Below are 56,609 nucleotides of genomic sequence, written 5' to 3'. Positions count from 1 at the left end.
GGCGCGGGTGCTGGGTGTCGCGCTGTCGGGGCCACGCGCCTATCACGGGGTGCGGACGGAGTTTCCTTTCGTCAATGCCGCCGGGCGCAGGGAAATCGGCGCAACCGAGATCGACGCCGCCTGCGGCGTGCTCTGGCGGGTCTGGGGGGCGGCGCTGGGGGGCGTGGCGGCGGGGTGGTTGCTGTTTGGGTGATAGTTTCAGGTTATGAAATTCATCAGAAAAGACAACTTCCCCCAATGTTACGGGTTTGTTAGAACCATTCCATATATGACGGCGTGGGGGCCGTGTCTGCGGGTCCGGGGCATCGTGAAGAACATGTCAGGCCGCTGATCGCAAAGCCCCGGTCAGATGCGACACGCCAGGGATGCAACCAGAATCGGAGGACAAGATGGACGGCAACGATATGGGCAAATGCCCGGTGATGCATGGCGGCGTGACCGCGACCGGCACGAGCGTCATGGATTGGTGGCCCAATGCCCTCAATCTCGACATCCTGCATCAGCATGATGCCAAGACAAACCCGCTGGGGCCGGATTTCAATTATGCCGAGGAGGTCAGGAAGCTGGACTTTGAGGCCGTGAAGGCCGATGTCAAGGCGCTGATGACCGACAGTCAGGACTGGTGGCCAGCCGACTGGGGTCATTACGGCGGGTTGATGATCCGTCTGGCGTGGCACTCTGCCGGCTCTTACCGTCTGGCCGACGGGCGCGGCGGCGGCGGGCATGGCAATATCCGTTTCGCCCCGCTCAACAGCTGGCCGGATAACGGCAACCTCGACAAGGCGCGCCGCCTGCTCTGGCCGGTCAAGAAGAAATACGGCAACAGGCTGAGCTGGGCCGATCTGATCCTGCTGGCGGGCAACATGGCCTATGAATCGATGGGGCTGAAGACTTTTGGCTTTTCGTTCGGCCGCGAGGATATCTGGCACCCGGAGAAAGACACCTATTGGGGCGCGGAAAAGGAATGGCTGGCGCCGAGCGACAGCCGTTACGAGAGCGTCGAGAACCCGGCCACGATGGAGAACCCGCTGGCCGCCGTGCAGATGGGTCTGATCTATGTGAACCCCGAGGGGGTGAACGGCCAGCCCGATCCGATCAGGACCGCAGCACAGGTGCGCGAGACCTTTGCCCGCATGGCGATGGATGACGAGGAGACCGCGGCGCTGACCTGCGGCGGTCACACTGTCGGCAAGGCGCATGGCAATGGCGATGCCGGCCTTCTGGGCGCGGAACCCGAGGCCGCCGGGATCGAGGCCCAGGGCTTTGGCTGGATCAACCCGAGCCTTGATGGCAAGGCCACCAATGCGGTGACGAGCGGCATCGAGGGGGCCTGGACGACGCATCCGACGAAATGGGACATGGGGTATTTCAAGCTGCTCTTTGGCTATGAGTGGGAACTGACGAAATCCCCCGCCGGTGCGAACCAGTGGCGGCCCATCGACATCAGGGAAGAGGACATGCCGGTCGATACGACCGATCCCTCGAAGCGCGTCATGCCGATGATGACCGATGCCGACATGGCGATGAAGATGGACCCGACCTATCGCGCCATCTGCGAGAAGTTCATGGCCGATCAGGCCTATTTCGAGGATTGTTTCGCGCGGGCGTGGTTCAAGCTGACGCATCGCGATCTGGGTCCGCGGAGCCGCTATATCGGTCCCGATGCGCCGCAGGAGGATCTGATCTGGCAGGATCCGATTCCGGCGGGGCGCAGCGGTTACGATGTCGCCGCCGTCAAGGCCAGGATCGCTGACAGCGGGCTGAGCCTGTCCGACATGGTTGCGACCGCATGGGACAGCGCGCGGACCTTCCGTGGCTCTGACCTGCGCGGCGGCGCCAATGGGGCGCGCATCCGGCTGGCGCCGCAAAAGGACTGGGAGGGCAACGAGCCCGAGCGCCTGGCGCGGGTGCTGTCGGTGCTGGAGCCGATTGCCGTCGCAACCGGCGCGAGCGTCGCGGACGTGATCGTGCTGGCGGGCAATCTGGGTGTGGAACAGGCGGCCAGGGCGGCAGGGTTCGACATCGAGGTGCCGTTCGCGCCGGGGCGCGGTGACGCCACCGACGAGATGACCGATGCCGCGTCCTTTGACGTGCTGGAGCCGCTGGCCGATGGTTTCCGCAACTGGGTCAAGAAGGATTACGCGGTCAGCCCCGAGGAACTGTTGCTGGACCGCACGCAGCTGATGGGTCTGACGGCGCATGAGATGACCTGTCTTGTCGGCGGGATGCGGGTGCTGGGCACCAACCATGGCGGGACGGCGCATGGCGTCTTTACCGACCGGGTCGGGGCGCTGACGACCGATTTCTTCACCACGCTGACTGACATGTCCTATCGCTGGGAGCCTGTGGGCGGGAACCTTTACAACATCGTGTCGCGCAAGTCGGGCGAGGTGGTTCATACCGCGACGCGGGTGGATCTGGTGTTCGGCTCCAACTCGATCCTGCGGGCCTATGCGGAGGTTTACGCGCAGGATGATGCGCCCGCGAAATTCGTGCGCGATTTCGTGGCGGCCTGGGTCAAGGTGATGAACGCGGACCGGTTCGATCTGGGTTGAGGGGCCGCGGGACGGCCCGGCGATCGCGCGGCGGCGCGTTCCGCGCCTTTGCTCCGCGCGAGTGGCAGCTTCAGACCATCGGAACCGATGCGCCGGGGTCCTGCGACCGCGCGGCTCTTCAGCTGACTGCCGCGCCCGGTTCAGATGATCGCGTGGCGCATCCGGGCCGAGACCCATTCGCTGAGCACCACGGTGGCGAGGATCAGGATCAGGATCATCGTCACCTGCGGCCATGCCAGCACGTTGAGCGAGGCCTGGAGTTTCAGGCCGATGCCGCCCGCGCCGACGAGGCCGAGGATGGTGCTCTCGCGGATGTTGATATCCCAGCGGAACACCGAGATGCCCCAGAAGGCGGGCATGATCTGTGGCACGATGCCATAGCTGAGCACCTGCGCGGCGCTGGCGCCGGTGGCGGTCACCGCCTCGATCTGGCGCGCGTCGGTTTCCTCGATCGCCTCGTAGAGCAGTTTGCCGACAAAGCCGATCGAGCGCAGCGCGATGGCGACGATCCCCGCGAGGATGCCGGGGCCGATGATCGCCACCAGCAAGAGCGCCCAGATGAGCGAGTTGATCGAGCGCGAGGCGACGATGATGAAGAGCGCGATGGGCCGCAGGACATGGACCGAAGGCGTGGTGTTGCGCGCCGCGAGAAAGGCCACGGGCACCGCCATGATCACCCCGCCGATCGTGCCCAGCGTGGCGATGTTGATGGTGTCCCAGAGCGGCGGCATCAGCTCGGGCAGGTAGCTCAGGCGCGGCGGGATCATCCGGTTGCCGATATCGGCGGCCTGGCTGGGCGCGTCGGCGACGAAGGCCCAGATCGTGTCGCGGGTCATCAGTTGCCAGCACCAGACAAAGAGCGCCACCAGCGCGAGCCAGCCGCCCCAGAGCATCAGCCGCTTGCGCGGGGTGCGGTAGGTCCAGACCTGGCTGTGATGGGGAATCTCGGTCATTGCAGGAACTTTCGCAGGTAGCTGGAGCTGTATTCGGTGACCATGACGATGCCGATGATGATCAGCAGGACCGCGCCCGCGCTGTCGTATTCATAGCGGTCGATGGCGGTGTTGAGCGTGGCCCCGATGCCGCCCGCGCCGACGATGCCGATGACCGCGCTCTCGCGGAAATTGATGTCGAGACGGTAGAGCGACAGGCCGATCAGCCGCGGCATCACCTGGGGCTGGATGGCGTAGTTGACCAGTTGCAGCCAGGATGCGCCGGTGGCGCGGATCGCCTCGGCCTGGGTCTCGTCAATCTCCTCGATGTCATCGGCCAGCAGTTTGGCGATGAAACCGATGGTGGCAAAGCTGAGGGTGAGGAACCCCGCGAAGGGGCCAAAGCCGAACATCGCCACGAGAAATATCGCGATGATGATTTCCTGTAGTGCGCGGCTGACGGCGATGATCGCCCGGCAGATATAGTAGATCCAGCGCGGCGCGAGATTGCGCGCCGCACCGATGCCGATGGGCACGGAAATGGCCACGCCCACCACGGTGGAGGTCAGCGTCATGGTGAGGCTTTCCACCAGCCCCTGGCTGATGTCGCGCCAGCGGCTGGCGAAATCCGGTTGCAGAAAGCCGAGGATAAAGCGCTGGCCGCGTTCCAGCCCGTCATAGACGCGGGTCCAGTTCACATCCACGGTGCTGATGGCCAGCGCCAGGTAGATCAGGATGCCCAGTTGCAGCGCGATGCGCCAGCGCCGGTCCTTGACGATCTGCGGCGGGCGGCGCCAGGTTGTCGGGTAGGCGACCGACATCAGACGATCGCCTCCATCCGGGCCTGCGCCTCGGCCTCGGCGGCGGCCTGTTCGCGGTCGCCCGCGCGCATGGCGTTCCAGTCCTCGGCGCCGTAGATTTCGGTTAGCGCCGCCTCGGTCAGCTGATCGGGGGGACCGTCGAACACCACCCGGCCCGCGCGCAGGCCGACGATACGCTGCATGAACTGCTGGGCCAGCGGCACGTCGTGGATGTTGACGATGGCGGGCAGGTTGTTTTCAGAGCAGATCTCGGTCAGCAGGCGCATGATCTGGCGGCTGGTCTTTGGGTCGAGGCTGGCGGTGGGTTCGTCAACCAGCAGCAGTTCGGGTTCCTGCGCCAGAGCGCGGGCGATGCCGACGCGCTGGCGCTGGCCGCCCGAGAGCGCATCGGCGCGCTTGTCGGCATGTTCCATCAGGCCCACCCGGTCGAGCAGCCGGTAGGCGCGTTCGATGTCCGAAGGGGGATACCTGCGCAGGAAGCTGCGCCAGAACGGCACATATCCGAGCCGCCCGGAGAGCACGTTTTCCATCACCGTCAGCCGTTCGACCAGCGCGTATTCCTGAAAGATCATGCCGATCCGCCGCCGCTGGCGGCGCAGGTCGCCCTTGCCGAGGCGGACCAGATCCGTATCGCCCAGCAGCACCTTGCCCGAGGTCGGTTCGACCAGGCGGTTGATGCAGCGGATGAGGGTGGATTTGCCCGCCCCCGAGGGGCCGATCAGCCCCATGATCTGGCCCTTGGGCACGGTCAGGGAGACGTCGCTCAGGGCAGTGTCACCTGTCTTGTAGGTCTTGGACAGACCCTGGAGATGCAGCATGTGAGGTTCTTTCCATGAGCGGCACGGACGGCAGTATGCCGCCCGTGCCGGATCGTGCAGGCGCTGTGGCTCAGTTGCACTCGTAAGAGACGCCGCTGGCCTCGTCGATCTGGCGGATCACCGACCAGTTGTCCTTGAAGGTGATCGGGATGAACTGGGCCTCGCCCGATTTCTGGAATTCCTCTTCCAGCTTGGTTCCGGCCCAGTCGAAGCTGAAGAACGCCTCCTTGATCTTGTCCTGCAGTTCGGGCGCAAGGTTGTAGACCACGCCGTAGCCGGTCGTCGGGAAGGTTTCGGACGTGTAGAGGATGTTGAGCTGATCCTCGGTGACGACGCCGCGCTCGATCATCCGCGCCTTGACCGAATTGGCGATGGCGGCGGCGGTGTAATCCTTGTTGGCGACGCCGAGAACCGAGTTGTCATGCTTGCCGGAGAAGACGGCGTTGTAATCCTTGCCCGCCTCCATGCCGAATTCGGCCTTGAGCAGGGCGGAGGGGGCCTTGAAGCCCGAATTCGAGGTCTCTGAAGTAAAGGCCAGTTCCTTGCCCTTGATATCCTCGATCTTGTCCACGCCTGAACCGGGATAGCTGATGATCTCCATCTCATAGCCGAAAGAGCCGTCGGCGGCGGCCATCATCGTGAAGGGGCGGAACCCGGCGCAGGCGACCGCGAGCGGGTTGGAGCCGGTGTTGAATCCCGCCACATGCAGACGGCCGGCGCGCATCGCCTCGATCTGGGCGGCGTTGGACTGCACCGGGAAGAACTGCACCTTCTTGCCGGTCAGTTCGGCCATGTGATCGAGAAAGCCCTGCCAGACCTCTGCATAGACAGCCGGATCCTCGACCGGAGTATAGGCGAAGATGATCGTATCCGGGTCGAGCCAGTCCGATGCGCTCTCCGGGATGTCGGCGATCAGGTCGCCGTCGTTGTCGGTGTAGCGGTCGCTCAGCCTGAATTCGGCCATGGCGGGTCCGGCCATCGCAAGCGCGGCGAATGCGGTAAGGGTTGCAAAGATTTTCATGTTTCCTCCCGGTATGATGTGAGATTTGTCTCACCTATCCTTTGTTTGTGACAGCACTCTAACAGAGGTTGAGCGGATCGGCCAAGCCGTGATGTGCGGCCTGACCCAAGGGTATATTGTCTGCTGCCCGATGGGTGGGACGGTGCGCACGCGCCGGAAAGGCCGCGTTAGGACATGCCGGCGATGGTCTGCGTCACGCGCTGCCCCCGCTCCATCCGGTCCGGGGCGCGATTGCCAGCAGAAAGGATGCCGCCATGTCTGACACTTCGCCCGTTCTGGGCCTGCCGCTGATCCAGCCCGCGCAGGCGCAAAAGCATGTGACGCATAACGAGGCGCTGAGCCTGCTCGAGGCGGTCACGCAACTGAGTATCGAGCACGCGCCGCAGAGCGCGCCGCCGGTCAGTCCGCAGCGCGGCCAGCGATTCATCGTGGGCGCCGGGGGCAGCGGGGCGTGGGCGGGGCGTGACCGGCAGATTGCGGTCTTTGACGACGCCGGCTGGATCTTTGTGGTGCCGCAGGCGGGCTGGCGCGCCGGTCTGGCCGACAGCGGGGAGACGCTGCGCTATGACGGGGCGGAATGGGTGGCGCTGTTGCCCGAGTTGCAGAACCTGCAGGGTCTGGGCATCGCCGCCACCTCGGATGCGGTGAACCGGCTGGCGGTCGCCTCGGAGGCGACGCTGTTCAATCACGCTGGCGCAGGGCACCAGATCAAGGTCAACAAGGCGGCGGTGGACGATACCGCCAGCCTGCTGTTCCAGACCGGGTTTTCGGGTCGCGTCGAGATGGGCACGGCGGGCGGTGACGACTGGGCGGTGAAGGTCAGCGCCGATGGCCAGAACTGGACCGAGGCGCTGCGCATCGACGCGCAGACCGGCCGGGTGCTGGGCGCGGCGGTGCAATCCTCCGGTCAGGATGCGACGTCCGGGCGGCTGATGGCGGTGCCCGCCTTTGGCATCGGCGAGGCCGGGGATCAGGCGCCGCTGGATGATATCGACCGGCCGGATGTCGCGGCGGGTTCGTTGTGGCGCACGACCGATGCGACGCTTGGCACCATGCCGCCCGCGCAGACCGCGTTCGGCAATCTCATGGTGCTGCGTCACGCCTCCGATGCGCTGAGCCAGATATGGACATCGGTGCTGGAGGGGGACCTGTGGATCAGGCGTTATCGCGCCGCCTCTGAGCCGCAATGGTCGGCCTGGCTGCGCTATCTCAATACGGCCAACATGGTGGGGCCGGTGGCGATGTCGGCTGGCGCGCCAGCGGGGGCGGCGATCGAGCGCGGCAGCACGGCGGGCGGCGAATTCGTCTGTCTTGCCGATGGCACGCAGATCTGCTGGCAGGCGATCGCAACGCTTGACACGGGGCCGGTGAACTGGGTTTTCCCGAGGGCGTTCGCCGCGCCGCCGGTGGTGGCGGGCATGGGGCGGACAAGCGGCCCCCGCGTGGTGACCGCAAGCGACGTGACCGCAACCGAGGCCGGGATCAACGGCTATATCCTGACCGGCGCGCGTGCGCCGTTCTGGGCGATGCTGCAGGCGGTGGGGCGCTGGGTCTGAGCCTTCTGTGGGGGTCAATCCCCGGCGTTGATCCTGCGGACCGAGCGCACGGCGGCCCGTTCCGAGCCGTCGCGCGCATACATGCCCGAGGAAAACACGTGGTCGAACAGTCCGATCCGTTTGATCCCGAGCGCCCCGCGCAGGCATTCTATCCGCAGGCTGCGGCGCACCGGAGCGCCGAGCGGATAATCCTGGGCGGTGGTTCCGGCGGCGAGCGACACCTGCGATATCGCGGTTCCGTCGAGGGTGATGGTCAGGTCCGCACCCCGATCGGTGCGGCAGGCAAGGTGCAGGAGTGCGTTGCGCGTGAGGTTCTGGAACATCTCCTGTTCCAGGACCTCGCCTGCGTGCAGGGTCAGCACCCGCTGGCCGGTGTCCGTGTCGCGGGTGAGTTCCGCCGTCGTTGACCAGCCGTCGAGGCCGAATTCGAAGGCGCCGTTGAAAATCTTGTCATTGGTCCAGTCGCGGTAGCCCCAGACGCCGTAACCGCTGGTCCGGCTGCGCAGCAGATCACGACTCTGGTCGAGGAAGGTGGCGAGTTCGCCGTCGTCTATCTGCGAGAAATGCGCGTAATCGGGGTTTCTGGTGACAAAGTTGAACTGGTCGATGAACACCCGGTGCCCGCCATGCGCCAGAAGGGAATATTGCGACAGCAGCCATTTCAGCCGTGCGATGGCGCGGTCGGCGGTGAGCGTTTCCCGGCTTGTGGCGCCGAGATGGGCGTGAAAATAGGAAACCGGCCGAACATATCCGTTACGGACCAGTTTCCAAGGATAGATCCGAGTTCCCGTCCCGGCAGGGGTCGGAAAGGGATTCACGTCGATCCGGCCCTCGTATTCGATGCCGGGATGCGCGGCGCGGGCCAGGTTGCAGAAACGGTCCACCATGACCCCGTCGAAGAAATCGGCATAATCCCAGATTTCGGGTGTCGCGAATGCGGGAACCGGAATCTCCGCGAAGGATGTCGCCGTTGAGTTGTAGAGGCTGCGATAGGTTTCGATCGTGTATCGCCGGGCGAGAAAGTCCTGATAGCCCGTGTCGGTCGCATGGCGCAGGCGCGTGGCCTCGTCCGCCCCGGCGAAGCCCCGGAACAGGGGCCAGAAGAAATCCTCCCACGACAGGAATGCGAAGGCAAAGTTGGCGTGCCGCTGTGCCTCGGCCCGAACCAGGGCATGATAGCGGTGCCAGGCCGCCTGATGCCCGGGGCTGGTCGGCAGGTGGCGGTAGCGCTGGAACGTGGATTGCCGGGCGGGGGCGTTTTCCCACAGGTAGCCGACACGCAGGATGACATTCAGGCCGGCCCTGTCTGCTTCGGTGAAGATGTGATCGAGCCGGCGGCACATTGCCGGGCAGAGGGCCGGATCGTCGAGTGTGGTGTGGAACTGCGCCCAGGGCAGGATCAGGATGATGTGGCTGAACCCGTCGGCGGCGATGGCGCGGAGGTCCGCGCCGACGCGGTGCGCGCGGAAGGTGGACCAGAAATTCGTCATGCTGCAATCGGAGAAGTAATGCGCGGCGCGGATGAACCCCGATGTCGTCCGGGCCGGTCCGAGGGTATGTGTCGCCCGTGTCATGGCTGCGGATCGGTGGCGTAGCCGAAGAGATCGAAATCGCTGCGGTAGAAATCGACGACCATGTCGCGGTGTCTGGCGGGCCAGTCGGTGAGCCGGTCATAGGCGTTGGACGGGTTGACCCGCCCGAGACTGACCGATCCGTTGCCGACTGCGCGCGACAGGATGCGGGCCAGATCGTCCTCGATGGTTTCCACGCGGCCCGCCAGATCGACCAGCAATTGCCCGTCCGGTGCGGTCAGCCAATGGGTCTGAGGCAGAAAGATATTGTCGGGACCGGGGCGCGACATCCAGATTTCGGAGTCGAGAAAATCCGCGAACCCGGCGAATTCGCCCAGGGCGCGGCGGATCGGTTCCGGGCCGGTTTCCCAGCCGCGCAGGAAATGGAACACCGATTGCAGCCGGTCGAACGGGTTGCGCACGAAGCCGAAGGAGAAATAGGAGGCAAAGACGGCGCTGCCCATCACGGCGCGGATCTGTTGCGCGGGGGCGTGTTTGTGCAGGCCGAAGCGCTGGCGCATGAAGGGTTGCAGCGCCTCGCCGAGCGCGGTGCCGCCGATTTCCAGATCGCAGTATTGCGAATGTTGTGCCAGGGCCTGGGTCACCGCGCTGCCTGCGGATTTTGGCACATGGACGAAAACGAACCTGTGGGTGTGGTTGATGATCATTCGGGTTTCCATCGCGACGGTGTGGCGGGGCGGCGCGGGCGCCGTTCAGGCCCGTGACTGAAAGAGGTCCGCCGCCTCGAAGGCGCTGCGCATCAGGGTGCGGCCGGCCGTAAAGGAATAAGCCGTTTGCAGGTAGGTGCGGGCGTTGTGCGACATTTCGGTCCAGAGCGCATCGTCGGTCGCCAGCCGCGCGATGGCATCCGCCCAGTCCTGCGGGGTGGTGACGACGAAACAGTCCTGGCCCGAACGCAGGCCGATCCCCTCGGCGGCGGTGGGGCTGAGCACGCAGGGGATGCCGTGGGCGAGGGCGGCCAGCACCTTGCCCTTGATGCCCGCGCCGGACAGCAGCGGGGCGACAAAGACGCGGTGGCGGTCGAAGGCCGTGGCGATGTCGGGGACATGGCCATGTGGCGTCACCTGATCCGAGGCCAGAGCGCGGATGTTGTCGGTCATGCCCGCGCCATAGATGGTGAGTGGGAAATCCCCCAGCGCGGAGGTGACGGCGGGCATCACGCCGCGGATGAACCATGTGATGCCCTCGGCGTTGGGGTGGTGGCGGAAGCTGCCCAGAAAGGACAGGCCGCGGCGGTCCGCAAGGGGCGGCACCCGTGGCGGCAGATCGACCACCCAGGGGCATTTGACGACCCGCGCCTGACCGTCGGTGCAGGCCTCGATCACCGCATGTTCGGCCTCGTTGTAGGACAGGATCACATCGGCCCTGGCGATCACCCGCAATTCCTGTTCGCGGGTGTGGCGCGCCTGTTCCAGCATTGCCGCATCGGCGCTGGCGCGCGCGCTGCGGATTTCGCGCAGGAAATGCAGGTCGGCGTTGTTGAAGAGCACCCTTGCGCGTGGCGCGTGGCGGCGGATCAGGTCAAGGATGTCCTGCGCCACGTAGTAGCGGGTGAGATAGACCGCGTCGAATTCGGCGGCGTGGCGTTCGAGATAGTCGGAAGGTGACAGGAAGAATGGCGCATGGATCACCTCGACGCCGATCGTCTGGAGATCCTCTGTATAGCGGCCGAAATGCGCCATGTTCATCGGCAGGAAGGTGACCTTGTAGCCCAGCGACTGCACCAGTCTGATTTCCTGAAGGGCGGCGTAGGATCCGGCGTCCTGATCGGGGCGCGGCGTGGTGTAATCGGCAAAGAGCACGCGGCCAACAATGCCGCGATCCTTTTCCAGATCGGGCCTCACGCCCTCTTCGCCATGTCCGGCAAAGGCGCGGGCCCACTGGCGTTTGAATTTCGGGCGGTTCACCTCCTGAAATCGCTTGAAGCCGGAGGTGGCGTCGGTGCCGCTGGTCATGCCCTCGTAGTGATAGACCACCGAGGCGGGCACGAACCATGTGGTATAGCCCGCATCGCGGATCTTGAAGGCGAGGTCGGTATCCTCGAAATACATCGGTTCGAGATAAGACGACAGCCCGCCCACCTGATCCCAGACCCCGCGTGGCACCATGAGAGCCGCCCCAGAGAGGTAATCGGCCTGCCGGGCGTAGCAATAGCGCGGATCCCAGGGGTTTTGCTGGTTGCCGTAGTTCCACGGGTTGCCATTGCCCCAGACGATGCCGCCCGCGTCCTGCAACGTGCCGTCGGGATAGAGCAGTTTCGCGCCCGCAAGGCCCACGTTCCCGAACCGCTCGAACGCGTCGCGCAGGGCGTCGAGCCAGCCGGTCGTCACCTCGGTATCGTTGTTGAGCAGCACGATGTAGTCGCCGCGCGCCTGTGCCGCCCCGGCGTTGCAGGCGCGGATGAAGCGCTGCGGCGTTTCGTTGCGGATCACGGTGATGCCGCGCACGATCTCTGGCAGCCGGGTGGTGTCGTCGGTCGAGCCGTCATCGACCACGATCACCTCATAGCTGGTTTCGTTATGCGCCAGAAGCAGGCCACAGAGCGCCAGATAGGTCAGGGCAAGTTTGTTATGCGCAGGGATGATCACCGAGACCTGCGGTTTGTCGATGGCGGGGAACGTCAGCGGTTTGAATTCGGCCCGGTCATGGCCGGCCTCCAGCGTCGCGAGCGCATGGGCCAGTTGCGCCATGTCGGTGCCGGGGTTGGCATTAGCGAGTTGTGCGCGCAGGCTCTGATAACGGTGTGTGCTCTGGGCAAAGACAGCGGGCGGGAAGGGGGCCGTGGTTTCGCGTTGCAGCACATCGGCGGGGGTCAGGATGTTGGGCAGGGGGCAGACCGTCTCATAGAGGATCTGGCTGCAACTGGGATCCTTGATGGCGATGCGTCGCCGGGCGCCGGTGAGATGCGGCGCGGGGATGCGCACCACGAGGTCGTTGCGCAGGCTGAGCGGCAGCACCGGCGCGCCGTCGATGCAGAGCACGGCGGGCGCGGTTTGATCTGCGTCGAAAATCAGCGTGTGGCCGTGGTTTTCGCGCAGGGTGATCTGCGTGGTCCGACCGGTATGGATGAGGGTGGCGTGGCTGCCGTCCATCAGGAAGAGTTCGGTTCCGGGGCCGATCAGGCCGGGAGCCGGGGCCATCTGCCAGCCCTCTGGGTCGTGGCTGCGGTTGTTGATGATGAATTCCGGCGTTGTGATGCGCGTCTCTTCGGTGGGCGTTTCGACCCTTGGGTTGGCGATGAAGAGAAACGGCTCTGTCCCGGTGCCATCGTCGAGACAGGCATGGTAGGCGATGCCAAGGGAAACATGCGTGATCCCGGCCTGTTCCGGCAGCGCGATGCGCAGGCTCTGGTAGCCCTGCGGCAGTTGTCCACCGCGAAAGGCGGGATCGAAGGGGCGTTTTTCGGTGATGATCCTGCCGGTGGTGCGGTTCTCGAACCTGACGACGAGATCGGCGCTGGCCCGGTGCGCCGCGATCCCGGCGCGGAATTCGAGCGGTTGCGTGATCGGGGGCAGGGGGAGCGGGGCGTTGAAATCCACCGTGCAGGGCGCGTCGTGGCGCGAGATCAGCACCTGAAGGGTCTCGCGTCCGCTGAGGGTCCAGTCGCTGAGCCGGTTGAGCCAGGCGGCAAAGACCTCTCCGGGGGTGGTTTCGGGCGGATCGGAGCGGCTGTTGCGGCGGGCGGCGTCGAGATCGAAAGGTTCGGAGAACCCGGTCAGGTGGGGCGGCAGATCGTTGGCGTCGCAGGGGGCGAAGGGCACCTCGGTGCCCAGCATCGACAGGCGCAGGTTGCCCGCGGCCTCGCCTTTGGCCGGGCGCAGGTAGATACGGGCGTCGTGGAGAAAGAGGCAGTCGAGCCTGACCGGCGCGGCGACGGGGGCGATATTTAGCAAGCGATGTTCCTTGTGAAGCGTTCGGCAGGGAAACCCGGCGTAGGGTTATTACGTCGTTAACCGGTAAATTTTTGGTTAACGGCTGCACATCGCGGGCAGGTACCGGGGGCAGTCTAGCGCCGATGCCGGTAGCGAAAGACGCCCGTGCCGGTGGCGATGAGCGCGCCGGTGTCGTCGTGGACGGTGGCCTCGGCGAAGAAGGTGGTCTTGCCGCCGCCGGTGCGCCGGGCCTCGGCGATCAGCCGCGTGCCCTGCGCCTGTCCCAGATAATTGACCGTCAGCGACAGCGTGAGCGCCATTTGCGGATGCTGCGGGTCGCCGGTGTAGCATCCGGCATAGCCCATCGCGGTATCGAGCAGCGTGGCGTGGATGCCGCCATGCGGCAGGCCCTGGCGGTTCATCAGGAAGGGGGCCAGCGGCAGTTCGATGCGGGCATGATCCCGCGCCCAGCCGGTCATCTCATAGCCCAGATGGTTTTGCAGGGCCGAGGGGGGTTCGATCAGGGCGGGGTCGAGATTGTCGGTCATTGCGTCTCCTTTGCGGCGGCAAGCCCGGCGCGGGCGAATTCGGGCACATGGCGGCCCAGACGCAACCCGCGCTCGGGGTCTGAGGCGTTTCCGGTGAGCGCACGCTTTTTCACGCCTTGCAGGATCGCGGCCATGCGGAAATAGCTGAAGGCGAGGTAGAAGCCGAAATCGGTGATCGGCGGCAGGCCCCGGCGTTTGCAATAGCGGGCGATGAATTCGGCGTCGGACCACAGGCCAAGGGCGGCGCGGTCCACGCCCCTCAGCCCGCGCCCCTCGGGGGTGGCGGGCATCGACCATTGCATGATGACGGCGGCAAGATCGGCATAGGGGTGGCCGATGGTGGACAGTTCCCAATCCAGCACCGCAAGGCAGCGCGGGCCGTCGGCGGCGAACAGCAGGTTGTCGAGCCGGTAGTCGCCATGAACCAGCGTGCGCTGCCCGTCCTCGGGCGGGACATGCGCGTCGAGCCAGGCCATGAGGGCGGTCATTTCAGGCAGGTCGTCGGTTGCCGTCGCATGATACTGCCGGGTCCAGCGGTCAATCTGACGGCGGTAGTAATTGCCCGGCGGTCCGTAATCGGTGAGGCCCGTCGCGGCGAGATCGACATCGTGGATCGCGGCCAGAACGCGGTTCATCTCGTCGATGATGGCGTGGCGGTCGGGCGGCGCGAGGCCGGGCAGGGCGGGGGCGTCGAAGTTGCGGCCGCGCACCTCGTCCATGATGTAGAAGGGGGTGCCGATGACGTCCGCGTCCTCGCAGAGCACAAGCATGCGCGCGACCGGGACATCGGTTCCGGCGAGCGCCTGTTGCACGCGGAATTCGCGTTCGACCGCATGGGCGGATTTCAAGAGCACGCCGGGCGGTTTGCGGCGCAGGACGTAAGAGCCTGTGGGCGTCGTGAGGCGGTAGGTGGGATTGCTTTGTCCGCCGCTGAATTTCTCGGCCTGCACTGGCCCGGCAAAGCCCGGCAGGTGCTGTGTGAGCCAGACCGCGACGGCCTCTGTATCGAGTGCCGCGCTCATGCCGCGCCGCCGCGCAGGTCGGGATGGGTGTAATCGGCGAATTGCGCGCGCAGGGTCAGTTTCGACACCTTGCCGGTGGCGGTGAGCGGCAGCGCCTCGATCCACAGGAGGTCGTCGGGCAGTTGCCAGGCGGCGAAATGCGGCTGCATATGCGCCTGGATCTCGGCCAGCGATGGGCGGGCGTCGGTGGCAGGCACGGCGACCAGAACGGGCCGTTCGTCCCATTTCGGGTGGGGCACGGCGATGACGGCGCAGGCGGCAAGGGCGGGATGCGAGAGGGCGGCGTTTTCCAGATCAATCGAGCTGATCCATTCGCCGCCCGATTTCACCAGATCCTTGGCGCGGTCGCGGATCACCAACCTGCCGTCGGGGGCGATCGAGGCGACATCGCCGGTGCCGAACCAGCCTTGGGCATCCATCGCGGCGCGCGTCGCCTCGGGGTTTTCGAAATAGCCCGAGATCACGGTATTGCCGCGCACGTAAAGCTCGCCGGTGGCGGTGCCGTCATGCGGCAGGGCCTTGCCGTCATCGTCCACGATCTTGAACTCGACGCCAAAGAGGCGGCGTCCGGCGCAGCATTTGGCGCTGATACGGTCCTCGTCGGGGGCGTTTTCCAGTGCGGGGGGCAGGGTGCCGTGGCTGCCGATCGGGCTCATTTCGGTCATGCCCCAGGCCTGGGCCACGTTCACGCCACGCGCCTCGTATTGCGCGATCATCACGCGCGGCGCGGCAGAGCCGCCGACGACCAGATCGGCGAATCCGGCGGGCACGCGGCCCTGTGCCTTGATTTCCGAGAGCAGCCCGGCCCAGACCGTCGGCACCCCCCAGGCGGAATAGACCTGTTCGCTGTCCATCAGGCGGAAGAGGCTGGCCCCGTCGAGGTCTGACCCCGGCATGACCAGCGTCATGCCGGTCAGGGGCGCGACATAGGGCAGGCCCCAGGCGTTGACGTGAAACAGCGGCACGACGGGCAGGATGCGTTTGCCCGCCCGGAAACTGGAGGTCTGGCAGAGCGGCACCTGCAGCGCGTGCAGGAGCGTCGAGCGGTGCGAATAGAGCGCGCCCTTGGGGGAACCGGTGGTGCCCGAGGTATAGCAGAGGCCGCAGGCGGTTTCCTCGGGGAAGACGGGCCAGTCGTAGTCAGGGGGTTGCGCGGTCAGCAGATCCTCGTAGCAGAGCGCATCGAGCGTGGTTTGGGGCATATGCGCGCGGTCGGTGAGGATCACGAAGCGCAGACCCGCGGGCAGGTCGGGCAGGAGTGATTCGACCAGCGGCACGAAGGTCAGATCGAGAAAGAGCAGCCGGTCGCCCGCATGGGTGATGATGTAGATCAGTTGCTCACGCGAGAGGCGCGGGTTGATCGTGTGGCAGACGGCGCCGATCCCCGCGACGCCATAATAAAGCTCGAAATGCCGGTAGCCATTCCACGCCAGCGTGCCGATGCGGTCGCCGCGCCGCACCCCGAGGTCGGTTAGTGCATGGGCGAGTTGCGCCACGCGGGCCAGGGTCTGCTGATAGCTCTGGCGGTGCAGATCGCCCTCAACGCGGGCCGAGACGATGCCCGCGTCGCCATGCGCCTCTGCCGCGTAGGTCAGGATGTCGATGATCCTGAGCGGCTGGTGCATCATCTGGCCCTGCATCGCGTCTTCTCCCTGTTGCTCCGACAGGGACGGTGGCACGGAACAGCGCGGGGATCAATTGCTGCGCCGGGGTCTTGACCTTGGCTCGCGCGCGGCGCATGTCCCCCGCATCCGGCCAGAAGGAGACCCGCCATGCGTTTCGACCGTTCCATCAAGATCGCGCCCTCGATCCTGTCGGCGGATTTCGCCGGTTTCGGGGCGGAGATCCGCGCCATCGAGGCGCAGGGTGCTGACTGGGTGCATGTCGATGTGATGGACGGGCATTTCGTGCCCAACCTGACCTTTGGTCCGCCGCTCTGCGCCGCGATCCGCCCGCATATCAGGACGGTGATGGATGTGCATCTGATGATCGCGCCGGTCGATCCCTATATCGACGCCTTCGCGCAGGCGGGGGCGGATATCCTGACCGCGCATCTGGAGGCCGGGCCGCATATTCACCGCACGTTGCAGGCGATCCGCGGGGCAGGCTGCAAGGCGGGGCTGGCGCTCAATCCCGGCACGGGGATTGATGCGGTGGAGCATCTGCTGGACATGGTGGATCTGATCTGCGTGATGACGGTCAATCCCGGCTTTGGCGGGCAGAAATTCATCCATTCCCAGATCGACAAGGTGAGATCCCTGCGCGCGATGATCGGCGACCGGCCGATCCATATCGAGATCGACGGCGGTATCACGCCCGAGACAGCCCCCCTGATGGCGGCGGCGGGGGCGGATGTGCTGGTGGCCGGGTCGGCGGTGTTCAAGGGCGGATCGGTCGACAAGCCGGAGGTTTACGGCGAGAACATCCGCGCGATCCGGGCCGCCGCCGAGGCTGCGACTGCGGCCCTGGCATGAGCCGCGCCGTCGTCTTTGATCTGGACGGCACGCTGATCGACAGCGCGCCGGATATTCACGCGAGCGCCAACCGGCTGATGGCGCGGCACGGGTTTGCGCCGTTCGAGCCGCAGGAAACGCGGGCCTTCATCGGGCGCGGCGTGCCGCATTTCATCGCCTGCTGTCTGGCGGCGAGGGGTGCGGATGGCAGCGCGGTGTTGCGGGCGCAGATGGTAGAGGAGTTCGTGGCGGGCTATGAGGCCGCCGTGACGCTGACCACGATCTATCCCGGCGTGCAGGACGCGCTGGCGCGGCTGGTGGCGATGGATCTGCGGCTGGGCATCTGCACCAACAAGCCCGAGCGCCCGGCGCGCGCGGTGCTGGCGCATCTGGGGCTGGCGGGGCATTTCGACGTGGTGATCGGCGGCGACAGCACGGTGCAGCGCAAGCCCGACCCGATGCCGTTGCAGGCGGCGGTGGCGGGGCTTGGCGCGGGCGATGTGGTCTATGTCGGCGACAGCGAGGTCGATGCCGAAACGGCCGAGCGCGCGGGTCTGCCCTTTGCGCTTTATACCGAGGGCTATCGCAAGTCGCCGGTGGCCGATCTGCCGCATCACGCCGCGTTTTCGGATTTCGCGACACTCCCGGAAGTTGTGAACGATCTGCTGCGCTGAGCGCGGACGAATCATTTGCCCTTGGGCGATTTCGCTGTGCATAGTCCGGCCATGAAAACACGCCTGACCGAAGCCTTTGATCTGACACATCCCATCGTTTCCGCGCCGATGGCCTTTGCCGCGGGCGGCAGGCTGGCGGCGGCGGTGACACATGCCGGCGGGCTGGGCCTGATCGGTGGCGGCTATGGCAATCCCGACTGGCTGGAGCAGGAGTTCGGTGCGGCGGGCAATGCGCGGGTGGGCTGTGGCTTTATCACCTGGAAGATGGCGGAAAACCCTGTCGTGCTGGATCAGGCGCTGGCGCGCGATCCGGCGGCGCTGTGCCTGTCGTTCGGGGATCCCGCACCCTTTGCCCCCCGGATCGCAGAGGCCGATGTGCCGCTGATCTGTCAGGTCACGACGCTGCGAGATGCGCAGCGCGCCGCAGAGGTCGGCGCGCGGGTGATCGTGGCGCAGGGTGCCGAGGCGGGCGGGCACGGCGAGCGGCGCGGCACGATCACGCTGGTGCCCGAGGTGGCCGACTGGCTGGCGGGGCACGCGCCGGAAGTGATCCTGCTGGCGGCGGGTGGCATCGCCGACGGGCGGGGGCTGGCGGCGGCGCTGATGCTGGGGGCGGATGGCGTGCTGGTGGGTTCGCGGCTCTGGGCCTCGGAGGAGGCGACGGTGAGTGCTGCGATGACTGACGCGGCGATTGCCGCGACCGGCGATCAGACGATCCGCTCAAGCGTGATGGACGCGGCGCGCGGGCTGCGCTGGCCGGAACGCTACACGGCGCGGGTGTTGCAGAACCCGGTGACCGAGCGCTGGCATGACGATCCCGACGCGCTGCGCGCCGATACGGCGGCGCGGGCCGACTGGGCCGAGGGCTGGGCGGCGGGCGATCCGGCGCGGGCCAACACCTTTGTCGGCGAGGCGACGGGGCTGATCCGCAACCGCCCGCCGGTGGCCGAGATCATCGAGGGCATGGTGGCCGAGGCCGAGGCGCTGCTGCGCCGCGCGCCGGGGCTGGCCTGACATCGCGGCGCGGCGGGCGATGTTTCCGTCAAGGAGGCGGTCTCAGTCTCCGACCGCGATATTGTCGATGAGCCGCACCCCCGCCAGCCAGGCGGCGGCGAAGAGGCGCGCGGGGCGGGTCGGGGCGGCGAGCGCTGAAAGATCGTCCTGCGCGCGCAGGTCGAGGTAATCGACGCCGGTAAAGCCCGCCTTGTCCAGCCGCGCCACTGCCGCCGCATGGAGCGGATCGAACGCGGCGCCCCGGCGCAGGCCATCGGCGATCTGTTCCATCACGTCGTGCAGGACCGGCGCGGTGGTGCGGGCGCGGTCCGACAGCAGCAGGTTGCGCGAGGACATGGCCAGCCCGTCGATCTCGCGGATGGTGGGGCAGCCATGCACGGTGACCGGCAGGTCCAGATCGGCGGCCATGCGGCGCACCACCAGAAGCTGCTGATAGTCCTTTTCGCCGAAAAACGCATCACTGGCCGAGGTCTGGGTGAAGAGCTTGGTCACCACGGTGGCAACCCCGTCGAAATGGCCGGGCCGGAAATGCCCCTCCATCACATCGGTCAGCCCGGTGACAGAGACGGTGGTGGCGAAATGCGCGGGATACATCTGGTCGCCATCCGGCACCCAGAGCGCATCGACGTTGAAGCGTTCGAGTTTGCGCGCGTCCTCGGTCTCGGTGCGGGGGTAGTTCTTGAGATCCTCGGGGTTGTTGAACTGTCGCGGGTTGACGAAGATCGTCACGATCACCCGGTCGCAGGTCCGTTTGGCGGCCTCGACCAGCGACAGATGCCCGTCATGCAGCGCACCCATGGTGGGCACCACGCCGATCCGTTCTCCGGCGAGGATCCAGGGCCGGGTGGCGGTGCGCAGCGCGTCGAGCCGGCGCAGGATGGGGGCGGGCATTATTCGGGGGCCTTGTCAGAAAAGGTATGCTCCGGCGCGGGAAAGTCGCGGGCGCGGACCTCGGCGGCGTAGCTGGCAATCGCGGCCTCGCCATCCGCGCCGAGGGTGGCGTAGCGCTTGACGAATTTCGGCTTGAAGTCGGTGAACAGCCCCAGCATGTCATCGACGACGAGGATCTGCCCGTCACAGCCCGCCCCAGCGCCGATGCCGATGGTGGGAATGGCGATTTCGGCGGTGATCCGGTCGGCGAGGGTGGCGGGCACCTTTTCCAGCACGACCGAGAAGGCGCCGGCGTCCGAGACCGCGCGGGCATCGGCCAGCAGCGCCTCTGCCGCGGCGCCCCGGCCCTGCACCCTGTAGCCGCCCAGCGTGTTGATGGATTGCGGCGTGAGGCCGATATGCGCCATCACCGGCACGCCGCGCGCCACCAGAAAGCCGATGGTCTCGGCCATGTGCCGCCCGCCTTCGAGCTTGACCGCCGCCGCGCCCGTCTCGCGCATCAGGCGCGCGGCGTTGCGGAACGCCTGCGCGGGGCTTTCCTCGTAGCTGCCAAAGGGTATGTCGATCACCAGCATCGCCTTTTGCAGGCCGCGCGCCACGGCGCGACCGTGCAGGATCATCATTTCCATGGTGACGCCCAAAGTCGAGGGCAGGCCGTGCAGCACCATGCCGACGCTGTCGCCGACCAGCACGAAATCGCAATGTTCGTCCATCATGCGTGCCATGGGCGTGGTATAGGCGGTGAGGCTGACAATCGGGCTGCCGCCTTTCATCGCGCGGATGTCATCCGGCAGGGGGGCGGTCTTGCGGGCGGTGGCGCTCATCGGAGTGGTTCCGGTCATTTCTGCATTGCGGCGCAAGCTATCAAGTGGCGCGGCAGAAATCCACCTCTCTTGATGCCGTAGAAATACGGGTGCGCCGGGCGCGGTCGAAAGCGCTTTTATTCAGGGAATCGAGACAGTATCAGGGGCCGACCGATCAGAGCATGACGAGGGGCAATAGTTTGAAAACCGCACTCATCACCGGCGTGACCGGGCAGGACGGGGCCTATCTGGCCGAGTTTCTGCTGAACAAGGGATACCACGTTCACGGGATCAAGCGGCGCACGTCGCTGTTCAATACCGCGCGGATCGACCATCTGTTCGAGGGCGAGCCGGGGCGGTCGGGGCAGTTTCAGCTGCATCATGGCGACATGACCGACAGTTCCTCGCTCACCCATATCCTGCAGAAGACGCAGCCTGACGAGGTGTATAATCTGGCCGCGCAGAGCCATGTGGCGGTGAGTTTCGAAGAACCGGAATACACCGCCAATTCCGACGCCATGGGCGCATTGCGCCTGCTGGAGGCGATCCGGTTCCTGGGCATGGGCGAACGGACGCGGTTCTATCAGGCCTCGACCTCGGAGCTATACGGTCTGGTGCAGGAGGTACCGCAGCGCGAGACCACGCCGTTCTATCCGCGCAGCCCCTATGCGGTGGCCAAGCTTTATGCCTACTGGATCACGGTCAATTACCGCGAAGCCTATGGGATGTATGCCTGCAACGGAATTCTCTTCAACCACGAGAGCCCCATACGCGGCGAGACCTTCGTGACGCGCAAGATCACCCGCGCGCTGGCGCGCATCAGGCTGGGCACGCAAGACGTTCTGGCGCTGGGCAACATGGATGCGAAACGCGACTGGGGCCATGCGCGGGATTACGTGCAGATGATGTGGCTGATGCTGCAACAGGACAGGCCCGAGGATTTCGTGATCGCCACCGGCCAGCAATATTCGGTGCGCGAATTCGTGCAACGCGCGGCGGAGGCGCTGGAGATGCGGCTCACCTTCGAAGGTGAGGGCGTGGACGAGGTGGCGCGTGACGAGGCGGGCCGCGTCGTCGTGCGGGTCGATCCGGCCTATTTCCGGCCCGCCGAGGTGGAGACCCTGCTGGGCGATGCCAGCAAGGCGCGCGAGAAACTGGGCTGGGTGCCGCAGACCAGTTTTGACGAGCTGGTGCGCGAGATGGCGGCATCCGATCTGGACGAGGCCCGCCGTCATGGCTGAGGCCCTCTATGCGCTGAACGGCAAGCGGGTCTATGTGGCGGGTCATCGCGGCATGGTGGGTTCGGCGATCTGCCGGCGGCTGGCCGGTGAGGATTGCGAGGTGCTGACCGCCACACGGGCGCAGGCCGATCTGACGCGGCAGGCCGAGGTTGAGGCGTGGTTCGAGGCGCATCGTCCGCAGGCGGTGTTTGTTGCTGCCGCGAGGGTGGGCGGGATTCTGGCCAATGACACCTATCCGGCGGATTTTCTCTATGACAACCTGATGATCGAGGCGAATGTCATTCATGCCGCGCATCGGGTCGGTGTGGAAAAGCTGATGTTCCTGGGGTCGTCCTGTATCTATCCCCGGCTGGCCGAGCAGCCGATCCGTGAAGAGGCACTATTGACCGGCCCGCTGGAGCCGACGAACGAATGGTATGCCATCGCCAAGATCGCGGGAATCAGGCTGTGTCAGGCGTATCGCCGTCAGCATGGGGCGGATTTCATTTCGGCGATGCCCACCAATCTCTATGGCACGGGCGACAATTACGATCTGGAAACGAGCCATGTTCTGCCCGCGCTGGTGCGCAAGGTGGTCGAGGCGCGCGAGGCCGGGGAGAGCGAGATTGTGATGTGGGGCACGGGCAGCCCGTTGCGCGAGTTCATGCATGCCGACGATCTGGCCGATGCGCTGATTTTCCTGATGCAGCATTATTCGGATGCGCCGCATATCAATGTGGGCTCCGGGCAGGAGGTGACGATCCGGGCGCTGGCCGAAAAGATCGTCGCCGCCGCCGGGTTCACGGGCCGGATCGTGCATGACACCACCAAGCCCGACGGCACGCCGCGCAAGCTGATGGACAGCGCCCGGCTGCTGGCGATGGGCTGGCGGCCGAAGATCGCGCTTGAGGCCGGGCTGGCGCGGACCATTGCCGAATATGAGGCGTTGCGCGCGGGCTGAGGGCGGCGGGGTCATCGCAGGGCGAGGTCGCTTTCAGGCAGCGTTGCGTCGGCTGGGCAGCGCGCGATCTGGCAGGATTGATAAACATCGCCCCAAAGCACGTTATCCTGAGGGAGTCGCAGGTCATGAAAACCCAAGTCAAAGCCCTGGTCGTCGGCGGTGGCGCCGTTGGCACGTCGATCGCCTATCATCTGGCCAAGGCGGGCTGGGACGATGTCATGCTGCTGGAGCGTGACGAGCTGACGAGCGGCTCGACGTGGCATGCGGCGGGGCTGTTGCCGCTCTTCAACATGTCCTATGCGACCACGCATATTCACAAGTATTCGGTCGAGTTCTACAAGACGCTGGAGGCCGAGACCGGCCTGAACGCCGGGTTCGCGGTGGTGGGTAACCTGCGCATGGCGCAGACCGATGAGCGCATGGACGAATACATGCTCTATGCCTCGACCGCCGAGACCTGTGGGGTTCCGTATGAGTGGCTGACCCCCGACGAGATCAAGGCGCGCTGGCCGCTGATCAATACCTCGGACCTCAAGGGTGCGCTCTATCACAACACCGACGGCTATATTAACCCTGCCGACGTGACGCAGGCGATGGCCAAGGGCGCGCGACAGCGGGGCGTGATGATCGAGCGCAAATGGCAGGCGGATGCGTTTCACTGGACCGGCAGCCATTGGGAAGTGACCTGCACGAAGATGGTGGAAAAGGGCGGCAATCTGGTGCCCTCGGACGAGCAGATCGTGATCACCGCAGAGCATGTCGTGACGGCGAGCGGCAACCATGCGCAGACCACCGCGAGGAAGCTGGGCATCAGGATCCCCGCCATTCCGGTCGAGCATCAGTTCATCGTGATGGATCAGGATCCGGCACTGGTCGAGTTCCGCAAGAATGGCGGCAAGGAGCACCCCGTGGTGCGTGATGCGGATGCGCAATCTTATGTGCGCGAGGAGCGCGGCGGCTGGATTCTGGGGGTTTACGAAAAGGGCGCGCCCGCCTGTTTCGAATATGGCGTGCCGGATTCGTTCCGCGCGGACCTGTTCCCGCTCGATCTGGAGCGGATCGAGGCGCAGTATATGGCGATGATCCATCGCATCCCGTCCTGCGAGGAGTCGGGCCTGAAGGACGATTTCAACGGGCCGATCTGTTACACGCCCGACGGCAACCCGCTGGTCGGTCCCGCGCCGGGGTTGCGCAACATGTGGCTGGCCGAGGGGTTTTCGTTCGGCATCACCGCGGCGGGCGGCACCGGCTATTATCTGGCGCAGTTGATGGTCGATGGCGAGGCCGAGATCGACATGGCGAGCCTTGATCCCAAGCGCTATTCGTCCAACTGGATGACGACCGAATTCGCCGCGCGCAAGAACGAGGAATGTTACGACCACGTCTATATCCTGCATCACCCGGATGAAGAGCGCCCCGCCTGTCGACCGTTGCGCACCGCGCCCGCCTATGACCGGCAAAAGGCGCGTGGCGCGCAGTTCGGGTTCGTCAACGGCTGGGAGCGGCCCAACTATTACGGGCCTCTGGATGCGCCCGAAAACTTTGACCATGATACCCGCAGTTTCCGGCGCGGCGGCTGGTGGCAATATGCGGTCGAGGAGGCCCGCGCCGTGCGCGAGGGCGTGGGGCTGATCGACGCCACGGCGTTCACCAAGCATGTGGTCAAGGGACCCGGCGCGACCGCGTTCCTCGACTGGTTCACCTGCAACAGGCTGCCGAAGGTCGGGCGCATCAACCTGACCTATGCGCTGACCGATCATGGCACGACGCGCACGGAATACACCATCGTGCGGCTGAAGGAGCACGAATATTACCTGGTCTCGGCGGGCGCATGGACGGAATATGACGCCGACTATCTGCGCAAGGCGGCCGAGGATATGGCGCCGCAGTTCGGCTATATCGAGATTCAGGACGTGACAACGCAATGGGGTGTCTTTGCCATTGCCGGGCCGAAATCGCGCGCAGTGCTGAACGAGGTGATCAAGGACGCCGATCCTGCGACCGCGCTATCCAACAAGCGGTTTCCTTGGCTGAGCGCGCGGCGGATCGAGCTGGGCATGTGCCCGGTCAATGCGATCCGCGTGGCCTATACGGGCGAGTTGGGCTGGGAATTGCATCATCCGGTCGAGATGCAGAACTACCTCTTCGATCTGCTGGAAAAGGCAGGTGAGAAGCACGGGATGAAGCTGGTGGGCGCGCGGGCGCAGAACTGGCTGCGGCAGGAGAAGAGCTATCGCGCATTTGGTAACGAGCTGGGCCGGGATGCGACGCCGCTTGAGGCCGATCTGCCGCGGTTTGTCGATCTGGACAAGGAGTTTCGCGGCAAGGCGAAGATGGTCGAGACCGGCGTGCGGGTGAAGTGCTGCACGCTTCTGATCGACGGACCCGGCGATGCCGATCCGTGGGGGCGCGAGGTGCTCTATACCGAAGGCGGCGAGCGGGTCGGGCGGCTGACCTCGGGCGGCTATTCGGTGGCGTTCGGGAAATCCATCGGCATGGGCTATGTGAAGCCCGAGCAGGCGGTCGAGGGCACGCGCCTCAAGGTCAAGATGTTCGACCGGCTGTGGGATGCGGTGGTGACCTGCGACAGCCCCTATGATCCCAAGAACGAGGCCATTCGGAAGGACGGGTGAGAGCGGCGGGGGATCTGTTGGGGTGGGTTTGCACCCACCCTACGGCAATTCGTGCGGGGTGGGTGCAAACCCACCGTCGCCCGTCACCTGAAAGCCCCTCATTTCACATGGCCGCGCAGCCATCTGCGCCATGCGCCCTCTGACCCGCGAAAGACGTTGATGTCCACCCCGCCCTCGACGCCGGGCACGATGCCGGTGCCGGTATATTGCCAGAAGATCCAGGGCTGGCCGGGATAGACCCTGTCCGGTGTCTGTGCGACCGAGCGCAGCCAGAATTCAGCCTGCATCTGCCCGATGCCGGTTTCGCGGTAGAATTCGGGCGTGGTGTAGATGATCGGGCGCTGGCCGTAGTGGCGCCCGACGATATCGAGGAAGATCTGCGCCTGGCGGCGCACCTCGGCCCCCGGCGGGCGGGTGACGCAGGTGGGCGAAAACGGGTTCCATTCCAGATCGAGCACCGGCGGCAGGGCCTTGCCCCGGCGCGGCACGTTGGCGATGAACCAGCGCGCCTGCACCTCGGGGGGGGTGCAGAAGTAATAGAAATGATAGGCCCCGCGCGGCACGCCCTCGCGCGCCGACAGTTGCCAGTTGCGGTCGAATTGCGGATCCTTGAGGTCGCCACCCTCGGTCGCCTTGATATAGGCAAAGGCCACGCCCGAGAGGCGCACGCGCCGCCAGTCGATCTCGTTCTGAAAGCGGGCCACGTCGATGCCGTGGACAGGATAGCTGGCGGGGCCGCGCGGGCCGAAATCGACCGGGGCATAATCGCCGAAGCGTTCGGCCGCGAGGGCTGGCGGGGCGGTGAGGGCGAGGGACACAAACAGGGCGCGCAGCATGAACCGACCTTTGCACGGGAAATCTGTGGTGATCCTAAACCGAATACCGTGTCCCGGTCAGCCGGTTTCGGGCGCTGCCTGCGCCTGGCGCGCGGTCAGGCGCTGCGTCCGGCGATCAGCATGAGATTGTTGGCGGGCATGTCGATGATTTCGGCAAGCGCCAGTCCGGCGTCGCGCAGCCAGCCGGTCACGTCCGCGATATCCTTGTAGCCGATGGCCGGATCCTGCGCGATCAGGCTGGCGTGAAAGCGGGCGTCGCCGTCGGAGGTGGTTTGGCCGTCGCGCAGGAAGGGGCCGTAGAGCGCGAAGCGCCCGCTGGGGGCGAGGGCTTGTGCGGTTTCAGCGATCAGGGTTCGCGCCTCGGGTGTGCTGATGAGGTGCATCAGGTTGATCAGCACGATCAGCGATTGCCCGGCATGGCGCGCGCCCCAGCCCGGCGCGGCGGCGTCGAGCGCGAGGGCGGGGCGCAGGTTGGGCAGGGCGGCCTCGGCGGCATAGGCGTCGAGGCTGGCGCGGCGGGCGGCGTCGATTTCCGTGGGTTGCCAGATCAGGCCGGGCAGGGCGCGGGCGAAGGTCACCACATGCTGGCCGGTGCCGCTGGCAATCTCCAGCGCGCGCCCCTTGGGCGGGGCGATGGCGACGAGCGCCTCGGTGATGGCCGTGGCATTGCGCGCGGCCGACGGGGCGTGCAGTTTCGCGCCCTCTGCGGCATGGGCGACCGAGGCGGTGAGCGGCAGGCTGCGCGCTGTCATGTGGCCTCTTCGGTGCGGTCGGTGGCGGGGGGCGGTGCCGGGGTCAGGGCCGACAGGCGGGCATGGAGGGCGGCGTCCATGTCGAACCCTATGGCGGCCAGCGACGGGGCGAGTTGTTCGGCGGAGCGCCCCGAGATGATCGGGACAGGGGCCATGGGATGATGCGCGACCCATGCCACGGCGAGCGTCGCGGGATCGGTGCCAAGCTCTGCGGCGATGGCGCTCAGTTCCTGCGCCGCGCGGTGCATCCAGTCCTGACCGTAGCGGATGGCGTAGCGTTCGTTGCCGGTCAGCCGTCCGGTCTCGCCGCGTGCGTATTTGCCGGTCAGCAGGCCGCCCGCGAGCGGCGAATAGCTGGCCACGGTCATGCCCTCGGAATGGGCCATGGGCAGAATCTCCACCTCGGCCTGCCGTTTGATGAGGCTGAACATCGGTTGCAGGATCGAGACGGGCAGATCGAAGCGTGCGGCGATGCAGGTGGCCTTCATCACCTGCCAGGCGGCGAAATTCGACAGGCCGACATGGCCGATCAGGCCGCGCGCGCGCAGATCGGCGAAGGTCTCCATCGTCTCCTCAAGGGGTGTGTCGGGGTCAAACCGGTGCAGATAGAGGATCTCGACCGCATCCATGCCGAGGCGCCGGCGCGAGAGGTCGAACTGCGCGAGGAGGTTCGCGCGCCCCGCGCCGCCGGTATAGCCCGCCTTGGTGGCGATGGTCAGCCGGTCGCGATGGGGGGCTGCGAATTCCCCAAGCAGGGTTTCCGCGGTGCCATCGGTATAGAAATGGGCGGTGTCGAAATGGGTGATGCCCGCCGCGAGGCAGGCCTCGAACATGGCGCGCGAGGCGGCTTTGTCCGCGCCGTCGCCGAATTGCATCGTGCCGAAGGCAAAGCGGCTGGTCGGGGTGCCATTGGGGGAGGTGATGGAGGTGCTCATGGGGGCGAGATTGGCATGGGCGGGGAGGAAAGGGAATGGGGGGATGCTATGCGAAGGGATGAGATGTAGCGCAACGCTGTGAAGTTATGCGGGCTGTGCCGGCATAAAGTGGCAGTTTCCGCCGTTTCATCGCCAGTCCCCGGCCCAGCGATCGCGCGGCTCCTCACATTTTGATCAGTGTTGCTGTCACACCTGACCCGCCCCGACTTTCTGTCAGCATGGCGATTGCCTTGCATCTCAAGACCAACCGGCTTAGGCGGTAGCGGGTGATCCATACCGCCGCAGGAGCCTGCCCGCATGAAGATGCATGAGACATTCATCAAGCCGATGCACCCCGAGGGGCGCAGGTTCGTGGCGATCTTTGCCGCTGTCACGCTGGTGCTGTTTCTGGTCTGGGACGTGCTGGGATGGATCGGCGTCGGTCTCACCGTCTGGTGCTACTATTTCTTTCGCGACCCCGAGCGCGTGACGCCCGAGCGTCCCGGTCTGATCGTGAGCCCGGCGGATGGCATGGTCTCGTTGATCGAGTCTGCGGTGCCGCCTGCCGAGCTTGGCCTGCCGGACACCCCGCTCACCCGCGTCAGCGTGTTCATGAGCGTGTTCAACTGCCATGTGAACCGCGCGCCGGTGGCGGGGCGGGTGGTGCGGGTGGCCTACCGGCCCGGCAAGTTTCTCAATGCCTCGCTCGACAAGGCGAGCGACGACAACGAGCGCAACGGCGTGGTGATCGAGATGGAGGATGGCCGCCCGCTGGCGGTGGTGCAGATCGCGGGGCTGGTGGCGCGGCGCATCATCTGCTTTGTCGCCGGGGGTGCGGTGCTGGCGCGTGGCGAGCGGTTCGGGCTGATCCGGTTCGGTTCGCGGCTTGATGTCTATCTGCCCGAAGGCGTCGTGCCGCAGGTGCGGGTGGGGCAGACCATGGTGGCGGGCGAGACGGTGATCGCGGAGTTGGGCCGGTGATGGAGGATCCCGATCTCAACCCGCGCAAGGAGGTCACGCTGGCGCAGTTATTGCCCAACATGCTGACCGTGGCGGCGATCTGTGCAGGCGTCACCGCGATCCGGATGGGGGTGCAGGGCGATTATGTGCGCGCGGTGCAACTGTTGCTCATCGCGGGCGTGCTGGACGGGCTGGACGGGCGGATTGCCCGCCTGCTCCGCAGTTCGAGCGCGATGGGGGCGGAACTTGATTCGCTGGCGGATTTCCTGAATTTCGGCGTCGCGGCGCCGCTGGTCATCTATTACTGGGGGCTGCAGGAGACGCGGCACGCGGGCTGGATCGCGGTGCTGTTCTTTGCCGTGTGCTGCGTGATGCGGCTGGCGCGGTTCAATGTCAGCAGCAAGAGCGGGGTCAAGGGCGGATCGGGGGCTTATTTCGAGGGCCTGCCCTCGCCCGCCGGGGCGCTGCTGGCGATGCTGCCGATGTTCGTGACCTTCGCCATTCCGGGGATGACAAAGCCGCCGGCGCTGGTGATCGGGCTCTACATGGCGGCGGTGGGCCTGTTGATGATCTCGCCCGTGCCGGTCTGGTCGTTCAAGCAGACCAGAATTTCGCGCGAGAATGTGAAATTCTTTCTGCTCGCCTTTGCCTGTGTCGCGGCGGCGCTGGTGATATTCACCTGGACCGCGCTGATCGTGCTGTGTCTGGTCTATGTCGGCGTGGTTTTGTGGGCGATGATCTTCTGGCATCCAAAAGAGGGCCGCGGCTGAGCGGTCAGGCCGCGCGGTCCTTTTCGGGCAGGCCGCCGATCAGCGGGCAGCCGAGTGTTTCGCGCAGGGCAGCGGCCAGTTCGCCGATGGTCCGGGTCGAGACGAACATGCCGCCGGTGCGGTCGGCGAGGCATTTCGCGACCGTCTGGCCGTCATAGTCCTGCGCCTCGGGGCTGTTCCACGAAAACGGGTCATAGACCACCCGGAAGCCGATGACATGCACGGTCAGGTCGCGCGCCTCTGCCGCCAGCGCCGCGCCGAGCGCGCAGGGTGTGCCGCCGCAGGTCTCGTTGCCGTCGGTGACCAGCACGATGATGCCGGGCTGGCTGCGGTAGTCGAGCACCTCGGCGGCGGCCCCGACCGAGGCGGCGAGCGGGGTGAGGCCGCCGGGATCGAGCGTCTCTATCTCTGCAATCACGGCGTCGCCCGCATCGGGGCGGGGTGTGAAGCGCAAGGTGATCCCCGAGCAGGCGTGATTGCCGCCCGGCCCGTAGGTGATGAGGCCGATCCGCCGGTAGGGCGCGATATCGGGCATCGCCTGGGCCAGAGCGCGCCGCGCCTCGATGATTCTTGTGGGGGCGGTCAGGTCGTGGCCGACCTCATCCATCGAGGCCGAGCCGTCGAACACCAGCATCGCATCGGCCGAACAGCCCGTGGCGGCCTGCGGGGCGGGGCCAGGCAGGAGGGGAAGCGCCGCGAAGGCGAGGGCGAGGGGCAGGACGCGCAACGGGTGCTCCATCTGGTGTGTCGCCCAGGAGCCTAACGCACGGGCGGCGCATGTCCAGACACGTGCGCTTGATGACAGGGCGCGAGGTCGTGGGTGTGAAGCGTGCGGGGAGGCTCCGCCACCGGGAGCAGCCGGAGGGGTTATGACCACTCTCCGATGACATGTCAGCAGTCTGGGCCCCGCCAAAAGGCGGGGCTTTGGGGGTTGACGGTCCGTGGAGCCGCGTGTTTTCAGAACGATGAAGGGCTGATGTCAGCCAGCGATCCGGCGCGGCAGGTCGGCCAGCGGAATGTGGCAGCGGATGGCGTGGCCATCGCCGGTCTCCTGCCAGGGCGGCGCGTCGACCTCGCAGATCCGACCGCATTTGACCGGGCACCGCCGCTGGAACGGGCAGCCGCGCGCAGGTGGCGAAAGGTCCGCGGCATCCTCGGTCAGAAGGCGCGGCGTGTGCTCCGGGTCAGGTTCGAGCACCGCGTTGAGCAGCACCTCGGTATAGGGATGCGACGGGGCGCCGTAGACCGCCGCCGTGGGGCCGATTTCGCACAACCGCCCCTGATAGAGTACCGCCACCCGGTCCGACAGCGCGCGCACGATCGTCAGGTCATGGCTGACAAAGATAAAGGCGGTTCCGTGCAGCCCCTTGAGATCGTTTAGCAGTTCCAGAACCGCAGCCTGCACCGAGACATCGAGCGCCGAGGTGATCTCGTCACAAAGCACGATTTCCGGCCCGGCGGCAAAGGCACGCGCCACCGCCACGCGCTGTTTCTCGCCACCCGACAGCTGACCGGGACGCCGGTCGAGGTAATGCGCGCCCAGCCGTACGGTTTCGAGCAACTCCACGCTGCGACCCTGCAGCGCCTTGCCGCGCAGCCCGAAATAGAGGCGTAGCGGCTGCGACAGGATTTCGGCCACTGTCTGACGCGGGTTGAGGCTGTCATCGGGGTTCTGAAATACCATCTGGATGCGCCGCAACTGATCCGGGCGGCGTTGTTCCACAGTGGCATTGAGCAGGCTGCCGTCACCCAGCGCGATCCGCCCCTCCGCCGGGGACATCAGCCCCGCAATGGTCTTGAGGATGGTTGATTTGCCGCTGCCGGATTCGCCGACCATTCCCAGCGTCTCGCCCCGGCGGAGGTGCAGGCTGATTCCCTCTACCGTGGCGGGATTGCGCGGGACGCGGCGCAGACGCGCCAGAAGGCCGGGCCGGTCATAGCGGACCGCCACATCGGCGAGCCTCAGCGCAGCGGGGCCGTCCGATGCGCCGTGGCCCGGCACCGCGCCGCCCCCCCCGGCATCCATGCCCGCCACCCGGTCCGGATAGAAACAGCGTGTGTTCTGCGCGCCCGCCCCGGCAATCATCGGCGGACGTTCTGCGTGACAGGTTTCGGTCGCCAGACCGCAGCGCGCGGCAAAGGCGCAGCCGCGACGGCGCTGGCCGGGCGGCGGTGGCCGTCCCTCCAGTGCGCGCGGCAGCGTTCGGTCACTAAGACGCGGGATCGAGGCCAGAAGCCCCCGCGCATAGGGATGCGCCGGGTCGCGCAGCACCTCGGCTGTCGGTCCGGTCAGCATGGTTTCGCCGCCATAGAGTACCTGCACCCGGTCACAGACCCGCGCGATGACGCCCAGATCATGGCTGACATAGACCGTGGCCATGTTTCGCGCGGCGGCCAGATCCCGCAGCAGCTCCAGGATATGCGCCTGTGTCGTTACGTCCAGTCCGGTGGTCGGCTCGTCGAGCAAGAGCGCATCCGGTTCGCCCGCCAGCGCCATGGCGATCGCCACGCGCTGTTGCTGTCCGCCCGACAACTCATGCGGATAACGCCGCAGGATGGCCTGCGGATCGGGCAGCCGCACCTGCGCCAGCAGATCAATGGCGCGCGCCTCGTGTTCGCCCTCGGGCAGGGCGCAATGCAGGTGCAGCGCCTCGTGGATCTGTTGCCCGATGCGCAGCGTGGGTGTCAGCGCCTGCCCGGAATTCTGCGGGATGAGGCCCAGCCTGCCGCCGCGAATCTTCTCCAGTTCGCTCGCGCTGCGGGCAAAGATGTCGGCGCCGTCATGGATCACCTCGCCCGACAGCTTTTGCAGCCCGTGTTTGAGATAGCCCATCGCCGCCAGCGCCAGCGTGCTCTTGCCCGAGCCGCTCTCGCCGACAAGACCCAGGCTTTGACCGCGGCAGACGGTCAGGTCGATCTCGTGCAGGACGGGCAGCATCGTGCCGGCCCGCCCCCTGAATCCGATGCACAGCTTGCGAATGTCGATCAGCGGCGGGCCTGCCATGTCAGACCACCGCCTTTCTGCCCTGATCAAGGCCGAGGGTCTTGGCCAGCGCGTCGGCGGTCAGGTTGATCCCGATGATCAGGGTCGAAAGGGCAATCACGGGCGCGATCACACCCCAGGGCGCCAGCGACATGTAGACCCGCGCATCCGACACCATCAGCCCCCAATCAGGGCGCGGCGGGGCCACGCCAAAGCCCAGAAACGAGAGCGCGGAAAAGCCCAGCAGCATCCAGGACCAGCGCATCGCGCCCTCGACCAGCAGCGTATCGGTGACATTCGGCATGATCTCGCGGCGCACGATGTCGAACGGGCGATGTCCGCGCGCCCGCGCGGCAGAGATGAAATCGCGCGCCACGACCTCATGCGCCGCCGCACGCGCGACGCGGATCACCGGAATGCCGAAGAAGAACGCCAGCGTCGGCATCAGCACCGCGCCGCCGCTGCCAAAGACGGTGATCAGCACCAGGAGCGGCAGGATGCCGGGCAGCGCGAGAAAGGCGTCTACGAGCCGCATCAGGATCTCGTCCGTCCAGCCGCCCCGGAGGCCGAGAAAGACCCCCAGGAGCCCGCCCCAGAGCATTGCGACGGGCGTGGCGATGCCGGTGACGACCAGCGCCTCGCGTCCTCCCAGAAGCACCCTGCTCAATACGTCGCGTCCCAGATGATCGGTTCCCAGCCAGTGCAGGTCCGACGGGCCCGCCAGGGTCATCGCGGCGTTCATCGCCTTGTAATCGAATGGAACGATCCATGGGCTGACGAGAGCGATCACGAGATGAAGGGCAACGAGCGTCAGGCCGACCGCGCCCGAGGGGCGCGCCAGCACGTCGCGCAGGACGTTTGCGGCGCGGACAGACAGGCCAGGTGTGGCGGCGCTCATCGTGACCTCATCTGATGGCTGCGCAGGCGAGGATTGAGCAAGAGGCTCAGGATATCAGCGACGAGGTTGACACCGACATAGGTGGCCGCAACGATCATGGTGATCGCCTGCACCACCGGCAGGTCGCGGCCCGATATGGCGTCCACCAGCAGCCTGCCAAGCCCCGGATAGTTGAATACCACCTCGACCACCACCACCCCCCCCATCAGCCACGCGACAGTCAGCGCGATCACGTTGATCGCGGGCAACAGCGCATTGGGCAGGGCGTGACGGAACACGATCCGCCAATAGGGCACGCCCTTGAGCGTCGCCATCTGCACATAGTCGCTGGCCATCACGTCGATCACCGAGGACCGGACCATGCGCATGATATGCGCGATCATCAACAGCGTCAGGACCGTCGAGGCCAGGATGAACTCCGGGAAGAATTCAAGAGGCCGGGCATCGGCCGGGGTCAGAACGATGGCCGGAACCCAGCCCAGCCAGATCGCAAAGATCAGGATCAGGACGGTGGCGGAGACAAATTCGGGGATGGTCATGGCAAGGATCGCGCCGGTCGAAAACAGAATGTCGATCCAGCGGTCACGCCACAGCCCGGCCATGGTTCCGAGCAGGATGGACAACGGAATCCCGACGCTCAGCGCGCCTGCGGCCAGCAAAAGAGAGTTGCGCACGCGATAGCCGACCAGCTCGGAGATATGTTCCTGACCGCTGGCGGTGAGGCCGAAATCGCCCTGCAGGATCCCGGTTGCCCAGGCAATGTATCGTGGCAGGGCAGGCGTGTTCAGCCCCATGGCCGCCCGGCATTTTTCCAGGGCTTCGCCATGCGCGTCTCGCTCCAGAATGGCGGTGCAGGCATCCCCCGGAAGCGCCTCGACGCCCAGAAAGATGATCGCAGAGACCAGCCAGACGGTGATCAGGCCAAGCGCCAGGCGCCTGAAAATCAGTGCAAGCATGAAACCTGTTCCCCCGAAACAGGACGTGGAGCAGTCCGTGAGCGTGACGCCAGCCTAGACCAGTCGCGCGCCGTGCGTCGAGCGTTTCTTGCCGGGTCTGACGGGAACAATGGCGATGTGGATTTGATCTGCGATCTGACATGATTCCTGTAGTTCGCAGGCACTCCGGCGGGTCAGAGTCGGCCACGCTGTCCGATCCGTCGATCACGATTGCGTGAGGTTGGCGCTGCCCGGTGATCATGTCTGCGTGTCAGCGCCGGACGGCTCCCGAAACGCAAGACACAGGAGTTGAATCGCGGCGATCCGATATTGAATGAACCCGACTGGTTGTTATTCATTGCTCCATCAGCGCATTCGTTTATGCAGGCTATCGACAACCATGGCAAAGCAGGTGCATGTCCGACATTTCCGATGCCTCACGGCCCCGACCCGTCGCTCCGCGCGACTGGGTGAAAGTCCTGTCCGGCTACCGCGACCCCGATACAGCGCGCAGCGTTTTCGAACTGGCGGTAACGGTCGGCCCGTTTGTGCTGGTCTGGGGGTTGGCCTGGTGGTCGCTCTCGGTCAGCCACTGGCTGACTCTGGCGCTGTCACTGGTCAATGCGGGCTTTCTGCTGCGGCTCTTCGCCATTCAGCACGATTGCGGGCATGGGGCGTTTTTCAGGAATCGGACGTTCAGCGACTGGCTGGGCCGGGTTCTGGGCGTGGTCACGCTCACCCCCTATGACGTGTGGCGGCGGTCGCATTCGATCCACCACAGCGCGGCGGGCAATCTCGATCAGCGCGGGATCGGCGATGTCACCACGCTGACCGTGGCCGAGTATAACGCGCTCTCGCCCTTTGGGCGCCTGATCTACCGGCTTTACCGAAATCCGGTGGTTCTGTTCGGGCTGGGGCCGGGCTATCTCTTTCTGTTGCAGAACCGGATTCCTCTGGGGCTGATGGGGCACCTCAGATACTGGGTCAGCGCAATGGCCACGAATGCCGCAATCCTCGCCGCGCTGGCGGTGATCGGGTTTTTCGGCGGCTGGATGCCGATCTTGCTGATCTTTCTGCCATCTACCCTGCTGGCCGCGACGGCAGGGGTCTGGCTGTTTTACGTGCAGCACCAGTTCGAGACAACGCATTGGACGTCCGAGGAGGATTGGCAATTGCACGAGGCCGCGCTGCATGGCAGCTCGCATTACGTCCTGCCAGCGGTGCTGCAATGGATCAGCGCCAATATCGGCATTCACCATGTCCATCATCTCTATAGCCGTATTCCGTTCTACCGCCTGCCGGAGGTGCTGCGCGATCATGCGCAACTGGCGGAAAGCAACCGGATGACCATCCGCCAGAGCCTTGCGAGTGCACGGTTGCATCTGTGGGACGAAGAGGGCAGGCGGCTATTGTCCTTCGCTCAGGCGCGCAGGCTGGCGTAGCAAGGCGCCCTGCGATTCCGGGTGAACGCCGGCCTACGCGCGACGAATACCAATGCGGCTGCCGACACCTTCGGGGCGCGGCAGGCGGGCGTGGGCGGCGGCCATGCTGCGCACGCGGCTCAGCACATCGGCAGGCATCGCCACCACGCGCGGTCCGCTCAGATCCACATGCAGGGTCATGCCTTCGCCGGTGGCCGCCAGCCAGCCATCCTCGTGATACAGCTCCTGAAACGAATGAAACCGTTTGGCGTCATGGTCGAGCAGGTGAAACGAACTGCGCACCCGGTCGCCAAGTTTGAGTTCGCGCAGGTAGCGGACATGAAATTCGGCGGTAAAGGTGGTGTGGTTGCGCGCCGCCACATATTCGGGGCCAAAGCCCATTTCGGCAAAGGCCTCATCGGCGCAGCGGTCCAGCAGCACGGTATAATACCCCATGTTCATGTGGCCGTTAAAGTCGATCCAACCCTCTTCGACACTGTGAAAGGCAGAGAAAAACGGCACGGGGTCGGGCATGGCGGATGGTCCTTGGTTGGTTTTGCGGGCCTTTTAGGGGTATTCCTGCCGCAAAGGCAATGGAAGGCCGGACGATGACAGAGGCCCGGCGGTTTTGTGATTTGGATGTGACGGGCACCGACATAGATCATGTCCAAAGCGGTGCAGGAGATTTGATATGGGATTTTTCACAAGACGAAAGGTCATTCTGACGACCGGTCTGGTCGGCGCGGGCGCCCTGGCAGCCTATGCCGGGCAGCGGCTTCTGGGTGGGTTCGAGGAACTGGCCGCCGTGCCGGTTTTTGCCAAGGACGGCGTGGCGATCCGGGGCACCGATCCGGTGGCCTATTTCACCCAGGGACGCCCGGTGGCGGGCAGCCCGACACATGCGCTGGAATGGAACGGTGCAGTCTGGTATTTCGCCTCTGCGGAAAATCGCGCGGCGTTCGAGGCCGAGCCAGAGCGCTATGCGCCGCAATATGGCGGGTTCTGTGCCTGGGCGGTGGCAGAAAAGGGCAAGCTCTATTCCACCCGGCCCGAAAACTGGGCGATTGTGGACGGCAAGCTCTACCTCAACTTCAACGACGATATTCAGGCCCGCTGGCAGGAGGATATCCCCGGCTTTATCGCCAAGGGTGACAAGCGCTGGCCAGAGGTGCTGAGCGGCGGGTGATCAGCGCCACGGCCCGAATTCCCCGCCCCGCGCTCCGGCCATCTCGCGCAGGGCGCGGATGCGGTTCACCGGGTTGGGATGGGTGGAAAACAGCCGGTCGCGGGCATGAACGTGCAGCGGGTTGACAATGAACATATGCGCCGTGGCCGGGTTGCGTTCGGCGCTGTCATTGTCGATCCGCGCGGCAAGGCCGGAGATCTTTTCCAGCGCCGAGGCAAGCCACAGCGGGTTGCCACAGATCACGGCGCCGACGCGGTCGGCCTCGTATTCGCGGCCCCGGCTGATCGCCATCTGCACCAGCCCGGCGGCGAGGGGTGCAAGGATCATCAGGGCAATCGTGCCGATGATCCCCATGCCGTTGCCGCGACCCCGGCCAAAGAACAGTGCGAAATTGGCCAGCATGGAAATCGCCCCGGCAAAGGTGGCGGTGATCGTCATGATGGTGGTGTCATGGTTGCGGATATGCGCCAGTTCATGCGCCATCACGGCGGCGATCTCCTCCTTACTCAGATGCCGCAGCAGGCCGGTGGTGGCGGCAACGGCGGCATTGGCCGGGTTGCGCCCGGTGGCAAAGGCATTGGGCTGCTCGTTATCGAGGATGTAGACGCGCGGGCGCGGCATCCCGGTCTTGTCGGCCATGCCGTGCACCATGCGTTCCAGCGCCGCGCCCTGCGGGCCGGTCGCGGGCTGTGCGCCATGCATCCGCAGGACCAGCCTGTCGGAATTCCACCAGGTAAAGGCATTCATCGCCAGGGCGATGACCAACGCCACCAGCGCGCCGCCGGTGCCGCCCAGAAGCGCGCCAATGCCCAGAAAAAGCGCCGTCATGGCCGCCATCAGAATGGCCGTGCGCAGATATCCCATCATCCCGCGATCCTCCGTCTTGCGAGGAATATGGGGACTTTCACGCCGGTGGCAAGCGGCCGGTCTGCGGGGCGGAACATTGCCGCCCGATCCCGCCGGGCATCATCGGGACGTCGCATACCGCTCCGGGATATTCCGGCACCGCGATTGTTCGCCTTTGCCTATTAGTGTTTCAGCCCGCTTGCCCCGCAAAAGCGGTTGGCAGCGCGGACGCGGCGCGGTTTGATGGGGTCAAATCCAGAAAGGACACACCCCGATGACCGAGACGCGCCGCTATCACTCCCCGCAAGGCGGGCTGCCGCCGCAAACCCAGCTGATGAACGACCGCGCAGTCCTGGCCGAGGCCTATGCGGTGATCCCGCGCGGGGTGCTGCGCGATATCGTCACCAGTTATCTGCCGCATTGGCAGGGCACGCGGGTCTGGGTGATCGCCCGGCCTATGTCGGGCTTTGCCGAGACGTTTTCGCATTACGTGATGGAGGTCAGCCCCGGCGGCGGCAGCACCCGGCCGGAGCCGGACGACGAGGCGCAGGGCGTGCTCTTTGTCACCGAGGGCGAGGTGCGGTTGACGATTGCCGGGCAGGCGCATGTCATGCAGCCGGGCGGCTATGCCTATCTGCCGCCGGACTGTGACTGGCGGCTGGAGAATGCCGGCACCGCGCGGGCGGTGTTCCATTGGATCCGCAAGGCCTATGAGGCAGTCGAGGGCATTGCCCTGCCAGAACCGATCGTCACAAACGAGCGCGATGTGGCCCCGGTGGAAATGCCCGATTGCGGCGGGGTCTGGGCCACGACGCGGTTCGTGGACCCGACGGATATGCGCCACGACATGCATGTGACAATCGTCACGCTGCAACCGGGCGGGGTGATCCCGTTCACCGAGACGCATGTGATGGAACACGGGCTCTACGTGCTGGAGGGCAAGGCGGTCTATCGGCTCAATCGCGACTGGGTCGAGGTCGAGGCGGGCGATTACATGTGGCTGCGCGCGTTTTGCCCGCAGGCCTGTTATGCGGGCGGACCGGGGCCGTTCCGCTATCTGCTCTACAAGGATGTGAATCGGCATATGGCGCTCTAGCAGGCGCGTGCGTCCGCGCCCCGCATAATTTGATCAAATTGTGTTTCGGCACTGGCCTTTCCTCGCGCGGCGCATCAATGTCAGTCTTGTTGACCTGCCGTTCCGGAGGCCCCATGCCGCAAGACCGTATTCGCATCGCCATCAACGGATTTGGCCGGATCGGCCGCACGCTGTTGCGCATCCTGCTGCGCGAGGGCGCGGATTTCGATCTGGTCTGCATCAACGAGATCGAGCCGCTGGCGACCTGCGCCTATCTCTTCCAGTATGACAGCGTGTTCGGCCCCTGGCACGGGCAGGTGACGACGCGCGCGGGCGCGCTGATCGTGGACGGGCGCGAGATCCCGTTTCATGCCGCGCGCGATCTGAGTGCGCTCGACCTCGGCGGCGTCGATCTGGTGCTCGATTGCACCGGCATGGCGGGCAAACGCGCCGTGGCCGAACGCGGGCTGGCGGCGGGGGCGCGGGCGGTGCTGGTCTCCGGCCCTTCGGCCGAGGCGGATATCACGCTGGTGCTGGGCGCCAACGAGGGAGAACTGGGCGATCAGCGGATCATCTCGAACGCCTCCTGCACCACCAATGCGCTGGCGCCGCTGGCGCGGCTGCTGGACGAGGCTTACGGCATCATCAGCGGGCAGATGACCACGGTGCATTGCTATACCGGCAGCCAGCCCACCGTGGACAAGCCGCGCGATGCGCCCGAGCGCAGCCGTGCGGCGGCGCTCTCGATGGTGCCCACGACGACAAGCGCGCAGCATCAGACCGGCCTCGTGCTGCCGAACCTCGATGGCCGGATCGAGGCCCGTGCCATCCGGGTGCCGGTGGCAAGCGTGTCCTGCATCGACCTGACCGTCCAGACACGCAAGGAGGTGAGTGTCGAGCGTGTCAACTCCCTGCTGCGAGAGACCGCGCAGCGTGTCCCCTGGCTGGGCTGGACCGACGCGCCGCTGGTCTCGTCGGACCTGCGTGGACGCCCCGAGAGCCTGATCACCAGCGGGCCACAGACATCGGTCTCTGTCGGCGGTCTGCTGCGGGTCTTTGGCTGGTATGACAACGAATGGGGCTTTTCCTGCCGGATGCTCGACATGGCCCGGTTGATCGGGCGGCGGGTGCGATAGGCGCAGCGCCTAGCGTTCGATCAGGCGACGCGGCACGGTCTTGGTCCAGATCCGTTCCATCTGCGCCTTGCCCTCGAATGTCTGATGCGCCCGCCGCGGGTTGAGACGGCCATCCCGCCAGGCCGGTTTCATGCCCTCGGGCACATGGATGCCGGCGGTGCTCAGTTTCTGGCTGGCATAGACGTGGGCGGGGGCGACGCGGGTGCCGGCGGGCACGGTGCGGGGCGTGGCAGGGGTGCCCGGCGCGGGATGGGCGTGCGGAGGCTCTTCGGGGGCGGGCGGCGCCGGGCGCGCTGATGCGGGGATGCCAACCGCCAGCGGTTTGGCGGACCGGGCGCGCGCCGGTTGGGGGGCTGTCCGGTCGGGGGCAGGGGCTGAGGTCTCCGGCACCGCCGGGTCGGGTGCTCTGGTCTCCGCGATCACCGGCGGGGCGGCGGCAAGCGTCGGCTTGAACCCGCAGAGCGCGCGGCGCTCGGGTGTCACGCGCGGCACCCAGGTGATCTCGCCGTCTGCGTCTGCGCGAATGAAAACGCAGCCCGCACTGTCGACATACTGCCGCCCCGTATAGCTGTCGGGGGGCAGTTCTGCGGGCGTCGGCACATCGTGCAGTGGTTGCGCCGGGACGGTGCCGGCGCCCGTCAAAAGGACGGTCAGCAAGATCAGCGCAGGTCTGGAAAAGATCATCACGCCCCCGTAATCCGTTGCCGGGAGCCTGCCTTATTTCTTCAACTCAGTAAACAGGAAATGGCTTATTTAGTACCAAACATTCGGTCGCCCGCATCCCCTAGTCCCGGCAGGATATAGCCCTTGTCGTTGAGCCGATCATCGAGGGCGGCGGTGACGATCGGCACATCCGGGTGCGCCTCCTGCATCCGGGCGACGCCTTCGGGTGCGGCGAGCAGGCACAGAAAACGGATGTCGCGCGCGCCCGCATCCTTGAGCATCTGAACCGCGGCGACAGAGGAATTGCCGGTGGCAAGCATCGGGTCCACGATGATCGTGAGCCGCTGATCCAACTGATCGGGCACCTTGAAATAGTATTTGACCGGTTGCAGGGTCTTCTCGTCACGATAAAGCCCGACAAAGCCAACGCGCGCCGAGGGGATAAGCTCGAGCATTCCGTCCAGCAGGCCGTTGCCCGCGCGCAGGATTGAAATGAGCGCCAGCTTGCGCCCCGCCAGAGCGGGCGCTTCCATTTCCATCAGCGGGGTCTCGATGCTGCGGGTGGTCATCGGCAGGCTCCGCGTGACCTCATAGGCCAGAAGCTGGCTTATCTCGCGCAGGAGTTGGCGAAACACGGCCGTCGAAGTATCCCTTTGCCGCATCAGGGTCAGCTTGTGCTGGACGAGCGGATGATCGACGATAGTCAGGGTTTGGGTCATGGTGGTCCTCCGGCGATGGGCGTTGATCCGTCATTCCAGAAAATGCAGCGCAGGGCAACGCCGGGATTGCGGTGGCGCGCGCACGGGTGCAAGCTGGGCTTGAAAAATCGCGGCGGCGTGATAAGAGCATGCCGCTAGGGTAGTTTAATATTAAACTATATGTGCGGCGGGGGAGGACACCATGACCGACAGCCACAAGGATACGCCAAGACAGGCGGCGCTAGATTACCACGAATTCCCCAAGCCGGGCAAGCTCGAGATCCGCGCAACCAAGCCGATGGCCAATGGTCGCGATCTGTCCCGAGCCTATTCCCCTGGCGTCGCCGAGGCCTGTCTGGAGATCAGGGATGATCCCGCCACCGCAAGCCGCTATACCGCGCGCGGCAATCTGGTGGCGGTGGTGTCCAATGGCACCGCCGTTCTCGGCCTTGGAAATATCGGCGCGCTGGCGTCAAAGCCGGTGATGGAGGGCAAGGCGGTATTGTTCAAGAAATTCGCCAATATCGACTGTTTCGACATCGAACTGAACGAGAGCGATCCTGAAAAGCTGGCCGATATCGTCTGCGCGCTGGAGCCGACGTTCGGCGCCATCAACCTCGAGGACATCAAGGCGCCGGATTGTTTCATCGTTGAACGACTTTGCCGCGAGCGGATGAACATCCCCGTGTTTCACGACGATCAACACGGCACGGCCATCGTTGTCGGGGCGGCAGCGACCAACGCCTTGCATGTGGCGGGCAAGCGGTTCGAGGACATCCGGGTCGTGTCCACCGGTGGCGGCGCGGCGGGGATTGCCTGTCTCAACATGCTGCTGAAGCTCGGGGTTGAGCGCCGGAACATATGGCTCTGCGACATTCACGGACTGGTCCATGCGGGCCGCGAGGTGGATATGAACCCCGAGAAGGCGGCGTTTGCGCAGCCGAGCGATCTGCGGAATCTGGATGATGTGATCGCGGGGGCGGATCTGTTTCTTGGTCTTTCCGGTCCGAACATCCTGACACCCGACATGGTGCGGAAAATGGCGCCGCGTCCGATCATCTTTGCGCTGGCCAATCCCAATCCCGAAATCATGCCCGATCTCGCGCGCGAGGCGGTGCCGGATGCGATCATCGCCACGGGCCGCTCGGATTTTCCCAACCAGGTCAATAACGTGCTGTGCTTCCCCTTCATTTTCCGGGGCGCGCTGGATGTCGGCGCGACCGAGATCAACGACGCAATGCAGGTGGCCTGCGTGCAGGGCATCGCCGATCTGGCGCGCGCCAGTACCAGCGCCGAGGCCGCCGCCGCCTATCAGGGCGAGCAGATGACCTTCGGCGCCGATTACCTGATCCCCAAGCCGTTCGATCCGCGCCTGTCGGGCATCGTATCCTCGGCGGTGGCGCGGGCGGCGATGGAGACGGGGGTCGCAACCCGCCCGATCGCGGATCTCAAGGTCTACAAGGCCAATCTGGATGCCAGCGTGTTCAAGTCGGCGCTTCTGATGCGCCCGGTCTTTCAGGCGGCGCGCACCGCCGCGCGGCGCATCGTCTTTGCCGAGGGCGAGGACGAGCGGGTACTGCGCGCGGCGCAGGCGATTCTCGAGGAAACGACGGAACAGCCCATCCTGATCGGCCGCCCCGAAGTGATCGCACGGCGTTGTGAACGCGCGGGGCTGTCGATCCGCCCCGCGCGGGATTTCAACATCGTGAACCCGCAGGACGATCCGCGCTATCGCGATTACTGGGAAACCTATCACCGGATCATGGCGCGGCGCGGTGTGACACCCGATCTGGCGCGCGCGATCATGCGCACCAACAGCACGGCGATCGGTGCAGTGATGGTCCACCGCGAAGAGGCGGACTGCCTGATCTGCGGCACCTTCGGCGAATTCCGCTGGCATATGAATTATGTCAATCAGGTATTGGGTGACGCCGACCATCACCCGCATGGCGCGCTCAGCATGATGATCCTCGAGGACGGGCCGCTGTTTATCGCCGACACCCATGTGCGCGTGCAACCGACGCCCGAGGATCTGGCCGAGACGGCGGTGGGCGCGGCGCGGCATGTGCGCCGCTTCGGGATCGCACCCAAGGTCGCGTTCTGTTCGCAGTCGCAGTTCGGCAATCAGACCGATGACGGCGCAGAGCGCCTGCGCGCGGCGATTGCCCTGCTCGATGCCGCCCCGCGCGAATTCAGCTATGAGGGCGAGATGAACATCGACGCCGCCCTCGATGCGGACTTGCGCGAGCGGCTGTTGCCGGGCAACCGGATGCAGGGGGCGGCGAACGTGCTGATCTTTGCCTATGCCGACGCCGCCTCGGGCGTGCGCAACATCCTCAAGATGAAGGCCGGCGGGCTGGAAGTGGGGCCGATCCTGATGGGCATGGGCAACCGCGCGCATATCGTGACGCCCGCGATCACCGCACGGGGGCTGCTGAACATGGCGGCCATCGCCGGCACGCCGGTGGCGCATTACGGCTGATCAGTTGCCGGGCAGGGTTATCAGGTTGCCGTACTGCCAGATCAGGCGCTGGATACAGGGACCGGCCGCGCCGGTCAGGCCGCAGGTGCTGCCGTGGGTTTCCAGCACGAGACCCGGCGGGTTCTCGGTCACCGTCGCCGAATGGGCTGTGAAATAAACGCCGTCGTCATAGGCCCCGCCGGGCAAACCCCGATGCAGCCGGTGCCCGCAACCGCCGCTGCCGCAATACATGCTGGCAATTGCCGCGCATTGCACCGCCTCGTAACGCATCAGCACATCGAGGATGCCGTCACGGTCAAAGTCGTGCTGCTGGGCAAATCCGGGGCCGAATTGCGTGCCCTGACCGCAATCCGTCAGAATCTCGGCCTGCGCCCGTGCCACGGGGGCGGGCAGGGCGGCGGCAGGCTGCGCTACGCGCGGCGGTGTGCTGTTCGCAAGCTCCGCCATGACCTGCGGCGCACAGCCCTGCAACGCCGTGCCGATGGCAGGCCCGGCACCGCTCAGGGGCATGGTCTGGCCCAGCTTTTCGCCCGCCGGATCAAGGATCAGAAGACCAAGACCGCCGCCTCGCAGGGCCGCGATCAACCCGCCGTGCCGTGCCGGATCATGCGTGGCGCGGAATTCGAGATGATCGTCCTGCGCGGTGCGCTGGAACGAGAGCGCCGCAAAGGTGCGGCCATCGACCGCGAAAATGCCGGGGAAAGCATCGGTCGAGGGGCCGCCGCCCGCTATCATTACCGTGATTTCCAGAGGGCCGTCCGGCGCGCAATCCAGCGCGATACAATAGAAATGCCCCGCGTCGTCCTCGAACGGACAGGTCGCGGCGGCGATGCGTTGTCGCGCGGTGTCGTTGTAGACAAGCCAGGTCTCGTCGGCCGCCGCCGGGGGCGGTGTGCTGCTGATGACGGCCACAGCCAGGGCGCAGAACAATCGCATTCCGGAGCCTCCGGTTGGGAAATCAGGATCGTGGTTCAATGTCTTGCGGTGCCGGAAAGAGGTTCAGATGAATCGATCCGCGAATCAAGGGATTTGCTTGCAGCCCAAAAAATTTTGCAAATTTCTGCGATCCCTGTGAAAATATCTTTGTGTCACACGGATTTGCAAAAATTTGCAGATTTCTCAACGCCATTTCTGCAAAATTTCTGCGGCCTTCTGTCCCGTCGCCGCGCATGACGCTTGCCGCAGGTCTGGGCGATCCGTAACACATACTCAACGGATCGGAGGAGGACACGATGGGATACAAGGAGGTTTACGACCGCTCACTGGCGGATCCCGAAGGATTCTGGATGGAGGCCGCCGAGGCGATCGACTGGGTGAGAAAACCGTCGCGGGCGCTCTTTGCCGGGAATGCGCCGCTCTACGAGTGGTTCAAGGACGGGCAGGTCAACACCTGCTGGAACGCGGTGGACCGGCATGTGGTGGCGGGCCATGGCGACCGCATCGCCATCATCCACGACAGCCCCGTGACCGGTTCGCAGCAAAAGATCACCTATGCCGAATTGCAGACCCGTGTGGCCAGCCTCGCCGGGGCGCTGCGGGCCAGAGGCGTCGCCAAGGGCGACCGGGTGATCATCTACATGCCGATGGTGCCCGAGGCGCTCGAGGCGATGCTGGCCTGCGCCCGGCTGGGGGCGGTGCATTCCGTGGTCTTCGGCGGGTTTGCGGCACACGAGCTGGCGGTCAGGATCGACGACTGCACGCCCAAATGCATCATCGCCGGATCCTGCGGGATCGAACCGGGGCGCGTGGTGCAATACAAGCCGCTGCTGGACGGGGCCATCGAGCAGGCCGCGCACAAGCCCGAATTCTGCGTGATTTTCCAGCGCGAGCAAGAGGTTGCCAAACTGACCGGGGGCCGCGATCTCGACTGGCACGACTTTCAGCGCGGCGTGGATCCGGCGGACTGCGTGCCGGTGTCGGGCGATCATCCGGCCTATATCCTCTATACATCGGGCACCACGGGCGCCCCCAAGGGCGTGGTGCGGGCCACAGCGGGCCATCTGGTCGCACTCAACTGGTCGATGAAGAACATCTATAACGTGAACCCCGGTGAGGTATTCTGGGCTGCCTCCGATGTGGGTTGGGTCGTCGGGCACAGCTATATCTGCTATGGCCCGCTGATCCACGGCAACACCACCGTGGTGTTCGAGGGCAAGCCCGTGGGCACGCCCGATGCGGGCACCTTCTGGCGGGTGATTTCCGAACATGGCGTGCGCAGCTTCTTTACCGCGCCCACCGCGTTCCGGGCGATCAAGCGCGACGATCCCAAGGGCGAACTGATCAAAAATCACGACATCTCCTGCCTGCGCGCGCTCTATCTGGCGGGGGAGCGGGCCGATCCCGACACCATCGAATGGGCGCAGAATGTCATGGGCGTGCCGGTCTATGACCACTGGTGGCAGACCGAGACGGGATGGACGATTGCCGGAAACCCTGCCGGGATTGAGGCGCTGCCGGTCAAGATCGGCTCGCCCACCGTGGCGATGCCGGGCTATGACGTGCGCATTCTCGATGAGGGTGGGCACGAGGTTGCGCCCGGCACGCTGGGCGCGATCGCAGTCAGACTGCCATTGCCGCCGGGCACCCTGCCGGGGCTGTGGCAGGCCGAGGAACGGTTCCGCAAATCCTACCTCAACACATTCTCCGGTTATTACGAAACCGGCGATGCGGGGATGAAGGACGAAGATGGCTATCTCTGGATCATGGCACGCACAGACGATGTGATCAACGTGGCCGGGCACCGCCTCTCGACCGGCGCGATGGAAGAGGTGCTGGCGGGCCATCCCGACGTGGCCGAATGCGCCGTGATCGGCGTGAGCGACGCATTGAAAGGGCAGGCGCCGGTTGGCTTTCTTTGTCTGACTAGGGGCGTGGATCGCCCGCATGACGAGATCACCCGCGAATGCGTGGCCCGGGTGCGCGATCAGATCGGCCCGGTGGCGGCGTTCAAGCTGGCGGTGGTGGTGGACCGTCTGCCCAAGACACGATCCGGCAAGATCCTTCGCGCGATCATGGTCAGGATCGCCGACGGGCAGGACTACAAGATGCCCGCCACGATCGACGATCCGGCGATACTGGACGAGATCAGGACCGCCCTGCAATCCATTGGGTTGGCAAGGAATTGACGAGGTTCCCCCGCACGGTGATCCGAGCGGGGGAGGACTTGTCAGCCGGGCGGACAGGTTCTTTTGCGGACCTCAGGAGGTTCCGCCGCTCAGCACCGTTACGCTCACAGGACTTGGCAGCAGACTTGTCACCGCTTCGGGACCGGAGGACAAGTCGTTGTCCCGATCAAGATAAACCACAACCCCGGTGACAATCAGCCCCCCCAGAAGGATGACCCTGATGGTGTTCATCACCCGCATCTCCTTGCTCCTTTTCCCGGACGTCACGACTCGCCTGCGTCATGCAGGCAAGGCCAGATTGTTCCGCCTGCGGGCAGACAGGCAATAACCGGCCTTTGATATCGGATAACACGCGGATCGGCGGGGCTTTCGTCGAGGGTTTTCGGTGGGTGATGCGTGATCCATTCGGAAAATATTAAAATATCGTTTTATGAAATGATTTTACCAGATTTCAGTGGGTTTGACCGATCTTATGATCGCTTTATGTAAACTGCTCCCGCAGCAGACGCTCTTCCAGGCCATGTCCGGGATCAAACAGAATACGATGTGCGATGCTGGTTTCAGACCGGATCTCCACCCAGAGCACGCTCTCGATCCAGCGGCTGTCGGCATCGGCCATGACCGGGCGTTTGTCCGGCTCCATCACATCGAAGCGCACGGTCGCGGATTTCGGCACCAGCGCCCCGCGCCAGCGGCGGGGGCGAAACGCGGCCACGGCAGTGATCGCCAGCACATCCGACCCGATCGGCAGGATCGGTCCATGCGCGGAATAGTTATAGGCGGTCGACCCGGCGGGCGTCGCAACCAGCGCGCCGTCGCAGACCAGTTCTTGCAGACGCAATCGCCCGTTGATGGTGATCCGCAGCTTGGCCGCCTGCGGACCCGCCCGCAACAGCGAGACCTCGTTGATCGCCAGCGCAGTGTGGATCGTGCCGTCGCTTGCCTCGGCGCGCATCGAAAGCGGGTTGATCACCTCTTCCTCCGCCGCCGCCAGCCGCTCGGGCAGGTCGCTCTCGCTGTATTCGTTCATCAGGAACCCGACCGTGCCGCGATTCATCCCGTAGACCGGCGTATCGAGATTCTGCGTGCGGTGCATGGTGTGCAGCATGAACCCGTCGCCGCCAAGCGCCACGATGACGTCGGCCTCATCCTCGGGCACCTGCCCGAACCGTCCGACAAGAGCGGCGCGTGCGGTCTGTGCGCTGGGCACGTCGCTGGCAACAAAGGCGATCTTCAGGCGCATCAGCGCGATCCTGTTTCCAAAAGGCGGATATCTGGCGCGGATCGAACCACAAATCCCGGCCCAAGACCAGCCATGCCGGTCCTGCGGGTGGATTCGTCGCTTTACATTCTTTCAAACTGCCCGAGTTTCCTTTAGGAAATCCAAAAATTCACCCTCTGCCGGAGTTGCCATAATGCCCCATGATGGAAACCAGCCTGTTGCGGACCAAGGCTTTTTCACCGAATCCCTCGCCACGCGCGACCCCGACCTCTACAGTGCGATCCGCTCTGAGTTGGGCCGTCAGCGCGACGAGATCGAACTGATCGCATCCGAAAACATCGTTTCTGCGGCGGTGATGGAGGCCCAGGGCAGCGTGATGACCAACAAATACGCCGAAGGTTATCCCGGTCGGCGCTATTACGGTGGCTGCCAATATGTCGATGTCGCGGAAAATCTGGCGATCGAACGGGCCTGTCAGCTGTTTGACTGCGGCTTTGCCAATGTCCAGCCCAATTCGGGAAGTCAGGCCAATCAGGGCGTGTTTCAGGCGCTGCTGAAACCCGGCGACACCATCCTCGGGATGAGCCTTGATGCTGGTGGCCACCTGACGCATGGCGCGGCGCCCAACCAGTCGGGCAAATGGTTCAACGCCATCCAATACGGCGTGCGCAGGCAGGACAACCTGATCGACTACGACCAGGTGCAGGCGCTGGCCTCGGAGCACAAGCCGAAACTCATCATCGCCGGCGGTTCCGCCATCCCGCGCCGGATCGATTTCGCGAAGATGCGCGAGATTGCCGATAGCGTAGGGGCTTACCTGCATGTCGACATGGCGCATTTCGCCGGTCTGGTTGCGGCGGGCGAACATCCCAGCCCCTTCCCGCATGCGCATGTGGCCACCACCACGACACACAAGACGCTGCGTGGCCCGCGCGGTGGCATGATCCTGACCAATGACGAGGATCTGGCCAAAAAGTTCAACTCCGCCATCTTCCCCGGTATTCAGGGCGGTCCGCTGATGCATGTGATCGCGGCCAAGGCCGTGGCCTTTGGCGAGGCGCTGCGCCCCGAGTTCAAGACCTATATCAGACAGGTGATCCGTAACGCGCAGGCGCTCAGCGACCAACTGATCAAGGGCGGGCTGGACACGGTGACGCATGGCACCGACACGCATGTGCTGCTGGTCGACCTGCGGCCCAAGGGGGTCAAGGGCAACGCGACCGAAAAGGCGCTGGGCCGCGCGCATATCACCTGTAACAAGAACGGCGTGCCGTTCGATCCCGAAAAGCCGACCGTGACCAGCGGCATCCGTCTGGGCAGCCCCGCAGGCACCACCCGCGGGTTCGGCGAGGCCGAATTCCGGCAGATCGCCGACTGGATCATCGAGGTGGTCGACGGGCTGGCGGCCAATGGCGAAGAGGGCAACGGCGCGGTCGAGGCCAAGGTCAAGGCCGAGGTCGAGACGCTGTGCAAGCGGTTCCCGCTCTACCCGAACCTCTGAGGACCGGTCCGGCCAACGGCCCCGCGCGGATCGCATTCCGCGCGGGGTTTCTCTTGGGTCGTGGAATTAAAGAGGCTTTCAGCCCGTCCGCACCCATTGCGCAAGCGCATAGATCAGCACCCCCAGCGCGATGAGATTGAGAACGATCCCGCCCAGCAGACGCAGGATCGCCGTGCGCCGGGCCTCCTTGGGATCAAGCGGATCAAGATAGGCGTGCAGATCGGCAAAGGCGGCGTTGACCTGTCTCATGTCCAGCACGCGGGCGAGTTTCGGATGGCCCATCCAGTCCTGCGCGCCCAGCACGATGGCCGCCGCGCGGCGCTGGCGTCCGGGCAGGCGTCGACCGGCGCGCCTGAACTGCGCCTCCAGTGTCCTGCCGCGCAGGCGCATCTTGTCGGACAGGGCTGCGTGCAGCCGTGCGACCCTGGTCTGAAATTCCGCCGTATCAATCACTTGAACGTTCCTTTTCGTCCAGTCTAGCGGCCACATGCCACCGGCTCAACAGGGCTGGCCATCGCAGCGGCGGGGCGATATTCAGGCGCCATGTTGAACGTCATCCATCATGGCGCGCGCACGGAGCGGCCCGGATTGCTGATCGCGCACGGGCTTTACGGTTCGGGGCGCAACTGGGGCGTGATCGCCAAACGCCTGTCGGACAGCCGCCATGTCGTTGCCGCGGACATGCGCAACCACGGCGCAAGCCCTTGGTTCGACACGCATTCCTATGCGGATATGGCGGGCGATCTGGCCGCGGTGCTGGCATCGCTGGACGGACCATATGACGTCATGGGTCACTCGATGGGCGGCAAGGCGGCGATGGTTCTGGCGCTGACCCGGCCCGAACTGGTGCACCGCCTGATCGTCGCGGATATCGCGCCGGTCGCCTATGAGCATAGCCAGATAGAATATATCAAGGCGATGCAGGCGGTCGATCTGAGCCGCGTTGAAAAACGCTCGGACGCCGGTGATCAACTCCTGCCGCTGGTCGATAATCCCGATCTGGTGCCGTTCTTCCTGCAAGCGCTCGATGTGCGCAACAAACGCTGGCTGCTCAATCTCGACGTTCTGGCGCAAGAAATGCCGAAGATCCTCGGGTTCCCCGAAGTTTCAGGCAGTTACGAGGGGAAAGTGATGTTCCTTTCGGGAGCGGAGTCGCATTACGTCACCCGTGAACACCGCGACCGGATCAAGACGCTGTTTCCCGCCGCACAGTTCGCCAAAATCCCCGGCGCGGGTCACTGGCTGCATGCCGAAAAACCGCGCGAATTCGAGGCGGCGGTGCGCACCTGGCTGGGTTGAACCGGGCCGAGCGGCTCACACCACCCTATCCGACCGGCCTCTGCCCGACGCCCGCGCGACTGTGCCGCGCCCACCGCTGCCTGCCGGTCACAAAGGTCCACCACCCCAGAACCGCAGCAAGATGGCGCAGCAACTGGAAGGAGAAAGGCTCTGCCAGGGCAACCGGAAAGACCGGCGCCATGCCGGGGACAAGGGCCGCGCCGGTCCAGCGCCGGTAGAGATGGATCGACCACAGGTGGAAACAGAGATCGACGGCGATCTTCGCCCCCATGACCGAAAGGATGGACACCGCCAGCGCCGCGCGCGAGGTGACGAGAAAGCAGACCAGCAGCGCAAAGGCGATGATCCCGAACACCGGCTGCAGCGTGTCGAGCGTCTTGACCGGCATCATGACCGTTCCCAGCCTGCCAAAGCGCGGATTGCCGATCATGTCGCGGTTCCAGTAATGGGTCTGCAAAAAGCCACCGAACCAGCGCCGCCGCTGCGCCAGAAAGGCGCGCAGGCTGCCCGGAGCATCGGTGCGCCCGCGCGCCCGCCCGATCACCCGCACGCTCCAGTCCAGGCCGTTCTCGGCCGAATGCCGCCGCAGGCGGTGGATGAGTTCGTAATCCTCAACCAGGCATCCGGGATCGAAACCGCCGACCCGCATCACCGCATCACGGCGAAAGGCGGCAAACGCCCCCGAGACCAGCAGCAGGCAATCCAGACGCATCCACGCATGGCGCGATATGAAGTTGCGCAGGTATTCATAGGTCTGAAACCCCTGCAACACCCTTTCGGACAGGCCCGGTCCGCAGGCCGGGGCCAGCACGCCGGTAGCGGCGACAAGCCGGAGATCGGCGGCAAAATCCTGGGCCACGGCCGCCAGTGCGCCGGGGTCGAGGATCGTGTCGGCATCGACGGTCAGCACCACGGGATGCTCTGCATGCGACAGCGCCGCGTTCAGCGCGGCGGCTTTTCCGGCATGCGCCAGGCGCAGCCAGCAGAGCGCCGGAACCTCTGCCGCCGGCGCGCTCAATTCTCCGACAGGCGGCGGGTCAAGACCATATGTCTTGCGCAGCACCGCTTTGGTTCCATCGGTCGATCCGTCATCGGCGATCAGTATCTGTGCCGGGGGCAGGGTCTGGGCCAGCAGCGCATTGATCGTGGGCACGAGCGCGCGTTCTTCGTCATGCGCGGCAATGATGACGGTGATCCGGGGCAGGTCTGCGGGCGGATCCTCTGTGCCGCCATCCTCGCGCCGCCGCAGAATATCGAGCGTTTTCAAACCCGTGAACAGCAGCAGCGCGGTGTCATAGGCGACATAGGCGATGCCGACGCTCCAGGCGGCCAGGCTGTCCTGCACGAAGGCCTGCGCCACGAGCAGCACGAACGCCATCAGGATAGCGCCGATCACCAGACGACTGATCCACGGAACCCGCCGCGGCGACAGACGCGGCGAGGCCCGCATCCTTGCCTCGGTCAGCCCGTCGGACACGGGCATTTTATCGGGTGTTACTTTGGACCGGAGCGGAAAGCTGACAAGAGTCATCTCAGCGCGCCGCCCGGACGCTGGCATCGGATGGCGCGCCCCGGCACGCTGAAAGGAACGTGGAGATGCAACGATATAGCATGCCTGCCGTTATTCTTCACTGGCTCACGGCCTCGCTGATCATCGGCAACCTCACTCTTGGCCTGCTGACGGAAAGCTTTCCTGAGGCCCAGATACGGAGCGTGATCGACACGCACAAATCACTTGGCATCACGATACTGGGATTGGTCCTGCTGCGGATCCTGTGGCGGTTCATGCGCCCGCCGCCGCCCTTGCCGGCGCAATACGGCAGCCTCGAAAAACGCATGGCGTATCTGGCGCATGCGGCGCTCTACCTGCTGATGATCGCGATTCCGCTGTCGGGATGGATGCACGATTCCGCGTGGAAGGCCGCGGCCGAAATCCCGATGCGCTGGTTCGGGCTGTTCCAGTGGCCGCGGATCGGCTGGATCATGCAGGTCGAACCGGTGCTCAAGGAACGCCTGCACGCCCTCTTGGGCACGATCCACGAGGGGCTGGCCTATGCGTTGGTGGCGTTGGTGCTGCTGCATGTGGCGGCGGTGCTGAAACACGAATGGATCGACAAGGAACCGGAGTTCCGCCGCATGTGGCGCTAAAGCAATTTCAAGTCAGGTGGAATCACCTGACGACTTGGAAATTGCGACAAAACAAGAAAGTAGGCGGCCCATGCGCATGGGCGCGCGGGCACGGCAACCGGAACGGCACTGTCTCAGGCGCGCGGGTCGAGCAGCTTGGCCAGGATGCGGTTGCGGGTGATCTGGCCCAGAATACGGCCGTTCTCGGTCACACCGACGGGCCGGTCATGGCCCTGCGCCTGTTCCATCACCTGTTGGATGGTGGCATCGGCGGGCACGCAGGTTTCCGGCGCGCCTTGGGCCGGTTCCATCACGTCACGGGCGCAAAGCACGCCAAGCGGGTTCATATGCGCCACGAATTCGGCCACGTAATCGGTCGCCGGATCGGTAAAGATCGCCTGCGGCGTGCCACATTGCACGATTCGCCCGCCCTCCATGATGGCGATGCGGTCGCCCAGCTTGAACGCCTCGTCGAGATCGTGGCTGACAAAGATGATGGTGCGCCCCAGCGATTTCTGCAGGTCGATCAACTCGTCCTGCAAATGGTTGCGGATCAACGGATCGAGCGCGGAAAAGGGTTCGTCCATCAACAGGATCGGCGCATCGGTGGCAAAGGCGCGGGCAAGGCCCACGCGCTGCTGCATGCCGCCCGACAATTCGCCCACGCGCCGGTCGGCCCAATCGGAGAGGTTGACCAGAGCCAGTTGTTTCTCGACGCGGGTTGTGCGCTCCGCCTTGGGGATGCCGGCCAACTCAAGCCCGAGACCCACATTCTCGCGTACCGTGCGCCAGGGCAGCAGGCCGAATTGCTGGAACACCATGGCGATGTGATGCTGGCGCAGGCGGCGCAGCGTGGCGGCGGGGGCATGGGTCACATCGATCATGCCGGTGCCGTCGTGAATTTCGACCGTGCCCCGTACTACCGGGTTCAGGCCGTTCACTGCCCGCAACAGGGTGGATTTGCCCGACCCCGACAGTCCCATGAGCACCAGGATTTCGCCCGGCGCCACGGCAAGATCGCAGTCATGCACGCCCAGGATCTGCCCGGTCTGACTCTGGATATCCGAGCGCGACATGCCCTGATCCATCAGAGGCAGGGCGTTCCGGGGTGCATCCCCAAAAACGATCGAGACCTTGTTGAAACGAACGATCGTGTCGGTCATTTGCGCCGTTCCATCCGCAGCATCCGGTCAAGCACGATGGCCACGACCACGATCATCAGCCCCGATTCAAACCCGAGCGCGATGTTGACGGTGTTGATCGCCCGCAGCACCGGCACGCCAAGGCCATCCGCGCCCACCAGCGCACCGATCACCACCATCGACAGCGACAGCATGATGGTCTGGTTCAGCCCCGCCATGATCTGCGGCAGCGCATAGGGCAGCTCTACCTTCCACAGCGTCTGCCGGTTGGTGGCGCCAAAGGCCTGCGCCGCCTCCAATAGCGGCTGCGGTGTGCTGACGATGCCCAGATGCGTCAGACGGATCGGTGCGGGCACCACAAAGATCACCGTGGCAATCAGGCCCGGCACCATGCCGATGCCGAAAAACACAATTGCCGGAATGAGATAGACAAACGGCGGCAGCGTCTGCATCAGGTCCAGGACGGGCCGCATGCCGTCATAAAGCCGCGGGCGATGCGCCGCCGCAATACCGATGGGCACACCCATCGCCATGCAGAAGATGCAGGAGGAAATGACCAGCGTGAGACTTTCGGTGGTTTCCTCCCAATAGCCCTGATTGAGAATGAAGAGAAACCCGAGGAATACGAACAGGCAGGTTTTCCAGTTGCGTTGCAGCACCCATGTCAGGCCGACAAAGAGCCCGATGATGACCAGCGGATGCGGTGCCTGCAATGCCCAGAGGAAGGCGTCGATCAGCCCTTCCATCAGCGCCGCGAGCAGATCGAAAAAGGCGGCGGCATTGTCCTGCAGCCACAGAAAGAAGCCCTCGGCCCATTTGCCCACGGGAATCTTGTGCTCGCTCAGCCAATCCATGGGGATGTCTCAGGTCTCATTGTCAGGAATTGTTGCGGGGGGGTGCCCTGTGGCCGACACGGGGCAACCCGAAACACGCGCTCAGAGCCCGAGTGCGGATGAAACCGCCGCCATCGCATCGCCGCCGTCCTTGGTGGTCACTCCGTCAAGCCAGGGGCCGAGCACGTCCGGATTGGCCTTTAGCCAGGCGGTCGCGGCGGCGTCGGGCTTGGCCCCGTCATTCAGGATCGCGCCCATGATCTCGTTTTCCATGGCCAGCGTGAATTCTAGGTTCTCCAACAACTTGCCCACGTTGGCGCATTCCGCGACATAGCCCGCGCGGGTGTTGGTATAGACCGTGGCCCCGCCGAGATCAGGACCGAACCAGTCGTCACCGCCGGTGAGATAGGTCATGTCGTGATTGGCGTTCATCGGGTGCGGTTCCCAGCCCAGGAACACGATGGGTTCCTCCCGCCGGTCGGCGCGGCTGACCTGCGCCAGCATGCCCTGTTCCGAGCTTTCCTTGACCTCGAATCCCTTGAGGCCAAAGGCGTCGGCCGCGATCATGTCGAGGATCAGGCGGTTGCCGTCATTGCCCGGCTCGATGCCGTAGATGGTGCTGTCGAGCGCCTCGGCATGTTGGGCGATGGTGTCAAAAGAGGTGATGCCGAGCGCGGCCCCGGCCGCATTGGTGGCGAGCGTGTATTTTGCCCCCTCCAGGTTGGCGCGCACGGTATCGACAGTGCCAGCCTCGCGGTAGGGCGCGATGTCGCCCTCCATCGTGGGCATCCAGTTGCCGAGGAACACGTCGATGTCCCCCGCAGCCAGCGAGGTATAGGTGACGGGAACCGAGAGAACCTTGATCTCGGTGTCATAGCCAAGCGCCTCCAGTACAACGGTGGTGGCGGCGGTGGTGGCGGTGATGTCGGTCCAGCCCACGTCCGAGAACGTGATGCTGTCGCAATTTGCCAGTGCCGGGCTCGCCGTGGCGGTGACAAGGGCAATCGTGGTGAGAGTGGTCTTGAATGTCATGGCAGATATCTCCCGGTGTCGGATCATATGGCGCGCGGTGTCAGCGGCCCGGTTTGGCCAGAGGTCCGGGGGCGATGCCCCCGGACCTCCGCGGTTGCGTCAGGCGGTCAGGTTCAGGCGAACCACCAGCGTTCGATCCAGCGCTGCCCGTCCACGTCCCAGTTCGACCCCATCACGTCGGAATGCGCGACCTTGGTCGAGTTGCCAAAGACATAGTTTGCGAACATCGGGATCATCACGCCGCCCTCGTCGCTGACCAGCGTCTGCATCTCGTAATACATCTCGCGGCGTTTGGCCTCGTCAAGCTCCGAGCGCGCCTTGATCATCAGCTCGTCAAAGCGTTCGTTGCACCAGAAACTGTCATTCCACGACGCGCCGCACTGATAT

At 65.2% G+C, this 56,609-nt stretch carries 52 protein-coding genes (2 of these 52 running past the window's edge); 20 read left to right on the top strand and 32 right to left on the bottom strand.

Annotated features, from left to right (window positions below; translation table 11 throughout):
* Positions 1-193: the end of an adenosylcobinamide-phosphate synthase CbiB gene (cbiB, locus tag BSG08_RS08260; protein WP_245770641.1), read on the top strand. Its footprint begins 692 nt before the window's first position; 193 of the gene's 885 nt are visible here — the last part of the coding sequence; its start codon lies off the left edge, out of view; the stop codon is at positions 191-193.
* A 196-nt stretch (positions 194-389) separates the two neighbouring features.
* A complete protein-coding gene (katG, locus tag BSG08_RS08255) occupies positions 390-2,555 on the top strand; it encodes a catalase/peroxidase HPI (protein ID WP_093035186.1) in 2,166 nt (721 codons plus the stop codon).
* A gap of 140 nt (positions 2,556-2,695) precedes the next feature.
* Here the strand turns inward: katG and phnE (BSG08_RS08250) are convergent, their stop codons facing one another.
* From phnE (BSG08_RS08250) to phnD, 4 genes are all read right to left on the bottom strand, one after another.
* Positions 2,696-3,508 carry a phosphonate ABC transporter, permease protein PhnE gene (gene phnE / locus BSG08_RS08250; RefSeq protein WP_093034931.1) on the bottom strand — a complete coding sequence of 271 codons (813 nt, stop codon included), beginning with the start codon at positions 3,506-3,508 and terminating at the stop codon, positions 2,696-2,698.
* Positions 3,505-4,308 carry a phosphonate ABC transporter, permease protein PhnE gene (gene phnE, locus BSG08_RS08245; RefSeq protein ID WP_093034928.1) on the bottom strand — a complete coding sequence of 268 codons (804 nt, stop codon included), beginning with the start codon at positions 4,306-4,308 and terminating at the stop codon, positions 3,505-3,507. The genes phnE (BSG08_RS08250) and phnE (BSG08_RS08245) overlap by 4 nt, the downstream gene beginning before the upstream one ends.
* Positions 4,308-5,126: a phosphonate ABC transporter ATP-binding protein gene (gene phnC, locus BSG08_RS08240; protein ID WP_093034925.1), complete on the bottom strand. Its 819-nt coding sequence runs from the start codon at positions 5,124-5,126 to the stop codon at positions 4,308-4,310. Before phnC ends, phnE (BSG08_RS08245) begins: the two co-directional genes overlap by 1 nt.
* A 70-nt stretch (positions 5,127-5,196) precedes the next feature.
* Complete coding sequence (phnD, locus tag BSG08_RS08235) at positions 5,197-6,147, bottom strand: phosphate/phosphite/phosphonate ABC transporter substrate-binding protein (RefSeq protein WP_093034922.1); 951 nt, start codon at positions 6,145-6,147, stop codon at positions 5,197-5,199.
* 254 nt (positions 6,148-6,401) lie between these two features.
* On the opposite strand from phnD, the gene BSG08_RS08230 reads away from it, so the two are divergent.
* Positions 6,402-7,703, top strand: a complete 1,302-nt coding sequence (locus BSG08_RS08230; protein ID WP_093034919.1) for a DUF2793 domain-containing protein — start codon at positions 6,402-6,404, stop codon at positions 7,701-7,703.
* Between the two features lie 14 nt (positions 7,704-7,717).
* Here BSG08_RS08230 and BSG08_RS08225 read toward each other — a convergent pair whose 3' ends face one another.
* From BSG08_RS08225 to BSG08_RS08200, 6 genes are all read right to left on the bottom strand, one after another.
* Positions 7,718-9,277 carry a hypothetical protein gene (locus BSG08_RS08225; protein WP_093034916.1) on the bottom strand — a complete coding sequence of 520 codons (1,560 nt, stop codon included), beginning with the start codon at positions 9,275-9,277 and terminating at the stop codon, positions 7,718-7,720.
* The gene (locus BSG08_RS08220; RefSeq protein WP_175544727.1) at positions 9,274-9,942 is read right to left on the bottom strand and encodes a sulfotransferase family 2 domain-containing protein; all 669 of its coding nucleotides are present in this window, start codon (positions 9,940-9,942) and stop codon (positions 9,274-9,276) included. Before BSG08_RS08220 ends, BSG08_RS08225 begins: the two co-directional genes overlap by 4 nt.
* A gap of 45 nt (positions 9,943-9,987) precedes the next feature.
* Positions 9,988-13,188: a glycosyltransferase gene (locus tag BSG08_RS08215; RefSeq protein WP_093034910.1), complete on the bottom strand. Its 3,201-nt coding sequence runs from the start codon at positions 13,186-13,188 to the stop codon at positions 9,988-9,990.
* Positions 13,189-13,301: 113 nt separating this feature from the next.
* Positions 13,302-13,715 (bottom strand): PaaI family thioesterase, encoded by a 414-nt coding sequence (locus BSG08_RS08210; RefSeq protein ID WP_093034906.1) that lies wholly within the window; start codon positions 13,713-13,715, stop codon positions 13,302-13,304.
* The gene (locus BSG08_RS08205; protein ID WP_093034904.1) at positions 13,712-14,737 is read right to left on the bottom strand and encodes a phosphotransferase family protein; all 1,026 of its coding nucleotides are present in this window, start codon (positions 14,735-14,737) and stop codon (positions 13,712-13,714) included. Before BSG08_RS08205 ends, BSG08_RS08210 begins: the two co-directional genes overlap by 4 nt.
* Positions 14,734-16,377, bottom strand: coding sequence for a long-chain-fatty-acid--CoA ligase (locus BSG08_RS08200; protein ID WP_093034901.1), 1,644 nt, complete (start codon positions 16,375-16,377; stop codon positions 14,734-14,736). Before BSG08_RS08200 ends, BSG08_RS08205 begins: the two co-directional genes overlap by 4 nt.
* 132 nt (positions 16,378-16,509) lie before the next feature.
* Here BSG08_RS08200 and rpe point away from each other — a divergent pair, with 132 nt between their 5' ends.
* From rpe to BSG08_RS08185, 3 genes are read left to right on the top strand one after another with little or no spacing between them, the layout of a single operon-like run.
* Positions 16,510-17,211, top strand: a complete 702-nt coding sequence (rpe, locus tag BSG08_RS08195) for a ribulose-phosphate 3-epimerase (RefSeq protein WP_093034898.1) — start codon at positions 16,510-16,512, stop codon at positions 17,209-17,211.
* Entirely contained in the window at positions 17,208-17,864 is a 657-nt protein-coding gene (gph, locus tag BSG08_RS08190; protein WP_093034895.1) for a phosphoglycolate phosphatase, read from the top strand. Before rpe ends, gph begins: the two co-directional genes overlap by 4 nt.
* 51 nt (positions 17,865-17,915) lie before the next feature.
* Positions 17,916-18,878: an NAD(P)H-dependent flavin oxidoreductase gene (locus BSG08_RS08185; RefSeq protein WP_093034892.1), complete on the top strand. Its 963-nt coding sequence runs from the start codon at positions 17,916-17,918 to the stop codon at positions 18,876-18,878.
* Between the two features lie 42 nt (positions 18,879-18,920).
* Here BSG08_RS08185 and panC read toward each other — a convergent pair whose 3' ends face one another.
* Both panC and panB read right to left on the bottom strand, forming a co-directional pair.
* Complete coding sequence (panC, locus tag BSG08_RS08180) at positions 18,921-19,769, bottom strand: pantoate--beta-alanine ligase (protein WP_093034889.1); 849 nt, start codon at positions 19,767-19,769, stop codon at positions 18,921-18,923.
* Positions 19,769-20,593: a 3-methyl-2-oxobutanoate hydroxymethyltransferase gene (gene panB / locus BSG08_RS08175; RefSeq protein WP_093034885.1), complete on the bottom strand. Its 825-nt coding sequence runs from the start codon at positions 20,591-20,593 to the stop codon at positions 19,769-19,771. The genes panC and panB overlap by 1 nt, the downstream gene beginning before the upstream one ends.
* 179 nt (positions 20,594-20,772) lie before the next feature.
* Between panB and gmd the strand changes: the two genes are divergently transcribed.
* From gmd to BSG08_RS08160, 3 genes are all read left to right on the top strand, one after another.
* Positions 20,773-21,813 carry a GDP-mannose 4,6-dehydratase gene (gene gmd / locus BSG08_RS08170; protein ID WP_217649882.1) on the top strand — a complete coding sequence of 347 codons (1,041 nt, stop codon included), beginning with the start codon at positions 20,773-20,775 and terminating at the stop codon, positions 21,811-21,813.
* A complete protein-coding gene (gene fcl, locus BSG08_RS08165; protein ID WP_093034880.1) occupies positions 21,806-22,753 on the top strand; it encodes a GDP-L-fucose synthase in 948 nt (315 codons plus the stop codon). Before gmd ends, fcl begins: the two co-directional genes overlap by 8 nt.
* Positions 22,754-22,878: 125 nt before the next feature.
* Positions 22,879-25,386 carry a GcvT family protein gene (locus BSG08_RS08160; protein ID WP_093034877.1) on the top strand — a complete coding sequence of 836 codons (2,508 nt, stop codon included), beginning with the start codon at positions 22,879-22,881 and terminating at the stop codon, positions 25,384-25,386.
* 98 nt (positions 25,387-25,484) lie between these two features.
* On the opposite strand, the gene BSG08_RS08155 is transcribed toward BSG08_RS08160, so the two are convergent.
* The 3 genes from BSG08_RS08155 to BSG08_RS08145 form a co-directional block, all read right to left on the bottom strand.
* Entirely contained in the window at positions 25,485-26,222 is a 738-nt protein-coding gene (locus tag BSG08_RS08155) for a glycoside hydrolase family 25 protein (RefSeq protein ID WP_093034874.1), read from the bottom strand.
* Between the two features lie 95 nt (positions 26,223-26,317).
* On the bottom strand, positions 26,318-26,974 hold the full coding sequence (locus BSG08_RS08150; RefSeq protein ID WP_093034871.1) for a DUF938 domain-containing protein: 657 nt from the start codon (positions 26,972-26,974) through the stop codon (positions 26,318-26,320).
* Entirely contained in the window at positions 26,971-27,909 is a 939-nt protein-coding gene (locus tag BSG08_RS08145; RefSeq protein WP_093034868.1) for an aldo/keto reductase, read from the bottom strand. Before BSG08_RS08145 ends, BSG08_RS08150 begins: the two co-directional genes overlap by 4 nt.
* Before the next feature lie 297 nt (positions 27,910-28,206).
* On the opposite strand from BSG08_RS08145, the gene BSG08_RS08140 reads away from it, so the two are divergent.
* A complete protein-coding gene (locus BSG08_RS08140) occupies positions 28,207-28,869 on the top strand; it encodes a phosphatidylserine decarboxylase (RefSeq protein ID WP_093034865.1) in 663 nt (220 codons plus the stop codon).
* Positions 28,869-29,618: a CDP-alcohol phosphatidyltransferase family protein gene (locus tag BSG08_RS08135; RefSeq protein WP_245770629.1), complete on the top strand. Its 750-nt coding sequence runs from the start codon at positions 28,869-28,871 to the stop codon at positions 29,616-29,618. Before BSG08_RS08140 ends, BSG08_RS08135 begins: the two co-directional genes overlap by 1 nt.
* Before the next feature lie 4 nt (positions 29,619-29,622).
* Here BSG08_RS08135 and BSG08_RS08130 read toward each other — a convergent pair whose 3' ends face one another.
* From BSG08_RS08130 to BSG08_RS08115, 4 genes are all read right to left on the bottom strand, one after another.
* Positions 29,623-30,345, bottom strand: coding sequence for a vWA domain-containing protein (locus BSG08_RS08130; protein WP_245770628.1), 723 nt, complete (start codon positions 30,343-30,345; stop codon positions 29,623-29,625).
* A gap of 252 nt (positions 30,346-30,597) precedes the next feature.
* Complete coding sequence (locus tag BSG08_RS08125; RefSeq protein ID WP_093034862.1) at positions 30,598-32,622, bottom strand: dipeptide ABC transporter ATP-binding protein; 2,025 nt, start codon at positions 32,620-32,622, stop codon at positions 30,598-30,600.
* Position 32,623: 1 nt separating this feature from the next.
* A complete protein-coding gene (locus BSG08_RS08120) occupies positions 32,624-33,499 on the bottom strand; it encodes an ABC transporter permease (RefSeq protein ID WP_093034859.1) in 876 nt (291 codons plus the stop codon).
* A complete protein-coding gene (locus tag BSG08_RS08115) occupies positions 33,496-34,455 on the bottom strand; it encodes an ABC transporter permease (protein ID WP_093034856.1) in 960 nt (319 codons plus the stop codon). Before BSG08_RS08115 ends, BSG08_RS08120 begins: the two co-directional genes overlap by 4 nt.
* 395 nt (positions 34,456-34,850) lie before the next feature.
* Between BSG08_RS08115 and BSG08_RS08110 the strand changes: the two genes are divergently transcribed.
* Positions 34,851-35,876, top strand: a complete 1,026-nt coding sequence (locus BSG08_RS08110; RefSeq protein ID WP_093034853.1) for a fatty acid desaturase — start codon at positions 34,851-34,853, stop codon at positions 35,874-35,876.
* 33 nt (positions 35,877-35,909) lie between these two features.
* Here BSG08_RS08110 and BSG08_RS08105 read toward each other — a convergent pair whose 3' ends face one another.
* Positions 35,910-36,389, bottom strand: a complete 480-nt coding sequence (locus tag BSG08_RS08105) for a thioesterase family protein (RefSeq protein WP_093034850.1) — start codon at positions 36,387-36,389, stop codon at positions 35,910-35,912.
* Between the two features lie 157 nt (positions 36,390-36,546).
* On the opposite strand from BSG08_RS08105, the gene BSG08_RS08100 reads away from it, so the two are divergent.
* Positions 36,547-37,041: a YHS domain-containing (seleno)protein gene (locus BSG08_RS08100; protein WP_093034847.1), complete on the top strand. Its 495-nt coding sequence runs from the start codon at positions 36,547-36,549 to the stop codon at positions 37,039-37,041.
* Here the strand turns inward: BSG08_RS08100 and htpX are convergent, their stop codons facing one another.
* The gene (htpX, locus tag BSG08_RS08095) at positions 37,042-37,905 is read right to left on the bottom strand and encodes a zinc metalloprotease HtpX (RefSeq protein ID WP_093035176.1); all 864 of its coding nucleotides are present in this window, start codon (positions 37,903-37,905) and stop codon (positions 37,042-37,044) included.
* A 256-nt stretch (positions 37,906-38,161) separates the two neighbouring features.
* Between htpX and BSG08_RS08090 the strand changes: the two genes are divergently transcribed.
* Positions 38,162-38,983 (top strand): bifunctional allantoicase/(S)-ureidoglycine aminohydrolase, encoded by an 822-nt coding sequence (locus BSG08_RS08090; protein WP_093034844.1) that lies wholly within the window; start codon positions 38,162-38,164, stop codon positions 38,981-38,983.
* A 113-nt stretch (positions 38,984-39,096) separates the two neighbouring features.
* A complete protein-coding gene (locus tag BSG08_RS08085) occupies positions 39,097-40,098 on the top strand; it encodes a type I glyceraldehyde-3-phosphate dehydrogenase (RefSeq protein WP_093034841.1) in 1,002 nt (333 codons plus the stop codon).
* Between the two features lie 9 nt (positions 40,099-40,107).
* Here the strand turns inward: BSG08_RS08085 and BSG08_RS19450 are convergent, their stop codons facing one another.
* Positions 40,108-40,782, bottom strand: coding sequence for a hypothetical protein (locus BSG08_RS19450; protein WP_175544725.1), 675 nt, complete (start codon positions 40,780-40,782; stop codon positions 40,108-40,110).
* Positions 40,783-40,847: 65 nt separating this feature from the next.
* On the bottom strand, positions 40,848-41,480 hold the full coding sequence (gene upp / locus BSG08_RS08075) for a uracil phosphoribosyltransferase (RefSeq protein ID WP_093034838.1): 633 nt from the start codon (positions 41,478-41,480) through the stop codon (positions 40,848-40,850).
* Between the two features lie 181 nt (positions 41,481-41,661).
* On the opposite strand from upp, the gene BSG08_RS08070 reads away from it, so the two are divergent.
* On the top strand, positions 41,662-43,941 hold the full coding sequence (locus tag BSG08_RS08070; RefSeq protein WP_093034835.1) for an NADP-dependent malic enzyme: 2,280 nt from the start codon (positions 41,662-41,664) through the stop codon (positions 43,939-43,941).
* Here BSG08_RS08070 and BSG08_RS08065 read toward each other — a convergent pair whose 3' ends face one another.
* Positions 43,942-44,877 carry a hypothetical protein gene (locus BSG08_RS08065; RefSeq protein WP_093034832.1) on the bottom strand — a complete coding sequence of 312 codons (936 nt, stop codon included), beginning with the start codon at positions 44,875-44,877 and terminating at the stop codon, positions 43,942-43,944.
* Positions 44,878-45,173: 296 nt separating this feature from the next.
* Between BSG08_RS08065 and BSG08_RS08055 the strand changes: the two genes are divergently transcribed.
* Positions 45,174-47,066, top strand: a complete 1,893-nt coding sequence (locus BSG08_RS08055) for a propionyl-CoA synthetase (RefSeq protein WP_093034827.1) — start codon at positions 45,174-45,176, stop codon at positions 47,064-47,066.
* Positions 47,067-47,138: 72 nt separating this feature from the next.
* Here BSG08_RS08055 and BSG08_RS19445 read toward each other — a convergent pair whose 3' ends face one another.
* The gene (locus BSG08_RS19445) at positions 47,139-47,297 is read right to left on the bottom strand and encodes a hypothetical protein (protein ID WP_175544724.1); all 159 of its coding nucleotides are present in this window, start codon (positions 47,295-47,297) and stop codon (positions 47,139-47,141) included.
* Positions 47,298-47,547: 250 nt separating this feature from the next.
* A complete protein-coding gene (locus tag BSG08_RS08050) occupies positions 47,548-48,309 on the bottom strand; it encodes an NAD kinase (protein ID WP_093034824.1) in 762 nt (253 codons plus the stop codon).
* 172 nt (positions 48,310-48,481) lie between these two features.
* On the opposite strand from BSG08_RS08050, the gene glyA reads away from it, so the two are divergent.
* Entirely contained in the window at positions 48,482-49,789 is a 1,308-nt protein-coding gene (gene glyA, locus BSG08_RS08045) for a serine hydroxymethyltransferase (protein WP_093034821.1), read from the top strand.
* A 78-nt stretch (positions 49,790-49,867) separates the two neighbouring features.
* Here glyA and BSG08_RS08040 read toward each other — a convergent pair whose 3' ends face one another.
* Complete coding sequence (locus BSG08_RS08040; protein WP_093034818.1) at positions 49,868-50,242, bottom strand: hypothetical protein; 375 nt, start codon at positions 50,240-50,242, stop codon at positions 49,868-49,870.
* 90 nt (positions 50,243-50,332) lie between these two features.
* On the opposite strand from BSG08_RS08040, the gene BSG08_RS08035 reads away from it, so the two are divergent.
* On the top strand, positions 50,333-51,088 hold the full coding sequence (locus BSG08_RS08035) for an alpha/beta fold hydrolase (RefSeq protein ID WP_093034815.1): 756 nt from the start codon (positions 50,333-50,335) through the stop codon (positions 51,086-51,088).
* A gap of 25 nt (positions 51,089-51,113) precedes the next feature.
* On the opposite strand, the gene BSG08_RS08030 is transcribed toward BSG08_RS08035, so the two are convergent.
* Positions 51,114-52,571: a glycosyltransferase family 2 protein gene (locus BSG08_RS08030; RefSeq protein ID WP_093034810.1), complete on the bottom strand. Its 1,458-nt coding sequence runs from the start codon at positions 52,569-52,571 to the stop codon at positions 51,114-51,116.
* 113 nt (positions 52,572-52,684) lie between these two features.
* Between BSG08_RS08030 and BSG08_RS08025 the strand changes: the two genes are divergently transcribed.
* Complete coding sequence (locus BSG08_RS08025) at positions 52,685-53,236, top strand: cytochrome b (protein WP_093034807.1); 552 nt, start codon at positions 52,685-52,687, stop codon at positions 53,234-53,236.
* Positions 53,237-53,349: 113 nt separating this feature from the next.
* Here the strand turns inward: BSG08_RS08025 and choV are convergent, their stop codons facing one another.
* The 4 genes from choV to BSG08_RS08005 all read right to left on the bottom strand — a co-directional run.
* Positions 53,350-54,378: a choline ABC transporter ATP-binding protein gene (gene choV, locus BSG08_RS08020; protein ID WP_093034804.1), complete on the bottom strand. Its 1,029-nt coding sequence runs from the start codon at positions 54,376-54,378 to the stop codon at positions 53,350-53,352.
* Positions 54,375-55,211, bottom strand: a complete 837-nt coding sequence (gene choW / locus BSG08_RS08015) for a choline ABC transporter permease subunit (protein ID WP_093034801.1) — start codon at positions 55,209-55,211, stop codon at positions 54,375-54,377. The genes choV and choW overlap by 4 nt, the downstream gene beginning before the upstream one ends.
* Positions 55,212-55,292: 81 nt before the next feature.
* Positions 55,293-56,222, bottom strand: coding sequence for a choline ABC transporter substrate-binding protein (choX, locus tag BSG08_RS08010; protein WP_093034798.1), 930 nt, complete (start codon positions 56,220-56,222; stop codon positions 55,293-55,295).
* Positions 56,223-56,335: 113 nt separating this feature from the next.
* Positions 56,336-56,609: the end of an ABC transporter substrate-binding protein gene (locus tag BSG08_RS08005; protein WP_093034795.1), read on the bottom strand. Its footprint extends 1,283 nt past the window's final position; 274 of the gene's 1,557 nt are visible here — the last part of the coding sequence; the start codon falls outside the window, past its right edge; it ends in the stop codon at positions 56,336-56,338.

Origin of the sequence: Roseovarius azorensis (assembly GCF_900109455.1) — a bacterium.
GTDB classification, from domain to species: domain Bacteria; phylum Pseudomonadota; class Alphaproteobacteria; order Rhodobacterales; family Rhodobacteraceae; genus Roseovarius; species Roseovarius azorensis.
This window is presented reverse-complemented; position numbering and strand designations above follow the sequence as displayed.

Coding starts and splice junctions, on each gene's coding strand:
- katG (WP_093035186.1), top strand. CDS start 390: ATGGACGGCAACGATATGGGCAAATGCCCGGTGATGCATGGCGGCGTG.
- phnE (WP_093034931.1), bottom strand. CDS start 3,508: ATGACCGAGATTCCCCATCACAGCCAGGTCTGGACCTACCGCACCCCG.
- phnE (WP_093034928.1), bottom strand. CDS start 4,308: ATGTCGGTCGCCTACCCGACAACCTGGCGCCGCCCGCCGCAGATCGTC.
- phnC (WP_093034925.1), bottom strand. CDS start 5,126: ATGCTGCATCTCCAGGGTCTGTCCAAGACCTACAAGACAGGTGACACT.
- phnD (WP_093034922.1), bottom strand. CDS start 6,147: ATGAAAATCTTTGCAACCCTTACCGCATTCGCCGCGCTTGCGATGGCC.
- BSG08_RS08230 (WP_093034919.1), top strand. CDS start 6,402: ATGTCTGACACTTCGCCCGTTCTGGGCCTGCCGCTGATCCAGCCCGCG.
- BSG08_RS08225 (WP_093034916.1), bottom strand. CDS start 9,277: ATGACACGGGCGACACATACCCTCGGACCGGCCCGGACGACATCGGGG.
- BSG08_RS08220 (WP_175544727.1), bottom strand. CDS start 9,942: ATGATCATCAACCACACCCACAGGTTCGTTTTCGTCCATGTGCCAAAA.
- BSG08_RS08210 (WP_093034906.1), bottom strand. CDS start 13,715: ATGACCGACAATCTCGACCCCGCCCTGATCGAACCCCCCTCGGCCCTG.
- BSG08_RS08205 (WP_093034904.1), bottom strand. CDS start 14,737: ATGAGCGCGGCACTCGATACAGAGGCCGTCGCGGTCTGGCTCACACAG.
- BSG08_RS08200 (WP_093034901.1), bottom strand. CDS start 16,377: ATGCAGGGCCAGATGATGCACCAGCCGCTCAGGATCATCGACATCCTG.
- rpe (WP_093034898.1), top strand. CDS start 16,510: ATGCGTTTCGACCGTTCCATCAAGATCGCGCCCTCGATCCTGTCGGCG.
- gph (WP_093034895.1), top strand. CDS start 17,208: ATGAGCCGCGCCGTCGTCTTTGATCTGGACGGCACGCTGATCGACAGC.
- BSG08_RS08185 (WP_093034892.1), top strand. CDS start 17,916: ATGAAAACACGCCTGACCGAAGCCTTTGATCTGACACATCCCATCGTT.
- panC (WP_093034889.1), bottom strand. CDS start 19,769: ATGCCCGCCCCCATCCTGCGCCGGCTCGACGCGCTGCGCACCGCCACC.
- panB (WP_093034885.1), bottom strand. CDS start 20,593: ATGAGCGCCACCGCCCGCAAGACCGCCCCCCTGCCGGATGACATCCGC.
- fcl (WP_093034880.1), top strand. CDS start 21,806: ATGGCTGAGGCCCTCTATGCGCTGAACGGCAAGCGGGTCTATGTGGCG.
- BSG08_RS08160 (WP_093034877.1), top strand. CDS start 22,879: ATGAAAACCCAAGTCAAAGCCCTGGTCGTCGGCGGTGGCGCCGTTGGC.
- BSG08_RS08155 (WP_093034874.1), bottom strand. CDS start 26,222: ATGCTGCGCGCCCTGTTTGTGTCCCTCGCCCTCACCGCCCCGCCAGCC.
- BSG08_RS08150 (WP_093034871.1), bottom strand. CDS start 26,974: ATGACAGCGCGCAGCCTGCCGCTCACCGCCTCGGTCGCCCATGCCGCA.
- BSG08_RS08145 (WP_093034868.1), bottom strand. CDS start 27,909: ATGAGCACCTCCATCACCTCCCCCAATGGCACCCCGACCAGCCGCTTT.
- BSG08_RS08140 (WP_093034865.1), top strand. CDS start 28,207: ATGAAGATGCATGAGACATTCATCAAGCCGATGCACCCCGAGGGGCGC.
- BSG08_RS08135 (WP_245770629.1), top strand. CDS start 28,869: ATGGAGGATCCCGATCTCAACCCGCGCAAGGAGGTCACGCTGGCGCAG.
- BSG08_RS08125 (WP_093034862.1), bottom strand. CDS start 32,622: ATGGCAGGCCCGCCGCTGATCGACATTCGCAAGCTGTGCATCGGATTC.
- BSG08_RS08120 (WP_093034859.1), bottom strand. CDS start 33,499: ATGAGCGCCGCCACACCTGGCCTGTCTGTCCGCGCCGCAAACGTCCTG.
- BSG08_RS08115 (WP_093034856.1), bottom strand. CDS start 34,455: ATGCTTGCACTGATTTTCAGGCGCCTGGCGCTTGGCCTGATCACCGTC.
- BSG08_RS08110 (WP_093034853.1), top strand. CDS start 34,851: ATGTCCGACATTTCCGATGCCTCACGGCCCCGACCCGTCGCTCCGCGC.
- BSG08_RS08105 (WP_093034850.1), bottom strand. CDS start 36,389: ATGCCCGACCCCGTGCCGTTTTTCTCTGCCTTTCACAGTGTCGAAGAG.
- BSG08_RS08100 (WP_093034847.1), top strand. CDS start 36,547: ATGGGATTTTTCACAAGACGAAAGGTCATTCTGACGACCGGTCTGGTC.
- htpX (WP_093035176.1), bottom strand. CDS start 37,905: ATGGGATATCTGCGCACGGCCATTCTGATGGCGGCCATGACGGCGCTT.
- BSG08_RS08090 (WP_093034844.1), top strand. CDS start 38,162: ATGACCGAGACGCGCCGCTATCACTCCCCGCAAGGCGGGCTGCCGCCG.
- BSG08_RS08085 (WP_093034841.1), top strand. CDS start 39,097: ATGCCGCAAGACCGTATTCGCATCGCCATCAACGGATTTGGCCGGATC.
- BSG08_RS19450 (WP_175544725.1), bottom strand. CDS start 40,782: ATGATCTTTTCCAGACCTGCGCTGATCTTGCTGACCGTCCTTTTGACG.
- upp (WP_093034838.1), bottom strand. CDS start 41,480: ATGACCCAAACCCTGACTATCGTCGATCATCCGCTCGTCCAGCACAAG.
- BSG08_RS08070 (WP_093034835.1), top strand. CDS start 41,662: ATGACCGACAGCCACAAGGATACGCCAAGACAGGCGGCGCTAGATTAC.
- BSG08_RS08065 (WP_093034832.1), bottom strand. CDS start 44,877: ATGCGATTGTTCTGCGCCCTGGCTGTGGCCGTCATCAGCAGCACACCG.
- BSG08_RS08055 (WP_093034827.1), top strand. CDS start 45,174: ATGGGATACAAGGAGGTTTACGACCGCTCACTGGCGGATCCCGAAGGA.
- BSG08_RS19445 (WP_175544724.1), bottom strand. CDS start 47,297: ATGAACACCATCAGGGTCATCCTTCTGGGGGGGCTGATTGTCACCGGG.
- BSG08_RS08050 (WP_093034824.1), bottom strand. CDS start 48,309: ATGCGCCTGAAGATCGCCTTTGTTGCCAGCGACGTGCCCAGCGCACAG.
- glyA (WP_093034821.1), top strand. CDS start 48,482: ATGCCCCATGATGGAAACCAGCCTGTTGCGGACCAAGGCTTTTTCACC.
- BSG08_RS08035 (WP_093034815.1), top strand. CDS start 50,333: ATGTTGAACGTCATCCATCATGGCGCGCGCACGGAGCGGCCCGGATTG.
- BSG08_RS08030 (WP_093034810.1), bottom strand. CDS start 52,571: ATGCCCGTGTCCGACGGGCTGACCGAGGCAAGGATGCGGGCCTCGCCG.
- BSG08_RS08025 (WP_093034807.1), top strand. CDS start 52,685: ATGCAACGATATAGCATGCCTGCCGTTATTCTTCACTGGCTCACGGCC.
- choV (WP_093034804.1), bottom strand. CDS start 54,378: ATGACCGACACGATCGTTCGTTTCAACAAGGTCTCGATCGTTTTTGGG.
- choW (WP_093034801.1), bottom strand. CDS start 55,211: ATGGATTGGCTGAGCGAGCACAAGATTCCCGTGGGCAAATGGGCCGAG.
- choX (WP_093034798.1), bottom strand. CDS start 56,222: ATGACATTCAAGACCACTCTCACCACGATTGCCCTTGTCACCGCCACG.